This is a genomic window from Arthrobacter sp. 754, assembly GCF_040548695.1.
GTDB lineage: Bacteria > Actinomycetota > Actinomycetes > Actinomycetales > Micrococcaceae > Arthrobacter.
In genome coordinates this window covers 1-44235 of sequence record NZ_JBEPSC010000011.1, presented here as the reverse complement: position 1 = coordinate 44235, position 44235 = coordinate 1, and the positions used below count along the sequence as shown (strand labels likewise).

The following is a 44235-nucleotide window of genomic DNA, read 5'->3' as shown; positions in this document are numbered from 1 at the left end:
CAAAAGACGTCGTAGACAAGACAGGGCCAGGGCAGGCCGGAGCCCTGCGACGGACAGCACTGGACCCAACAGCCGGCCGCGCCAGCGGACGCCCGTTCTGATCCTGGGCCTAGCCCCCGGGTTGTGCCCATTGTGGACAGGTGGAGCCCTCCGCACAGCTCATAGCTGTCCCCATTGGCGTACAACCCGTCCCGCCGGAGGCCAGTCCGGAAGCTGAATGGTTCTTTTGTCGCCCCGCACCAGTAGACTTGAAATTAATCGAACATATATTCGAATAAAAGGTGTGTTGTGGGCGTTGTTGTGGGTCCCCGCGTGATAGACGCGGGCGCATCGTTGTTGTCGGTGCTGATTTCGCCGGTCGCTGTTGCGGCCGGATATCCCTCGCCCGCGCAGGACTATTTTGATGGCCGGATCGACCTGAACGAGCACCTGATTAAGGACGTCACGAGCACCTATGTTGTGCGGGTCTCCGGGGAGTCAATGGCCGGCGCGGGGATCAGCGACGGTGATGAACTGATCGTCAACCGGGCCCTGGAACCGGTGGACGGGTCCGTGGTCGTTGCGGTCCTGGACGGGGAGCTGACCGTCAAACGGCTGCGGATCACGAGTACCGGGGTCGTCCTGCAGGCGGAGAACCCTGCGTACCCGGATATCCGGGTGCCGTCCTTGTCCGACCTGGTGGTGTGGGGCGTCGTCACCCGATGCCTTCACCACGTCTAGGGCCGGTCATGGCTAAGCCAGCGGTGATGCGGCATCTGCCGCAGATCGCTCATGTGGATGTGAACTGTTTCTATGCCTCGGCAGAGCGGGCGTTCGACCCGTCCCTGGAGGGCCGGCCCGTCATCGTGCTGTCCAACAACGACGGTTGCGCCGTCACCCGGTCCCCCGAGGCCAAGGCCCTCGGCATTGCCATGGGTGAGCCGTGGTTCAAGCTCGCCCCGCGGGCCAAACAATGGGGACTCGTGGCCCTCTCGAGTAACTACGAGCTCTACGGTGACATCAGCGCCCGGGTGATGGAGCTGCTGGGCAGGTACTCCGCCTGGCTGGAGGTCTACAGCATCGACGAGGCCTTCCTCGGCGTCAAAGGCACCCCGGACGAGCTCCTGGCCCTGGGCCGGGACATGAAAGCCGCCGTGAGGCGCAACGTCGGCGTCCCGGTCTGCGTGGGCATCGCACCCACCAAGACCCTGGCGAAGCTGGCCAACAAGTGGGCCAAGAACAACCCCGCCTTCGAGGGGGTCTGCCACTGGGACTCCGTGCCCGCCGCCGACCGGGAAAATCTGATGAGGCGGCTGTCCGTCATTGAGATCTGGGGTGTCGCCACCCGGCTGACCAAACGCCTCAACGCCTTAGGTATTCACTCCATCCTTGACCTGTCCCGGGCCGATCCGGTCATGATCCGGGACCGCTTCTCCGTGGTCATGATGCGCACCGTCCTGGAGCTGCAGGGAACCCCCTGCATCCCGATGGAGGAAGAACGGATCGGCCGGGACCAGCTGATCTTCTCCTGCTCCTTCGCCACCCCGATCACCACCGCGTCCGGGATCCGGCAGGTCATGAGCGTCTACGGCCAGCAGGCCTCGGCCCGGCTGGCCAAACACGGACTCCAGGCCAAGGTCCTCACCGCCTTCGCCGGCACCTCCCACTTCAACCCGAAAGATACTTCCTACCCCTCGGTGTGCGTGCCCCTGCCGATGCCCACCGCGGACCCGGTGATCCTAACCAAGGCCGCCCACGCCCTTCTCCCCCGCATCTGCGAGGGCATCCGGTACGCCCGGGCCGGGATCATGGTCACCGACCTGCGGCCCACCGGCAACCAGGCACCCCTGGCCCTGTTCGAAAACCCGCACGAGGAACGCCACGTCGGAACGCTCCTGGAAGACATCACCCGCCGGTACGGCCGCGGCTCCATCGGCCTGGGCCACGGCGGCATCCGCGGCGGCCCGGACTGGACGATGAAACGGGACATGCTCTCCCCCCGCTACACCACCCACTGGAACGAACTCCCCCTCGTCAAAGCCGCCTAACCCACCCGCATGACCGCACCACGAAAGAACACAAACTCCATGAGCACCATCACCGAAGCCCCTGCCCTGACCCACGATCTTCAGGTCCGGACCGACGCGGCAGGCAAACCCCTCGCCATCCGCCACGGCGGACAGATCTGGCTGGTCGATCCCGACACCGACTCCCAGCACTGGTTCGGGAGAGACGCGTGGTGGAACACCCGGCGCACCGCGGCTGTCGGCAGCGGGGACCTGGTGAGCATCGAATACTGGCAAGTTCAGGTCCGGCTCGGGTCCGACTCGGCCCTGCGGACCTTCACGCTGCGCCGGAACCCGCTCTCGGCTCAGTGGTTGCTGGAAAGCATCAGCGACTAGGCCCCGGTGATCCCTCAAGCGATCAGCGATCAGACCTGGGCCGGGATCCGGACCGAGTTCACGCTGCCTGCCCTCGCGCAGGTCCACCGCCGGCTCTCCGAACTGATGGAGGACCCGGAACCGGTCATGCAGCAGCTCGTGCGTGTCTTCATTGACGACGGGACTTACTGCCCGGGTTTCCAGTTCCTGCCCGGCGGGCAGCTCCAGCCGACTGTCACCGCGCTCTTCCGTCGGGCCATGGAGCTGGACATCCCACACAACTACTTCACCGTCTGGATGGTCACCCCGTCCCGGGCCCTGGCCGGGACCCGGCCCGTCGATCACCTGAAGAAGGACCCCGCTCCCCTGCTCAGGGCGCTGGAAACCTACCGCTGGCGCTGAAGCCGGCCCTTGACGGAACCGGCGGGGTGCGTAGCGTTGGCCCATGGGACTCATCTACGACAACCCGGACCTCGCAGCCGTGACACTGACCCGGCTTGCCGCGGAAGAATCCGAAGGCCCCGGCGCCCTGGAAGGGCGCATGCGGAACTACCTGGACGGCCTCGGACAGCGCAACGGCACCGCGTACCTCGAACTTCTGGCCATCACCCTCGCCCGGGTCCATTTCAAGTCCCTGGACGACCTGGCACGGGCCACCGGGGCAGATGCAGTAGGCCTGCTCGACGTCGCCGAAGTCGAGGCGCTGGAGGGCTTCTAGAGGCGCCGGACATAAGCTGTTCAGGTGGAGATTACCGGCACGATCCAGGCCCCCGACGGCAGCTACGAGCGCGTCAGCGTCCAAGGGGAAAGCTATGAGGATGCCCGCGAAGCCCTCAACGGAAAAATCCCGAATGAACATAAGCTTCTCGTGATCCGTGCGGAGCGCTGATCTGGCTGAACGAGGTAAGGAAGTCTTATCAGCTCAGTCTTCAAGCCCTTGGATTAGCCTCCGAGCGAGTTCAGTCGGCGTGCCAAGGCAGTGACATTGATGCGGCATCCGTTGAGGCCCACTTCGGTCTCCACGCCGTGTACGACCTCCACGAGGCCTATTTCGGTCCACGCAGGATCAAAGGAGTGGCCGAGAAGGACAAGGTTCTTAGCGCGACAGGCGGCGCTGCCGTGGGTGCCCTAGCGCTTGCTCGTGGAGAACGAACGCATCAGTTGGTCACGTTCGCAAGGACAGGCGGATTCGGGGACCTGCCGTATGGCATGGGCCCGTACGGTCCTGGCTGGATCTGGAAGGCACACTCCTGGGACGCCAAGAAGCTGCAGCAACGATCGGACTGGTACAAGTCCCGAGTTAGTATGCGCTATCTCTGGGTCCCTCTTGATGAAGCCTGGCTGTGGTTTAGTGAGCACGCTGACGACGAAGCAGACCGAGCAATACTCTTTCAGTCGTTAAACCTAGAAGAGCCTGCTGTCTGGCCCTCCTAGGCTCCCCAAGGCCAATTGACGGCATTACTGTCAAAGACAGTAATGCTGTCAAAGCTGAATTTTCCGCCCGGGTGCAAGGTTCTGCGCCCCGCCCTCAAACTGGCTGCCTTCGTTGTAGAGGCGTTCTCGTCGTTCCACTTCCATGAGGACTGCACGGGAAATGAAGTCCGACCAGCTCCGGTCCATCTCCTTGCCGCTCGTTCCGGTGTAGGCGGCTTTTGCGCGTCTTAGGTCATCAGCGGCCATGTAGAAAGTGATCTGTTTCGGGGCAGTGTCCGGCAGCGGGCTGGGACGCGACGTCGGAGGGGCCGCAGGTGTGTCGCTGCCGGTGGTCGCTGAGTCCCTGTTTGCTTTCATCAGGTTCTGCACGGCGAGGTTGTCTGCATTCCGACGTGGCGGCAGGCCGATGGGTTTGCGGTTGCTTTCAGTCATGATGCGTTCCTTTCCTCGGCTGCTTCCAGGCGGGCAACGAGTTCATTGGTGATCTGGTACAGGTCTTCAGCGACGTTGGCGGCCGACCGAGGCTGACTCTGGCCGGCTTCGGCTGTACCCTTCAGCACCTCGTACCATTTGGGGGCAGCCTTGACTTGCTCTTCGAGCTCATGGACCAGCACTCCCCTATCGCGGGCTGCCTGGGCCGGAGCTTCCGCGTGCCGCACCATTCCGTTGAATAGCACAGCATCCGTACCAAAGGTTTCTGCTATGGCGTCCCGCGTTGTCCGGTGAACGTTGGTGGCGGTCGAAGATGTGGCAGTGATGATGACGCCGAGCAGGTCCAGGTTCGGGTTGACGTCAATGACCGTATCCAGACGTTTGGCTACGCCGATGAGTCCTTCGCGGCCAGCTTTGTCCGTCTTGGTCGGTACCACTACGTACGAGGCCGCACCAAGGGCTGCAACCTGCAGGGGTTCATTCCCGGGCGGGCAGTCGATGAAGATGATGTCGTATTCGGCCGCGATCGGTGCAAGCGAACGGGCAAGGGCCAGCTTTGCCTTGCTGCCATCTTTACTGCTTTGCGCGATAAGGCCGGCAGCGGCCTGGTCAAGCTCCGCTCCCCCGGGAACGACGTCCAGGTTAGGACGGATGTCTTTGAGTGGCGCCAGCCGCGTCCCGAACATCAGGCTTTGAGCAAGGGCGCTGCCGTCGTCGTCCAGGGTGCCGTGTCTGTAACCAAGATCTAAGCCCAGGTTTCCCTGCGGGTCCATATCTACGAGCAGGACTTTCCACCCGGACACTGCGAGCAGAGCACCCACATTGGCCGTCAGGGTCGTCTTGAGTACTCCGCCCTTGCCGTTGACGAAACCGCAGATACGGTCCATGCCTGTCCGGTCGAACGCTGTTGTTGCTGTCATGTTTCCCACCTTAGTGCAAATACTGTCAATACTGTCAATACTGTCTTTGAAGTCTTTACAGTCAAAGACTTTTTTGCAGTCAATACTGTCTTTGACGGTATTGACGTCTTTACTTGCAATGCTGGTATTGCAGTCAATGAAGGCTTTACTGTCATTCGTCGCCAAGTCAGGCAGCTCGCCACAGCGTCCCGATCAAGTCCACTTCGGTTTCCGAGGGCGGGATCCAGTAGAGATCAGAGTCAGGTTCGTCCACTTCGTGTTCCGCCAATTCGGGCGCGAGGTTCCTGTCCAGCCATGCGTGCCAGGCTGCGCGTTGCTTTCGGTGGGCACTGATCTGCTCTGCGGCGTCGTCAAGCGCACCGAGCCGCCGGGCCAGGGCTGTCAGGCTCGTCCCGGCTGTGATGCTCCAGTGCGCGTGCCGGCGTCCGATCATGTTGTAGCTACTCATGGCGGCCAAGGCCGTTTCGACGGCTGTGCGGCTGAGTCCTGTGGACCGGACGATTGCTGCTGTTGTGGGGGAGAGGCGTCCGCGTTCGATGGATTCGTAGACGAGGGCAGCGACGTCGCCCAGGGCACGGAATACGGGGCGGATGCCATGAATCTTTCCGCTGCGCCAGGACAGTTCCCGGGCAAGTTGTTCAAAGTGCTGGGGGAGTTGGATCACGTATGTGTCGGCGTTGCGGCCGCGGGCATCGGCAATTTTGGTCAGGATGCCGTCTGAAGCTTGTTCAAGCATCGGAAGCAGTCTGGAGATGGTGCCGTGGTGCTTGCCCAGTGCAGTGGCGAAGGTACGGCAGCCTACGTCCAGCACGTCGGTTTCCATGGTTCGCATGTAGCCGAGTACTGCGCGCAGCAGCAGGCGCAGGCTGAGGCCTTCGCGTCCGCGTTCTTTGAATCTGTGGTCCAGCACTGCGTACAGGACATTTTCAAGATCGTTTACGAGCTGGTGTGCAGCAGCTTTGCTGGTGGTTCTACTGGCCCCCCCTGTGGGTATTGGTTGGCTTGTGTCGTTAATACGGGCATTCCTTTTGCCCGTTGCCGGGGTTCCCGTTTTCTGGATCCAGCGGCAGGCCTCGGCCCACTCTTTATCGAGGAGGCGTTCCTGCCGGCGGGCGTCGGTGTAGAGGGCTGCGAGGCCGGGGAGCTGGCCGCCTAGCTCGAGGCGGACCTGGTCCAGGGTCCAGCCACAGGATGCGAAGTGGTTCAGCACTGCCATGCGGGCCTCCGACGGGCTGGCGTACCGGGCGGTGTCGTACAGGCCGGTACGGGCCGTCAGGCGCAGGGGGGACTGGCTTCCGCCAAACGGGACCGGACCAAAACCAGTCGTCGTCGGGGCTGCCAGCTTGGCGGCGCGGGCCTTTAGCTCGCGTGCACGTTTGAGCTCCGGTGCCAGATGGCGTCGGAGGGCCGCGACAGCGTGGACAGGGTTGCGGCGTCGCAGCACGTCGTATGCCTCGCTGAGGGGCGTGACGAGTGTCTGGTGGCCGCCGCGTTTGTGGGCGCTTCCCGGGACCCGAATACAGCCGTCAGTGACGTTCTGGTGCGGGCTGGGGTCAAGGCTGGCTGCTATCCGTGCAAGGGCTTCGACCAGCTCACGCGCCGCTGGTGCTTCCATGCGCTCAGCCAGGGGAATGTAGAGATGGCGTCCGCCACTGGGGGAGTAGTCCGCGATGTAGCGGATACCGCAGCCTTCCAAGATGCTCCCGAGGTGTCGGGCATCGTCGTCGACGACGCCCTGAAGCGCTTTGGAAGTGTCCAGGTCAAGGCAGAGAGTCGCAACGGAGCCATCTGCTCCGTGAATGGGAACGGCCGCCGGCTGTTTCGGCAGGGAAGCGGTGATCCGGGGAGGGTTTAGCGGCCGCGGATACTGGAATCGCCCGCCGATCCATCGTCCCGGTCGGTAAGTCGGTGCTCCAGCGATTAAGGGAGCGAGAGCCCATGCCATAGCGGGCGTGACTTGACGCGCGGATTGCAGCGCGTCAGTTATTGACGGCAGGGTCGCGACAGGTACCATAGACAACAGCTAGTCCTTTCGGGGTATAGCAAATGGAGCGCCCCTCGCGGGGAACTTGTTAAGTTCAGATCGTTGTCCGCCAAGATTCGGATCTGAACGTCATACTTTTTGAAGGCCCGCCTAGTGCGGGCCTTCAGTCTTTAACTGGCCTTAGCGATAGGCAGGGACTCCTGGCCTTCTAGGGCATCAAGGTCGATGGTGCTTAGGTGCTCGTGCAACAGCCGCGCGAGCAGCTCGGAGCGGCTCTCAGAGGTTATTTCGACAACCCTGGTGAGCTTTATGGCATCCGCGCGCGGAATCTTGGATGTGACGGTCAGACGATCGCCCTTATGCATCTGTGCCATGGATCCTCCTAAGTTTTGTGTACCGAGCACCAGCCAATATCAATCAGATTGCCTTAAGTGGGATATTGGCGTCGTGTCGCGACAATATCCGCGGAACCCGTCATGGGACGCCGTGGCCGCCATCGACCGGGTGGGCAATCAAAAAAGTCATGACTCAAATATGTCACAACCTCGCAAAATTTTAGATATGGGGCGTTTGTCGGCGCGGTTCAGCGCTTCCAGGCCCGTCGAACGATGGCTTCGACGTCAGCAGCATCGGCATATGCGCGGCCGCTGGCGTTCCGTGCGCCACGGAACAGGTTTCTGGTTGCCAGGAGTGAGCGGAAGTACTGTCCGCGGCGGTCGATTCGTCGGGCCTGGACGCCGAGGAACCTTGCGGCTTCCCGTCGGTTCATCCCGGCGCCGATGCAGATTTTCACTGCTTCGAAGATGACCCGGTACGCGGCTTCGTTTTCATTGTTGACCTCGGCGAGGATGCGTTTGACGGCCTGTTGGGCATCTTGCGGCGTGGGGTTCATGAGGCAGCCTTTCTAGTCGATGGAGAGGGCTGAGCCGAGCTCAGTCTGTGCAGCGCGGTTTTTCCGGGCGTAGGCGAAGAGTGCCAGGCCGATCACTACGAAGGCCGTGGAGACATAGGAAACGATCATGAAGAGGTAGGTGGCGTCGCCGGTCGCGCTCAGCTCGACCGGATAGGTGAAGGCGCGTACCAGTGACAGCGCAAAGCCGGCAGCGATCAGTCCGGACGCGATCCGGCCGATTCTCAGTGGATTCTTACGGGAGTCCTTGAAGGCGGGCTTGATGAGGGGGAAGACGATGTAGGCGACGTAGGCCAGCACGAGCCATGTATTCAGGCGCACGCTCGGCTGAGCAGCGTAGTCCAGCAGCTGCGGTGACGGGTTTGGGGCTTTGGTCGCCAGGAGGGTGCCCAGCAGGCCGGTGGCGACGATACCGAGCATGGCCGCTCCCGGCGCCCCGACAGTCCACCGGCGGGCAAACGGTGAGGCGTAGGCAGTGCTGAGGTGCCCGCCCAGGAACGCGACGGCGACGAGGGCGAAGTATTTGGAGATCAGGTCGGTGCCGTTGGTGAGCGGCACAAGTGCTTCCACGCCCATGTAGACCGGGGGCAGGAGCAGGAGATAGGCGAGAGTCAGGAAGATGCCCGACAGGGCGATGCTGCTGGCTTTCCCCTGCAGTGCGTGCTGGTGTCCCAGCACGGGAGTGTTGATGCGTTTGAAGGTCAGGCTGCCCAGAAGAATAAGCATCAAACTTACCGGGACGACGGTGAGCGGGTTCATCCCAGGAGTTCCGTCATTTTCTCCGCGTATTCGCGGGCTTCCTTCCGCTGCTTCACCCGCCGCTGCAGTAGATGAATCCGGGCAGAAATGGCCTCGACCAAAACATCGTCGGAAACTTCCAGCAGCTCATCCTCGCGAGCCCTGATCTGCCAGCCGCCTTCGGCCGGCGTGATCAATTCCGTCACCACAAGTCCGGTGGCGAACGAGCCTCCACCTGCTCGTGAGGCTGCAATCGCCAAAGACGGGTTCAGCTTGTTTTCGGTGAGTTGGGTGGCGATGTAGGTAAGCGCCATGCCTGTTTCCTGGGACATTTGCTGGCGAATGTCCCCCGGGTCGATGGAGTCGATCCAAGTCCGGACTGAGCCGTCATGCGGGAAGGGGATGAGGTCGATTCCCTTGCGGAGCTCGCGGGGATAGTGCTTCTTAGACGTGCGGAACTGTAGCTCGGCCATGAGGTCGGCGTGATGGACCTGGCTCAAGATCTCGGCGGAGGACGGTTCTATGGGCCGGGTCTTGATGACCTGGTACGGACTGAAGACGCTGAGCGCGTCGATGACGTTTATTCCGGTGGCCCTGGCGATGGCAATCACGGTGGACTCTGCAACGTTTCCGCGCCTGAGCTGGTTGTTTAGAGTGCCCCGATTTATACCGGTCAACGCACTCAGCGCAGTCGGGGAGGGGCTGAGGGATCGCCCTTCCAACCACTCCCGAAATTCGGCGGCTGAGACAGGCACGGACACTCCTTAGACAAAGGGCATGAGACAAGCGCGGGTGATCAATACCTGTTAGGATTGAACCAATAATTAAACAAACTCAGATAATTCAAACCTTGTATTAATCCATCGTAGCTTCTGGGATCGAGTTTAGCCGGGGCCCGCCTACGATCCATGACCGCAAGGCAGTACCAGCACACAAGCGCAGGGGGAAGCGTGAAGCCGTCCAAGATGCTCAGCACCGGAGCCGCCGTAGCGGTACCCGTGGTGCTGACCGGTCTGGTCTTCTCCATGCTGCTGTTGCTGGCCCCCGCCAAACCGGCGGCGGCTGACTGCGGACCGGCCGTTTCCGTCGTCATCGACGGCAGCACCAAAGTTGACGGCTATACCCAGGAACAGCTCAAGAATGCCGCAGCGATCATGGGCGCCGGAAAGGCGCAGGACTTGTCTGTCAACGGGCAGGTCATCAGCGTGATGGTGGCTCTGGGGGAGTCGGGGTTGCGGGTCCTGGATAGCGGCGACGGCGCCGGCCCGGACTCCCGCGGGTTGTTTCAGCAGCGCGACAACGGCGCGTGGGGTTCCTACGCAGACCGCATGAACCCCACCACGAGCGCAACGAACTTCATCAAAGCCCTGAAAAGCGTGACCGGCTGGGAGCTGCTGGAACCGACCATTGCCGGCAACAGGGTCCAGCGCAACGCCGATCCCTACCACTACCAGAAGTACTTGCCGGAGGCCGTCAAACTCGTCCAGGCGCTCTCTAACTCGAAGTTCTCCCTGCGGGGCAGCGACTGCGCTGTCCCCGGACAGTCCGGCGCGGGGGATGACTACCCGTGGAAGAACTCCCCGACCTGGCTACAGGCCGGCGCAAACGCGGCCAGCACCTCGCCGCTGGGCATGTACTACCGCGAGTGCGTGGACTTCGCCCTCTGGCGGGTCAACCAGCAGATGGGTTCGACGAAAGCTCCTTTCAAGTTCCTCAACGGCTCCTTCCGCCCCGACGGACAGGGGCTCGGCTCGGCCCTGACCTGGAAGGCCGGCTGGGACGCCAAGGGCTGGGACTCCGGCAGCACACCCCGGGTCGGCGCCGTTGTCTGGTACGCCCCCGGCGCCGGGGGAGCGGACCCGAACTTCGGCCACGTCGCGGTGGTCAAAGAAGTCAAGGACAACGGAACCTACGTCGAAGAGGGCTACAACGGCAACCCGGCCCCGGCGGACCACAGCTACTACACCCGGACAGTGACCAACACTGTCCCTTCAGCTTTCCTGTACCTGCCCACCCCAGAGGAGAAAAAGTGAAAAAGCCCCTGACACTGCTCGCCGTGGCGCTGCTCTGCGCGTCCTGCGCACCGGCAGGCAACACCACGACAGCGCCGTCGTCATCAGCGGCCGCCAGCCCCACCTCATCCGCGCCGGTCTCCCTGAGCGCCAACAGCGGACCCCAGGCACCGGGCGGCACTATCCCCGCCACCATCGGCATTACCTGGGATCAGGCCAGCAAGGACGAGGCCGTGGACGTCGCAGAGAACGCCATGACGGACTTCGCCCGCCCAGCCATGGAGGAAAAGCAGTGGGCCAATGACCTCGCCCGGTGGCTGACTCCGCAGGCGACCGCTGACTACTCGGCAGTGGACCCGGCCAACATCCCGGCCAGCCGCGTCACCGGTGCCGCCACCCTCGCCGTCGATGAGGCCAACGGATTCGGCGTCATGGCAGCGGTCCCCACCAACGCCGGGACGTACACGGTGCAGCTGCTCCGCATCGGCAAGGACGCCCCGTGGAAGGTCAACCGACTCACCCCGCCCTCGTCCTAAACGCCGCACCCCTCCACCTCACACACGTAAAGGAAGAAGCTCATGGGTAGTACACCAACCGAAGTCATGGCCTTTCCCAACATCCGGGCCATCGTCCGCGACAACGGAACCGCCGAGGTCATCGTCGCGGGCAACTCGCGCATCGTTCCTGCCGGAGACTCAGTGCAGGAACTGCGCAACAACGCCCTGGCCCTCATCGTCGGCGAAGCGCAGACCCTCCAGCGCCCCGTCCGGGTCCGCATCGAGGACCCCGAAGGCCACGGCGAACTCATCGTGCACCCGGACAACAAGATCGAATCCGTCTCCTACGAGCCGACTCCGGCCCGCCGCCGGGCAGAAGCCCCCGAAACCACACCCACGACCGCAGCGCCGGCCGTCATTGATACCGTCCCCGCACCCGCACCGGAGCCCGCGGCCGCTCCTGCAGAGTCGGCGCCAGCTCCTGCCCCTGCAGCGCCAGCGGACGCCCAGCCGTGGCCGACCGCCCCCGCGACGGCCACCCCGGAACTGCAGAGAGTTGCCGTTGTTGAGGAAGCCGCGCCGACGCGACGCAGCCTGAAGGAAACTTCATTCCTGGTCAGCGCCCCGGTGCTGGAACCTGCCACCCAGGGCTGGCGCGGAACACTCTCGCGTCTGGGACTGCGGATGGACCCCTCCGAGGAAGAACTCACCGAAAGGGAAGATATCCGCACGGTCAGCCAGCACTGGCCCGGCCCCCGGACCATTGCCGTGGTGAACCGCAAGGGCGGGGCGAACAAGACTCCCACCGTGGTGATGCTCTCGGCCATCCTCGCCCGCTACAGCGGCGCCGCCACGGTCGCATGGGACAACAACGAATCCCAAGGCACCCTCGGGTGGCGGACCGAAAAAGGCTCCCACGACCGCAGCGTCCTGGACCTGATCGACGCCTCCACCGAACTGCTCTCCCCGTCCACGAACGCCGCCGAAATCGCCAAGTTCGTCCACCACCAGACCGCCGACAAGTTCGATGTCCTGCGCTCGGATGAAAACGAAGAAGGCGACCACGAAGTCACCGCCGAGGAAGTCGACATCGCCCATCAGGTCCTCACCCGCTACTACCGGCTCGTGGTCATGGACTCCGGCAACACCGCCCGCGCCGCGAACTGGCGCCGGATGATCGACCACACCAACCAGCTCGTCGTCCCCGTCACCGCCATCGAGGACCGCGCCGAAGCCGCCCGACTGACGCTGCAGACCCTGGAATCCCGCGGCGGCCACGACGCGGAACTGGCCCGCAACGCCGTCGTCATCGTCTCCGAGTCCACCGACGCCAAGCGCAGCATGAGCGGCGAGGCCCTGAAACGGGCCAAGGACGAGGCCCAGCGCATCGCTGACGGCTTCGCACCCTTCGTCCGTGCGGTCGTCCGGATTCCTTACGACCCTGCCCTGGTCAACGGACCCATCCGCTACGAAGCCCTTCAACCCGCCACCCAGCGGGCATGGCTCGCGGCCGCAGCCGCCGTCGCCGCCGGCTTCTAAACCACCCACCAACGGACTTCGAGAGGAGGACCCATGCAACAGTCCCTGAACCCCTGGATCACCCGCCCGGCCACCGCCGACGGCGCGGAAACCGCAACTCCGGAGGCGCACGTGCCGCCGGCGGCGGTGATCAGTGAACCGCTCAGGGGAATGGTCGAACCCGACGCCGCAGACCGTCTGGGCCGCCGCACCGTCTCCGGCTCTGCAGCGCTGTGGGTCACCGGCGCCCACGGGGGATCCGGTGAAAGCCGCACCGCTGACCTGATCGGAGGGGCACGGGGCACCGATCACTGCTGGCCGGTCCTCCAGGACGGCAGTAGGCCCCGGGTGCTGCTGGTCTGCCGTGCAGACATGCGGGGCCTGACAGCGGCCCGGAGCGCCCTGACCCAGTGGGCATCAGGCGCGGCACCCGCGGTTGATCTGCTCGGCCTAGCCGTCCTGGCGGACGCACCGGGGAAAACGCCCAAACCCTTGCGGGACTTCGCCGCCATCGTCTGCGGGGGAGCCCCCCGGTCCTGGACCCTGCCCTGGGTCGAAGCCTGGCGACACGGGGAATCCACGTCCCCACCGCCCCGCGAGTACCAACGCTTCATCACCGATTTAGCCGCCCTCTCTACCGACACACCCAGCACCACCAACTGAAAGGTCTCACCATGAACTCCTTCTCCGCATTTGCAGCAAGCGTCATTCCGAACCCGACGCCCACCGTTCCGGAACAGGCCAAAGGCCTGCTGACTGTCCTGAACTGGGCCTCCGGTATCGGCCTGGTCCTCGGCGTCCTGGGCGTCATCATCGTCGGCATCGGCATGGTCATCCAGCTCCGCCGCGGCGAAGGCGGCGAGTCCATCGGCAAACTCGGCTGGGTCCTGGCCGGCTGCATCATCATCACCGGCGCCTCCGGCATCGTCCGCGCCTTCGTCTAAACCCGCAACTACCGGAGAGGTTCATCATGAGCGAATCCACCCACAGCAGCACCGAACGCAGCCCGTTCACCAAGCCCGGATTCATCATCTCGGCCGCCCTGGTCGTCGCACTAATCGCCGCCCTCGTCGTGATTTTCTTCCTCCCCAAGGCAGACAGCACCGCCCAGCCCGCCCCGGCCTCATCAGCGGCCGGTGCCTCCTCGGCGCCATCAAAGTCAGCCGACGCGGCGGGAAAGAGTGTCTGCGGACTGCCCTCAAGCACGGAGACGGCTCTGGGCGCAGCACCGAAGTCTAAGTGGGAACTCGTCGGCAAAATGGCAGCCCCCACTGACCCCAAGACCTTCGGACCGGGCGTGACGGATGGAGATGGGTTCCGCTCGTGCTTCGCAAATTCCCCCACAGGCGCGCTCTACGCGGCCGCCAACATGATCGCCCTTGGCTCGTCCGGGACGCAGGATGAGCTCAAGCTCTCTGAGAAACTTCTGGTGCCCGGCCCCGGACGCGACGCGGCTATTACGAAGGCCAAGACGCGGACATCGACTGCGCGAAGCGGTGAGACCGCTCAGGTCAGCGGCTTCCTGGTCAAGTCCTACAGCCCGGCTGAGGCAGATGTTGATCTGGCTATCAAGCTCCCGAATGGGGCGCTGGCGCATTCAGTCCTTTCGCTTCGCTGGGTAGCCGGTGACTGGAAGGTCAAAGCCTCCGATGACGGCCAGATCTTCAGTGGTGTCGCCCAGCTCAGTGATCTGAGCGGCTTCATCCTCTGGTCGGGTGTCTGACATGGCTGAATGCAGCTTGGGGGACCTGACGTGCGTGGCGGGCAACATCGCCTCGGGGGCAGTCAACGACGCCATAACGAACCTGGCGAAGTCGATCATGGAGGGCATGAGCCAGATGGTGACGACGCTCTCCACTTTCTGGGTGTCCATGCCCACGGCCAACCTCGCATCCCAGGACGGGCTCACCGCCAGTCCTGTGGTCGGGTTCGTCAATTCGGAACTGGGCTACTGGACACTGGCTTTGGCAGTTCTGTCGGTCATCCTTGGGGGCACCCGGATGATCTGGGAGCAGCGTGGGGCGCCGTTGAAGGACCTGCTCCGGTCCCTGCTGACCCTCACGCTGGTGTCCGGCCTCGGACTGGCGGTGATCTCCATTCTGGTGATCGCTGCCGATGCTTTCTCGGCCTCGATTATTGACCGGGCAACCGACGGCAAGGGCTTCGCCCACGCGATGGCCATCCTGGTGATGACGAACCAGACCGGCGTAGGGGTCTTCATTCTGATCATCCTGGGCCTGGTGGGTTTGATTGCCTCGCTGGTGCAGATCGTCCTCATGATCGTCCGCGGCGGAATGCTCGTGATCCTGGCCGGCATCCTTCCGACCACGGCTGCGTTCACCAACACCGAGATGGGACGCCAGTGGTTCCAGAAAGCTATCGGCTGGACCATCGCTTTCATTCTCTACAAGCCCGCCGCGGCCATCGTCTACGCCGTGGCCTTCAAGCTCATGGGATCCTCGGGCGGCAACGTCCTGCTGGGATCCATTACCGGTTTCGCCCTCATGATTGTCGCGTTGCTGGCCCTGCCGGCGTTGATGCGCTTCGTCACCCCGATGGTCGGAGCTGTCGCTTCCGGTTCCGGTGGGGGAGCAGGAGCGGCGGTGGGGGCCATGGCCACCGGTGCTGTGTCGATGGGCCGCTCGGGCAGTGGACGCGGCAACGCATCGCCCACACCGGCCAGCCAGCCAAGCCAGAGCGCCAGCGCACAGGGCAGCAAGGGCGCCGGCGGCAGTAACGGCGGCAACGGCAAACCCACCCCCGGCTCAACTGGCCCCGGAGGGGCGCCCGGCAAGGGCACCACCGGAAGCGCCGCTACCGCCGGGGCAGGCACCTCCGGCTCAGTCGCAGGAGCCGGCGCAGGTTCCGCCGGTGCAGGCGCCGCGTCGGGAGCGGCGAAAGCCGCCGGCCCGGCCGGTATCGCCGTCGCCGCAGGAGCACAAGCAGCGTCAAAGGCCTCTCAGGCCGCACAACAAACCGCGCAGGATTCAACCGGGGAGGGCCCCAGTGGCAGCAATTAATACCGAGTACAAGGAACCGTCCTACGGCAACTGGCGCGTTCCACGCTCCGCAGGGCTGGGAAGCCTGGGCGCGATCGGCACCGGCATTGTCATGACCGGTCTGTTGGCCGGCATCATCACCTTCGCCATCTGGGGCCTGCTGCCGGGCCTGAGCGTCCTTGCCGTCGCCGGACTGCTCGTGCTGCTTCTGACCGTCAAAGACAAGCACGGTCAGTCCATCGTGGACCGGTTCGCTACGCGGACGAACTTCCGGCTCGCCCGTTCCGGCGGGACCAACCTCTATCGTTCCGGCCCGCTCGGGGTCACCGAGTGGGGCATGTTCCAGCTTCCGGGCCTGGCCGCGAAGTCCCGGTTGTACGAGTTCAACGACTCCTACAACCGCCCGTTCGCCATGCTTCACGTCCCCACCACGAACCACTTCACCGTGGTCTTCTCCACCGAACCTGACGGTGCTTCCCTGGTGGATCCGGAACAGGTTGACGCGTGGGTCGCGAACTGGGGCGGCTGGATCGCCGGACTCGGGGATGAAGCCGGGTTGGAGGCCGCGGCCGTGACCGTGGAAACCGCCCCGGACTCCGGCTACCGGCTGCGCAACGAAGTTGAAATGAACATCCACGCCGACGCCCCGGCTGCCGCGAAGGCAATCCTCCGCGAGGTTGTCCGCACGTACCCGGAAGGCTCGGCCACCGTCCGGGCCTGGGTGTCCCTGACGTTCACCGCAGCACTGCGCTCCGGATCCCGGAAGCGCGAACCCGAAGACGTCGCCCGGGACCTGGCATCCCGTATCCCGGGACTTGGTGCCCGACTGCAGGCCACCGGCGCCGGCATCGCCCGACCGATGTCCGCGCAGGAACTCTGCGAGGTCGTCCGGATCGCCTACGACCCGCCCGCGGCATTGATCATTGATGAGGCCCACGCCGCCGGATCCCCGGTCGCCCTCACCTGGGGCGAAGTCGGACCCTCTGCGACGCAGGCGAGCTGGGATGACTACCGGCACGACGGCGCGTTCTCTGCCTCCTGGACCATGACCGGCGCCCCGCGCGGGTCGGTAAATTCCTCGGTTCTCTCCCGTCTGCTGGCCCCGCACGGGGACATCGACCGCAAGCGCGTTTCCCTGCTCTACCGGCCGATGGATTCGGCCCGGGCCGCCGCCGTAGTCGAGCGGGACCAGAACAACGCGAACGTCCGCATCACCTCCGGAGGGCGCCCCTCCGCCCGTGCGCTGGTCGACGCCCGCTCCGCTGCACAAACCGCCCAGGAAGAAGCACAAGGTGCCGGGCTGGTGAACTTCGGCATGGTCGTCACTGCCACCGTCACGGACCCGGCCCGGCTCCCCGATGCGGTCGCCGCCGTGGAACAGACCTCCGGCACCGCCCGGGTGCTGCTGCGCCGTGCCTACGGTTCCCAGGACACCGCGTTTGCCGCGTCCCTGCCGCTCGGACTGGTTCTGCCCAAGCACATCCTGCTGCCCACCGAAATCAGAGAGGCCCTGTAATGCAGAAGCTCTTTCGACGGAAGAAGAAGAATCCGCTCCTTGACGGTGCGGAATCCGAAGCCCGCGACGGCCGCGCGTCCACGGCTCGTCCGGCCCGGGTGCGTGTCCCCGGCTCCCGTGGCTGGGGCGGACGCGGGGGAGGGGCTGCGGCCCTGGTCCCGGCGGTACGTGAATACCGTGGCACGACAGTGCAGGTCTGCGGGCTGTGGCCGTTTTCCTCAGGTACGTCCTCGCCCATGGTCGGCGTCCCGCTGGGCCGGCACGAGGAAACCCAGGCCACGGTCTGCTGTGATCCGATCAGCTGGTTCCAGCGCGCCCACCTGATTTCCAACCCCTCCGCGTTCATCCTCGGCAAGCCGGGTCTGGGCAAATCCACGCTCGTGCGCCGCATGATGCTGGGCCTGTCCGGCCAGGGTGTCCACCCGCTGGTGCTCGGGGACTTGAAGGGCGAACACGTGGACGCCATTAGGGCCATCGGCGGGCAGGTCATCGAACTCGGCCGCGGACGGGGCTACCTGAACATCCTCGATCCGGGACAGGCCATTGAGGTCGCCCAGCTCCTCGAGGAGCGCGGACACCACGAAGCGGCCGTCCGGGTCAGGGCCGATGCCCACGGCCGGCGCCTGAACATGGTCGTTTCCCTCATCACGATCAGCCGGAACAACCCGCCCACGGATCAGGAACAGACCATTTTGGACCGCGCCCTGCGCGTCCTCGATGACTCCTTCGACGGCGTTCCGGTCCTGAAAGACCTGCTCGACGTCATCATCGCCGCCCCGGACGAGCTGCGCCAGGTCGCGCTGGATCGCGGGGACATGACGGTCTATCTGCAGGAAACCCGTGCACTGGAAGCGACCCTGCTCGGCCTGACCGGCGGCGGCAAACTCGGGGAAATCTTCTCCCGACACACCACGAACCCGATGCGGCGTGACCGGGCCGTGGTCTTCGATGTCTCCAGCATTGACGAGACCGAAACAGACCTGCAGGCCGCAGTGCTGCTGGCGTGCTGGTCCTACGGCTTCGGCACCGTCAACGTCGCCAACGCCCTCGCCGACGCGGGGCTGGAACCGCGGCGGAACTACTTCGTCGTCCTGGACGAGCTCTGGCGGGCACTGCGCGCAGGCAAGGGCATGGTGGACCGGGTGGATGCCCTGACCCGCCTCAACCGCTCAGTCGGCGTCGGGCAGGTCATGATTTCCCACACCATGTCCGACCTTCTGGCGCTCCCGGCAGAAGAGGACCGGATGAAGGCCCGCGGCTTCGTTGAACGCTCCGGCATGGTCATCTGCGGCGGGCTTCCCGCCTCCGAAATGCCGCTGCTGACCGCAGCGATCCCGCTCTCGCGGCAGGAACAGCAAAAGCTCATCTCCTGGCAGGACCCGCCCGCATGGGACTCCCGCGGTGGCGACGTCGAACCCCCCGGACGCGGGAAATTCCTGATCAAGGTCGGCGGCCGCCCCGGCATCCCCGTCCAGATCGGCCTGACCTCCATCGAGGCCTCCCTGAACGACACCAACAAGCGCTGGCACGCTCCGGCAGAATCCCTGCTGGAAGCCACCGCCCCGGTCCAGGAAGAGGGTGCAGCATGAGTGCTCCGAACCGGAATGGCACAGGGCTCGGCGACGGGCTGGGGATCTGGCTGGCCATCGGCGCAGCTGTCGTCATTGGGGGCGGCAGCTGGGTCTCGGCACATCTCGGATCCTGGATGGCCGGCCTTGCCTCGCCCCCGGCCCACCCGATTGATCTGGTGGCCGGCCTGGCCAAGGGCCGGGTGCCCTGGCCGGTTCAGTCCACCATCGTCGCCTGCGTGCTCCTCGGAATATTGATTGCCCTGACAGTGACAGTGCTGGTGGTCCGCTCCCGAACAGCGCACAAGCGCACCCGGGTGGATAAGGCCGCCGTCCACATGGGCCGCGGGAAAGACCTCGATCACCTCGGCACCAAGGGGGCCTCGGCCACCGCTGTGCGTCTCGGCGTGGAGAACTCCACGGGGGTGCGGCTTGGCCGCAGCGTCGCCGGGAAGCGCCCGTTGTGGGCCTCCTGGGAGGACATGCTGATCCTCATCGCCGGTCCCCGCACCATGAAGACCACCTCCTACGCCGTCCCGGCAATTCTGGATGCACCCGGCGCCGTGATCGCCACCTCGAACAAGCGTGACATCGTGGATGTAACCCGCCCGATCCGGGCTGAGGCCGGCGCCGTGTGGGTCTTCGATCCGCAGTCCGTCGCCGAAGAGGAACCCACCTGGTGGTGGAACCCGCTCTCCTACGTGAAGAACGAAGCGACGGCCGGGAACCTGGCACAGCACTTCGCCAACGGCTCCCGGGAACCTGGAACCAAACCGGACGCCTACTTCGACCCGGCCGGGCAGAACCTGCTCAAAGCCTTCCTGCTCGCCGCCTCCCTCGACTCCGCCCCGGTCACACAGGTCTACACCTGGTTGACCCGCCCGCACGACGAGGCCCCCGCAGAACTGCTGCGGGCCGCCGGCTATGACCTGCTCTCGGACATGGTGATGGGCCACATCCGCGAACCGGAAAAGCAGCGGGCCGGTGTCTATGGCACCGCCCGGCAAATGGTTTCCTGCCTGACCGACCGCGAGGTCAGCCAATGGGTCACGCCCCTGCGCGACACGACAGTGGACACCGACCCGCGGCCGCAGTTCGTCCCCGAAGACTTCGTGCGCGGCAAAGGCACGCTCTACAGCCTCTCCCGCGAAGGCGTCGGCACAGCCGGCCCCCTCGTCACCGCCCTGACCGTCGCCGTCGTGGAAGCGGCCGAAAAGTACGCCACCTCCCAGCCCGGCGGCCGGCTCGCCACCCCGCTGCTGGGGATCCTGGATGAGGCTGCGAACGTCTGCCGCTGGAAGGCCCTGCCGGACCAGTACAGCCACTACGGCTCCCGCGGGATCATCCTCATGACCATCCTGCAGTCCTGGTCCCAGGGCGTGGAAGTCTGGTCCCTGGAAGGCATGCGGAAACTCTGGTCCGCGTCGAACGTGAAAATCTACGGCGGCGGCGTCTCCGAAGTCGGCTACCTCGATGAACTCTCCCGCCTAATCGGCCAATACAGCTACATCAACGTCTCCCGCAGCCACAGCAAAACCGGGTCCTCCTCCTCCCGGCAGGAGAACAAAGACGAGATCCTGTCCGTGGCCGACCTGACGGCACTGCCCAGGTTCCGGGCCATCCTGCTCGCCTCCGGCGCCCCGGCAACCATGATCGAAACCATTCCGTGGATGAACGGCCCCCACGCCCAGAAGGTCAAGGACTCCCTCGCCGCTCCGAAGCAGCAGCCGCAACAACCGGTGACGGTTCCGGCGCACAACCCCTGGACCGACGGGGCCGGACAATGAGCGAAGACTTCGGAGAGGACACCTTTCCCGATGAAGAAACGCATCCGGCAGGGCCAGAACACTCCCATGGAGAGCCCGCCGCAGAGTTGGTCTATGACAGCGCCATTGAGTTCTTCGTCGAGCTGCTGGCGCCGTCCTACGTCCGGGACGTCAACGAAGGCGCAGAGCTGGCGTGGTGTCCGGAATGGTACAAACACCCCGAGGCCCTGATCCGTATGGAATCCCTGTGGCGGTCCTGGGAACACCTACGCCTGGAGCCGGCGCTGGGGATAAGCAGCTGGTGGCTCAACCACGCAGACCCCCATATGCGTGTACTCATGGACACCAAAGGACCCTTCAAGAAGTGCGCCCATGACAACCGCCATGTTGCCCCCAGCGCCGCCAAGGCGGCTCTGCCTCATGTTGTACCGGAGCCAGGAATCTTCGACTAATGCAGGCAGCGCCGTCGGTAGCTGAGGGAAACGGACCTGTACCGTTCGAACTGGCACCACAAACCGCAGGGGAACACATGGAGCCGGAAGGCGGTATTTCATGCAGGCACTCAAGGTTTCGCGAGTGGTTTGGGAACAAATCGGTCCTTATTACGTCTACGCCCTCATGCAAAAGACAGGACGCGATGAAGACGATTACCGCGTTTTCTACATCGGCAAGGGCACAGGTAACCGGGCCGAGCACCATGCAGCTGAATGGTTTAGGCACGAACAGTACCTCGAAGGGTTAAAGGGCGACGCCAGAGCCAAAGCCGAAAAACACCTGACTGCAAAGCTCCGTGAGGTGCACGAGGCCGGGGGAAATCCGCGTATTCGCATCCTGCAAAGCGGCATCAAGGACGAGGAGGAAGCCTACAAAGCAGAATCAACGGCGATGGAGGCTATTCGGCTCGCTGGGGCGGAGTTGGCCAACGTTGCCCCTCCGCATCACAAGGCCCAGCTTCTGGAAACAATTTCCGGGGCATTGGAGACAGTTTCATTGCGAGCAGACGATCGGCTGGTGTTGCTCAGCATCGGCAAGAAGTTCCCGGGACGGGAAATAAGCGTCGAGCAGGCGCTTTCCCTCCCCAGCCCGGAGGTTCGGGAAAAAACGATCGGAGACTGGACCATTCGGCAGGAGCTCATCGCCGAGTGGTCCCGGGAAGACTCACCATATCGACCTACCCACATCGTTGGGGTTTATGCCGACGTAATGTGCGTCGTTCTTCCAATCGACCACCGATTGATGCACGAGCTCGGCGAGCATGGGCGATTCCCCGTCCCCCACGAATTCGACACCGACGAGACCATCGAGAGGCTTCAGGGCCGCTGCTTGTTGGGTGCGAACGTCCTCTTCAAGAACTTCGCTGCCGGACCCTTTTACGCCGGATCTGATTACCCGGGCAAAAAGGTAACCACTAGGTGGGAGCAGTATCTACGCGAAATAGCGGGCTGAAGCTGTCTACGTAAGAAAGCGAAGTGGGGGACTTTCGTGGTCCCTGAACGCGGCATTTTCGACTGAATCAGCTTCGAAGGCCTTGTGGCTCCCCCCGGGCTTCGGGGGGAGCCACATGTTTAGCCGGGATCAGCCGATTGCAGGGAAGATGCTCAGGGTGATCGTTCCCCAGATCATGAGGGTGACGGAGGTCAACGTCAGGACTCGGAGCGGCATGGGCCAGTTGTGCGGCGAGCCGGATACCTGGATCCGAGGGCAGAGACGGTCAAACAGGACGAGTCCGGCGGCGATAGCGGCCAGGGCGAGCAGGGTCATGGTGAGACCTTTCGTTGTGAGTATTTCGTGATGAGTCGGTCCCGAGGGACGTACTCCCTCACTAGGTGTGCGGCGCAGATTCAAAACGTGCACCCCAGGTGAGCGGCGGCCCGGAGAGCCATCCACTCTCTCTGTGTGCGGCTGAACCTCAGAAAGCACAGACTTGGTAAACAAAAAGGAGGACCGCCGTTGGCGGTCCTCCTTTTTTGTAACATCCGGTCTCAGCGTTCGAGCCCTCCGCGTTCTAGGGTTCTACCCTTGGCGCCTTGCTTGGCCATCTTTGACGTCTTGGCCAACGAGGGTTTCTGCGCGACGGCGGCCGCGGGGTGGGTGCCCTGGTGCTTGTCTGCCAGGAGCCGGGAGTTCACGGCTTCGCGGTCCCCTTTACCTTCCAGGCTTTCGGCCAGCTGCTGGCGCCGTTCTGCGGTATCCCAAGCTGGCTCGCTTCTGTCTGCCCGGTCCTGTCGGTTGGCCCCGGCAACTGCTGCGCCGGCCACGACCTCATCGGTGCGCGCCGCCGCTCCTTTGGTCCGTTCATTTTCGGTCTCAAGGCGGGCTTGCTGTGCCCGGGCGAGGGCCTCGGATACGGAGGCCTCGTCCGCACCGGTGTTGTTCACATCGATGCCGTAACGGCTCTGGACCTGTTCGCCGATTTTCTCGGCCGTCTGCGCAGCTGCGGGGTCGTAGTCCTTCCAAGCCGTGGCCGTCTCGTGAACCCGTTCGATCATTTCGGGGGTGGCTTTGTCCCACCAGTCCTCGCGGGAGACCGGCGCCAGCTGGGCCCGGGCGGCAGCCCGCTGGGCGTCGAAGCGTTCCTGCAGCTCCCGGGCCCGTTGTTCCTCTGCTGCGGCGATGGTGCGCTGTTCCTGTTCGCGCATTCTGGCAAGCTGCTCGCCGATTCGGCTGGCAACCATCAGCCCGGTACGCATCGCCCCGTCCACTGCATCTTCCATTCCGTCTGCTTCGCTCATGCTCTTCCCCTATCGCTCGATGCCTGGATTGTTCTGCTGGTGGGTCTCTTCGGTCCGTGGCTGCGCTCCCTGCAGCTGCGCTGCGTCTGGTCGGGTCAGAACGGGAGGCAACGGTGAGCCGCCTCGTGAACGTTCGACCAGGAGCCTTGATTTAAGGGCTTCCTCGGACGCTTCCGGGTGCTGTTGGCGCAGCGTCTCCATCGACATCGGCTGTGCCTTGAGTGTCTGTGCGTTGGCGCTGGCTTCGACAACCTTGCTGGCCGCCCTGACGGCTGTGGAAAGTCCCCGGACCCGGCGCAGATCGTCCGTGGCCTTGTGCATGTCGTGGATCGCCCGGGCCGTCTGGGCGAGCTGCCGGAACATGAGGGCGTACGCGGCGCGGTCGCTCTTGGAGGTCGCGGCCAGAAGGATCATGGTTGCCCCGCGTGCGGACGGCAGGGACACGGCCGGGCGTCCCGGGTAACGGCGCAGCTGGGCGGACTTGGCGAGTTCTCGGGCGGCGTCTGCGAGCGGTCCCGGTGTCGGTTCGATCCGCTTGGACCATGCACCGAACGCCGCGGAAGTCTCGCGGGCTGCCTGCGCCCAGGCGGCGTGATCATCGTGCGGGGTGGTGGCCAGTTTCTCCCGGAGAGAACTGACGTCGTTGGCGTACTTGCTCCACAGCTCAGCAGATGGCTGCAGCGTCTCCCGGCCGGGGCTTACCGGCCTGCGGTTGCGCGCCGCAGCGTTCCATTCCGCGACAGCGGAAGTAGCTGACTCAGGGGTGCTTTCCCACTCTGCCCGCAGCTTGGGTAGGGCCAGGTCGCGGCCCAACGAATTGCCGCCGAACCACACGGCGCGTTCTCCCTTGCGGGGGCGTTCGGCCACGGAGTAGCCGGTCACGACGTCGGTACGGCCGGCCGCGTAGCGGGGGCGCACGAGCATGCCCTCCTGGCGTGCCCGGCGGACAAACTCAGCCTCATCTGTCGATGCTCCAGCGCAGACGCGCACCTTGCGGGCGAGGCTGTGGCGCTCGACTTCCGGCAGTCCCTGGCGGATGGCTTTGGACTGTTCGGCCGGGGTGAACCCGCGCTCGGCGCGAAGGGTCCCGACAGCGTTCAGTCCGTACTTCTTCTCCAGTGTCCTGGCAGCCTGCTGGGACTTGTACTTGCTCTTCCAGCCGTTCCATTTAGTACCGTCGTCCCGGACCATGCTGGCCACGATGTGGATGTGGTCGTTGCCGTTCTTGCTCAGTCCGTGACGGACCGCAACCCACCGGGCGGGGGCTTTTCCGCCGTCCTCGGTGAAGTCCATTTCCTTCATGAATTCGTTCGCGATGGCGCCCCATCGCTCGTCGCTGAGCTGGCCTTCTTCTGCGGCCAAACTCAGTGAGCAGTGGAAGACGTGTCCGCCTTCTACTTCCGTGTCGAAGAACTGCTTGGCCCGGTCGAGTGCGTTGGCAATATCCAGGGCAGCATCGCGGTTCAGCTCGTTGTCGTCGTGCCAGGCCATGAGCGCCGAATCGCCCGCAACGAGGTGCGGTTCTTCGTGTTCGTTTGCCCGCCCCGGGCCCGCGAGGTAGATCATCAGACCCGCCATGCGGTCGCCCTGGGTGATGTTCGGAATCACGGTGAAACTACCGCCCGGCCATGTCGGCGAGCTGACGGTCAATCCGGATAATGACATCCCGTGCGTGGGCGATGGACGCAGCAGCTTCTGCCGGCACTTCCCCCGTCGCGTTCGCGTGGCGCGCGATCTGGTTGATGTTGTTCGCCACGGTCCCGACAAGACGCTGCAACGTAGAGAGCTGCATGAACTGATCCCGCCGCTCCGACGGATTCTCTGTGCCCTCGCTGAGCGCCGCTTCGATCAAAAGCCGCGGGATCGTCACGCGATGCTTCTCCGCCAGGGCAAGGAGCTGGGCCTCCTCTTCCGGGCTGACCTTGACCTCGTGACGGTGCATACGGCCGCCGTCAACGTTCGCCCGCCGACGACGGGATTTCCAACCGGCGAAGCCACTGCCTTCAATCACTTGTCCCGCCCTTCGAATTTGCCAGCGCAGCGAACCCGGAATCCCGGGGACCACACTGACAAGTGTGCCGCATCCGAGACGACAATTCGAGGATCGAGCCAACTTAGCCGTGCTAAGTTACCAGCTTGCTCCGCTCTTTCGGCTTCCGCCCGTCGGTTTCCCGTAGGCGGGCGGAAGTGTAAATCAGCCGTCACCGGCATGCAGGGGCGCTACCCGGCATCGTCGTACCGGCGGGCTAGGCTGGTCACATGGCAACCATCGACATTGAACAGACCCGCAACCAGGCCAAAGCACTCTTAGACTCACGCATCGATTCCGTGACCGAACTGGTCAAGACCCGCCAGCGGATCACCGACCTGCGGGAACAGCTCGCCGAGGCAGAACGTGAAGACAAGCGCGCCTACGTGCGCGCCACCAAGGACGGATGGAGCCCGGAGGAGCTGAAGAAGCTGGGCCTCGAATCCGGCGCTGCAGGGCGGCGCCGTAAGTCCGCGAATCGCGCCACAAGCGACAGCGCCGCAGCCACTACAGACGACGAAAGTCACGGCGCCCAGTAGCGTTGCCCCTCGCCCGCATGGGCACGGCAAAAGCCCAATCGCTCCGCTGCTTTTCCCGCACACATGTGTACGACGGGACCCGGCTGACCGGCTGCACACAACCGCCAGGTAGCCTTCGGACTCGTCACTCACCACCGTGTCCGGCGATCATGCACAGCCTGGACATTGCCCGGTCGCCATCGGCCACGTTTCCCATGGACCAAGACACGCCGCTCCCGCCGTCGGAGGACGCTGTGGCTGACTCTTTTCAGCCATAGACCACAAGCGGCTCCGGTGGGCAGCTACGACGAAGGCCGGCACCTATTCGAGGTGTCGGCCTTCGTCGTATTCGTGTTCTCTTTAGTCCTCCGTGGTGACGTCATCATCCTTGATCTGACCGGCCGCGATGCGCTCTGCGGTCTTCGCGAACGCAGCTTCGACGTAGGCCGATAGGTCGCTTTCCCGGACCCGCCACACACCCCGTCCACCGAACTGCCCGGCGGGAAGCTCGCCGCTGCGAACGAGCGAATAGACCAGTGCGCTTTTGACGTTCAGAATCTCCTGAACCTGTTCCAGAGTCAGCATCCTGGGGAACACTGGCCCCGCCGCCGGCGCGGGTACCTCGGTCAAGTCTTCTGTCCGTTTCGGCATTCTCAATCCACCTCGTTCCGGTGTTGCAGCTCGTCCCTGGTGCGCTGTCCGCGGCGGAGGGATCCGGCCGGCGCCGGCTCCCATTTTCTGCCGTGGTTGTGTTTGCGTTCCAGGCGTTTCACTTCGCGCATCGTTGCACGAACGATGAAGTCCGACACGCTCGCATCACCCTCCAACGGCCCGGCGGCCAGGAACGCTGCCCGGACCCGGCCGGCCTCGTCCTCCGTGAAGTAGGGAGTGAACGCGGCGATCTTTTTAGACGGCACGAAGGCTCCGTGGCCACGGGTGGAGGCTGTCGAGGTATCCGGGGCGAAGCGTCATGCTTCCGTCGTCGTTCGTGCTGATATCGGAGTGCTGGTGACTGCCGCCGGCGTGGGCAATGGCGGCGAGCACCAGATCAAGGTTTTGCCGATCCAAGCCAGGAACGACTTCGCTCAGGACGACAGGAACGTCCTCCGCCAGGGACGCCGCGAGCAGCAGGAACCGCCGTTCGCCGCCGGAGTAGGGTCCGTTGTTGGCGTGCTCTCCGAGGGCTTCGAAATCAATCCAGGCGTTCTCGATGTATCCCTCGGTGGATGTGCCGCTGGCATGGACCCAGGGGTTGCCGACCGCTGCGTAGCGGCCGCCGAAGGCGCGCAGCAGCAGCTCAGTTCCGGCCTCGGAAGTGTAGGAGCCTTTTGCCCAGCTGCGGAGATCATCTTCATGCGTCATAGCGGTTTCCTTGGTGTCTCGTAGGGCGCGGTGCATCGATTCCTGGAGTCAGCGTAGCCGCTGGCTCTGACTGTGGTCAGTACGCCGGTTCGGGGTCCTGGGGGCGGATGCTGATGCGCCCGGCGGGGTTGGCATCCATGCCAAACCACAGGTCGTCGTTGGTGTACCCGCGGGCGCTGAGGCTGAAGTGATCAACGGGGTGGATTTCCTCACTGCGGCGTTCTTCTTCCGCTGCATCTGCGGCTGCGCGGGATGAGCCGTGCACGGCCGCTGCCGCGTATCGCAGGGACGGCCCAATCTCTTCGACTTCGAGTTCGAGCACAGTGCGCTTCTCCCCCGTCCTTGTCTCGTAGATGCGGGACTTCAATTCACCCGTTGCAATCACACGCATGCCCTTGGTCAGAGACTCTGCGGCGTTCTCGGCCGCTCCCCGCCAGATATGCGCAGGCAGAAACTGAGTCTCCCCGTCCACCCACTCGTTGTGCTCGTTATCGAACGCCCTGGGCGTGGATGCGATGGTGAAGTTCGCGACGGCCGTGCCGGCTGTGGTGAACCGCAGCTCGGGGTCGGCAGTAAGGTTGCCGGCCACTGTGATGCTGGTATCGCCTGCCATTGATTACTCTCCCCCTACCATTCCCCAGGCTTCGCGGACGGCGGATTCGATGGCGATGATTTGCTCGATTCCGCCCGGGTTCAGACCGGACCAGTGGTTCTCGGTGCCGTCCTTGTCGTACACGACTACGGGGACCTGGGAGTAGCCGAGCTCTTCGGTGATGTACTCGAAAGCTGCCGGGCTGCTGGTGACGTCGACCTCGTGGAAGTCGATGCCGGCCTCGGCGAATTTCTGCTTGGTCTTAGCGCAGCCAAAGCATCCGGCGGGCTTGGTGTAGATGGTGAGAGTCATTTTCAGTCCTCGGTTTCGTATCACGTTAGTTAGGTTCGACTGCTTAGTTGCTACTCTCATTTTACCAATCATTCAACTGAATGAATAGGCGTTTTTCCGCTATTTCTGGGGGTTTCTTCGGGCAACTTTGTTGAGTATATCGGGAGTCTCGTCCGTCAGCAGACGGTGCTACCTGTCACTTTCAGAAGCTAACTGCACAAAATGTCCAAAGTCGTCTGCACAGCCACTACATGCCCGGAAGGGATCCCCAAACGACACGATTCGCTGCGTGAATAGATCAGGCCCTACGCTCTACCCATGAGCGACGTAACGGTGGTTATCCGACCTGCTGGTGCGCGGACCGAGATTCAAAATCTGCCGTACGAGGGCAAGGGCGCTGGCTACACGATCCTGGGTGACATGTTCAACGCATCACGCAGGGGCCAGGTGGAGTACAACCGTGGAGTCTGGTCCGTATCGCGACCTCACACGAACGCGGTCATTCTAGGGCTGGCTGAGCGCTACGGGCGGGTCAAGGTCATCCAGCACGGCGGCGTCGACAAGTGCGTCCAGCAGTGCTGGGACCGCGGCAATCCCGAGAATGCATGGCTATGTGAATGCGCTTGCGCAGGCAGGAATCACGGATCCGGCGTGCCATACGCGCACACGGTGGGCGGCAACGGACCGGGTGGAGCGCTCTCGGTACAAGCCAGTGAACCTCGTGAGTTTTACGTGCCCTAATGGGCTCCGTCCAGATACGCCTGCCCTCTTGAGGTGGGTCGCGTTGCTGCCCTTCTGATGTGAGGTGGGGCCGTAGCGAAGCCCCACCTCTCGCTATCTCTCGAAGCTGCTGTCGCGTGAGTGTTCGTGGGCGGGGCCGCTGGGTCCTTGCGGCGTCGGGTGTGTCTGAGTCGGGTGGGTGTTCCTGGGGGCTACCGGGAAGCTTGCGGCTTGCAGTCTGCGCAGTCGCGCAACGGCCGGGTCCACGTCCGCCTCGGGTGTCGAAGCCGCGGTTTCCGGTGCTGGCTTGGGCGGCTCGATGGATGCCTTTAGTTTTTCGTCCAGTTCCGTGCACTTCGCACGTGCGGTGGCGAGTTTGTCCTCGTACTTGAAAGGTTTTCCGGCCTGGCTCTCGACGTCGGAAAGCACCGCCTGTTTTTCCGTGATGGTTTGGCGCAGCTGGGCCTCGTAGTCAGGAAGGCCTGCCACTTTGTTCTCCAGCCGGGTGATGATGCCGGCGCTTCCTTCCAGCAGCTCCAGTCGGGTAAAGACGAGCGGTGGTGCGGGCACGTCTTTGATGGTGATGGCGAGGTCCTGGTAGGAGCCGAGTCGGGAGTCGTCGGCCGCGTTGCGGACCTGCAGCTCGTGGCCGCCGAGGGTAGCCATCATGCCGTGGTCCTGTTTTTGGCGGTAGTAGTTTCCGTATTCCGGTGTGTGGGTACGGACCCATTCAGAGATGGCCGCGACGGCTTCCGGGCGTTTGGTGTAGCTCTTGCCGTCGATGGTGGCGCTGAAGGCCTCCCCTGCGGTCGGTGTGATGCGCGGGAGTGCCGCCTGCAATGCGGGCAGCTTGCTTTCGGCTTTGGTGATGCTGGTTTCGGCCGCGGCTCTGGTCCAGGAGAGGGTGCTCTGTCCTTTCTCGTGGGCGCGTTTGAGTCGTTCGAGTTTGGTCCGGGCGGCGTCGGCCTCGATCTTGTCCATCACCAGTGGGTTGCCGCTGGTAGCTGCTTTGATCTGTGCGGCGTTGAGGGCAAGGTCTCCAACGTCCTCGATCTCGCGGATGTCGAGGCGTCCGCGGAGAACCTGCTGGATCATGGTGGCCTTGCGCTGGATCCCGTCCCAGGCGGCACTGTCGTAGCTGCCGACGGTGGCGTACTGGAAGTTGTGGACCTCCGCGTTGGCGTTGCCTTGGCGGATGATGCGTCCGTCGCGCTGGGTGAGGTCAGCCGGCCGCCAGGGGCACGTGACATGGTGGATCGCTTTGGCGCGGAGCTGGACGTTGGTGCCGGTTCCCATCATGGCGGTGGAGCCGATCAGCACGGCTACTTCCCCGGTGCGGCATTGGGCGAATAGCTGGGCTTTCTGCTCGGGCTTGGGTGAGTCCTGGATGAACCGGATCTGCTCCGCCTGGATGCCGCCGGCGACGAGCTGGTCCTTGATCTGCTGGTAGGCCGTCCAGACCGGCTTGCCGTCGGGTCCGGTGTTCTTCGAAGGCGTGCTTAGGTCACAGAAGATGATCTGCAGGGCGCCCTTGTTGGCCGACAGGGTGCCGGATTCGAAGCTGGTTTCGTACTCGTTCTCCCGGTTCTCTTCCCAGACTTTCAGGGTCTTGGCGACAACCTGGTCCAGTTTGGTCGCGGATTCGGGTTCGATGCCGACCATGCGCAGGTCCAGCGCGGCTTTGCGTCCGTCGTTGTAGACACTGAGGGCGTTGTCCGCGCCCTTCTCAGCCCAGCCGGAGAGGGAGTCCAGCCGGTCCGCGAGGCCCTTCATGTATTCGGCCAGTTCGGGCGGCTGCGGGATCAGTACCAGTTCCGGCTGCCGTTCCCCGTCGCCAGGCCGGCGGGCGAGGTCCGGGGTTTTCAGATTCAGGTCTTCGGAGAGCTTCACGTCCGCGAAGACGTGGAAGGACCGCAGCATCTCTGGGACGTTCTTGAACTTCGCGAAGCGCGGCTTGTTCTTCAGCCGGCCTCCGGCGTCCATCTCGATGGCGGTGACGGTTTCCCCGAACGTCGCCCCCCAAACGTCGAAGTTTTCCACGCCTGCAGCCTGCAGCAGGTCCGGGCGCAGGTAGCGCTGCATGACGTGGGCTTCGGTGATGGAGTTGGCAATCGGTGTGCCGGTGGCCATCGTGACGACGCGTTCCCCGTGGGTGCTGCGCAGGTATTCGAGCTTCAGGTGCATGTCGGTGGCCCGGATGGACCCGGCAATTTCTGCGCCCTTGATATTGGTGACCGTGCGGAGGTTCTTGTAGTCGTGCGCTTCGTCCACGAACAGGTAGTCCACCCCGGTGTCCTCGAATGTCAGTCCAAGGTCCGGTGCGGTGTCCATGAGCTTCTTCATGCGCTCTTCTTCGGCCTGGAGCTTGGTTTCAAGCTTCTTCACCGTGGTCCGGTCTTCGCCTTCGGCCTGGGCGTTGACGATGGTCTGCCGGACGTCGGCGATGATCGACTCCTGGTAGGCCTCAATGGTTTCGGCTTTCACGCCGATGCTCTTGAAGGCTTGCTGGGTCATGATGATGCCGTCCCAGTCGTTCGCCGCGGCGCGGGCGACGAACTGCCGACGCGCGGTCAGGTCTCCGCTGTTGGTCTTGATGTCATCACTGCCGGCCGAGAGCAGGCGGGCCCGCGGGTACAGTTCCAGCCACTCACGGGTGAACTGCTCCAGCATGTGGTTGGGGACAACAACCATGGGCTTGGAGGCCATGCCTAGGCGTTTGAGTTCCATTGCGCCCATCACCATTTCGGCGGTCTTGCCGGCCCCGACTTCGTGGAAGAGCCCCACGGCCGGTTCGGAGATGATGCGTGCCACGGCAGTGCGCTGGTGGGGGTGCGGGGTGAAGGTCTTGGCCAGCCCCGGAAGGGTCAGGCGGCCGCCTTCTTTGGTGTAGTCGCGCAGGGCCAGGGAGTTGAAGCGGCGGTTATATTCGTCAATGAGCCGGCTGGCGCGTTCGGGGTCTTCCCAAACCCACTCGGCGAAGCGTTCCTGCAGGGCCTCGGCCTTTTCCTGGGCCGCTTCGGTTTCTTCGAGGTTGGCGACGGGTTTGCCATCCTCGTTCTTGTCCTCGACCTGGATGCTCTTTTGTTCCAGGATGCTTTGCAGCAGATCCGGGGCGGGCCGGCGGCTCGTCCCCCACTCGTTCGTGGAACGGACCGTTCCCCGGTTGGCTTTGACGCGCCAGATGCCGCTGCCGACGCTGGTCACGCTGGCGTTGGGATCGGCCAGGATGTCCTGGACGAAGCGTTGGTGTTCCTCGGGGGAGATCCAGACCGCGCCGATTCGCGCCTCGACGTCTTCCATGCCGACCCGCGGCGGCTGGACTTCCTCCAGGGCGGTTACGTTCACGCTCAGGCGTTCGTCCTCGGCCGCCGCAGCGCGGGCGGCGTCGAGCTTGGTCCGGACGTTCCCGGACAGGTATTCCGGTGCTGTGACGAGTTTGCCGGTTTCCGGGTCATCGAACACGAGTGTGCCCAGCTGATCGCGGGCTTCCTCTTCCGTGACGCCCAGCAGGTCCGCGATCTGTTCCAGCTCGGGGGCGCCGTAGGTGTCCAGGGCGATGGCGAGGGCTTCGTCAACGGTGTCCGCGCCCATGAGCGGTTTGCGGGCCACCACCTGCCGATGCTGAAGCAGAGCCGCAGGGGTCGCGGTCTGCGTCTCCTCGTTGAACCTCTCCAGGGCCGGTGGCAGAGTGCCGAAAGGGTCCGTCTGGCGCAGGATCCGCACGGCGGGTGCTGCACGGCGAGTGATGATGTTCTCGCCCGTTTCTTTATCCGTGCGGACAGATTCCGTGAAGCGGTTCAGCGGCCCGTATTTAGCGGCATATGCCGTGTACTGGTCAGCCAGGGCGGTTCGTTGAGCCGACATCGCCGGGGTGTCTTCGCTATCGGAAGCTTCCATCTCCAACAGGGCGCGCGCTCCGTCGCGCATTCCCAACAGGTCGCTTAGCTCCGCTGCGTGTGCTTTGGGTACGGGGAACGGGACCTGTTCCCCTGCACGGGCCACGGTGAAGGTTCCGTCTTGTTGGGCGGTGATGGTGCCGTCCCATTGCTGCCCGGTGGCCGGCAGCAGCGCGGCCGGGGTTTTCCCCGGGGCCGGCTCGGCAGGGGCGTGGTTCAGGCCGCGGTCCAGTGCTTCCTGCACCACGGCGTCGAGCCGCTGGGCGAGTAGCTGCGGGACGTCGGCGAGGTCGTCGGCTTTGACGCTGACGGTTTCCTCGCCGTACATGCCGTTCCCGACGGTGATCTGCCCGAGGACGTTTTGCGGGTTCAGGTCAAAGTAGTTGTTGATCTTCACGTTGCGGCCGTCGATGATGACTGGCCCGACAGTTTCCCAGTCCGTGTTGGCAGGCTCGCGGCCCGGCTCGCGCTTGCGCAGCAGCAGCAGGTCGGTGAGTGCTTCAGTGCCCGCTGCGCGGCGGTGGGCGCCGGTGGGCAGGCGCACGGCGCCCACCAGATCCGCCATGGCGCTCATTTCCCGCCTCGAGGTGGGGTTTGTTGCGTCCATGGTGAAGCTGGAGGTCAGCACGGCGACGTATCCGCCGGGTTTCACCGCGGCCAGGCTCTTGAGGATGAAGTGGTTGTGCATGGAGTGCCGGGAGTCGGCGTTGTGGGTCTTGTCGTAAAGCGTGTTCTTGCTGAACGGGACGTTGCCGACGGCGAGGTCAAAGGAATTGGTCTTGATCGGGGTGTCCGCGAAGGACTCGCTGCGGATCGTCGCGTCGGGGTACAGGCCACGGGAAATTGAGGCTGTCAGGGGATCAAGCTCTACGCCGGTCATCCGGGCGCCTTCCGGGGCGAACCCAATGAACGTTCCCGCGCCGGATCCGGGTTCCAACACCTCTCCCCCGGTGAAGCCGAGCCGGTCAACGGCGGACCAGATTTCCTTTACCAGGGCAGCGTCGGTGTAATACGCGTTCGTCGTGGTCCGCGACGCGGCGGCATACTCGCGCTCGCTCAGGACTTCCTGCAGCTGGGCGCGCTCGGCCGCCCATTCGGCCTTGTCGAACAGCTGAGGCACCGCTCCCCAGCTGGACCACCGCGCCAGGGAACGCTGTTCTGCCTCGGTGGCCGGGCGCTGCTGGTCCGCCAGCTCCCGGACGATGCGGATTGCTTCAACGTTTGCTGCGAAGCGGGCTTTCTGTCCCGAGGGTGCAAGGTCAGTCTGGGATGCTGGGCGGAACCGTCCGGCCGCCGCAACCGCTGCCGGCTCCGGCTGAGGTTCGGCCTCTAGTTCTCCTCGTCCTCCTGGGCCCCGTAGGTCGGCTCCATCTCCTCCGGCTCCGCGGGAAGGCTGGCGTAGATCATCTCCTGGTACACCATCTCGCGTGCCCGGAGCTTGGCCATGTTCGCCAGCCCGATGTACTCCAGCGGCGGTTCCGCTCCCCTGGTTGGTGTCAGCTGTTCGCTGAGGTCCCAGATCGCCTGCTGGATCTCCTCCCCCAAAGTCGAAAAGTGTGTCTCGGGGTCCGCTATCTGCGCGAAGCTCTCCGGGTCGTGCTTCTTCATGGTTTCCATGGCGTGTCTGCCGTGCTCGTTCATTGACTACCTCTTCCGGTTCGGCCCACAAGGACTCCAGACTCATCTGGCCCTCAATGTGGTTCTTAGATTTCCTCGGTGCCATGTGCGCCGTCCCCCTCCGTTTGCCTCCACGCTAGCGAAGGCATCGGAGGATTAACAGCCGCACCTACTCTTGGGGTACCTGCAGGCTCTTCCGCTGCCGTGCGAGCTCACGCACCACGGTGGCTTCACTGACCTCGATGGTCTTGGCGATGGCGCTGATCGTCCGCTTCTCACCACGCATCCGGTGCGCGGTGGCTGCCTTGTCCGGCGTCATTTTGGTCGGCCGGCCGCCGACGCGGCCGCGGGCTTTCGCCGCTGCAAGGCCGGCCATGGTCCGTTCCCGCAGCCGGTTCCGCTCGTACTCGGCGATGGCGGAGAAGAAGTGGAACATCAGCACGCCCTGGGACGTAGTGGTGTCCAGCCAGGTCTCCGTCAGTGACCGGAGGCCAATGTGCCGGTCGGCCAGTGTCTTCACGATGCCGGCCAGGTCAGCCGTGTTTCTGCCGAGCCTGGATAAGTCGTTGACCACCAAGATGTTCCCCGGCTGGAGGTGGTCCAGGCAGTCCTGCCACTGCGGCCGTTCCGCCGTCGCACCGGACGCGAAATCTGTCCAGATCCGGAAGCACCCGGCCGCGTTCAACGCGTCCAGCTGCAAGTCCACCGACTGCTCAGTAGTGCTCACTCGGGCGTAACCCATCAACGTAGCCAAGGCACTCCCCTTCCGTCATTCAAAAACCGTCATCCACGGAGTTTTGACCAACAGCCGTCCCGTAGATTTCGTAGTCGAGTTCTGACACAGCCTAACACTGGCAAAACCGATTTTTGGGAGGGGTCCCGGACTTCCATGTCGACACAGGCATAAAGGGTCGTTTTTGACCGTTGCTCCCGGGGTGTCGAGCTCATGCACTAAGGCATGGGCCGCGCTGGCACGATTTCTATCAAAAGCGGCAACGGATTTGCACAACCTGTTGCGCCACGATATTCTCAAACCAACATGACCGGTTCCGCCTACTTCGGTAGGTCCAGGGCCGGTCTTCACTTTTGTCGGGGGGCCAATTGTCTACAGCTGTGAAAGAGTTTAGGACCTACGAGGAACAGGTTGATTTACTCCTTTCCCGCGGTCTGGTCATCGAAGACCAAGACACCGCGATCGCGCAGCTGCAGGATGTCAACTACTACCGCCTCAGCGGCTACTGGTACCCCTTCCGTAAACTGGCAACGAATGGCTCACGGGAAGACGACTTCTTCCCAGGGACACGGCTCGCCGATGTCCTGAGCCTGTATAACTTTGACGCCAGGCTCAGAACGGCAACCTTCGATGCCCTCGCGCCAGTCGAGTTGAGCATTCGGGCGCGACTCGGACACGAGTTGGGGGAGCTCGATGAATGCGCTCACCTGAATCCGACGGTCCTGAGCGTCCGAGCAAGCACCGAGGACTACGGACGCTGGTATAAGAAGTACACCCAAGGACTCGAGCACTCCCACGAAGACTTCGTGTCCCATCACCAGGACAACTACAACGGACGATTGCCGGTGTGGGCGGCAGTAGAAATCCTGGACCTGGGCTCTCTCAGATACCTCTTCGGATTCGCACCCCGGCCAGTACAGGACAAGGTAGCGGATCACTTTGGTCTTCGAGCTCCGCAGCTGGAGTCCTGGATGCGCGCCCTTGAAATAGTCCGCAACGCCTGCGCTCACCACGGTCGCCTATACAACCGCGTCTACACAAAAGCTCCAAAGCTCCCCACTGTGGGCAAATACCCTGCTCTCGACAAGGCCGGGCCGTTCATGACACGCACATTTGGTCAGCTGACCCTGATCCAGCACATGCGGGACGCCCAAGGAACCGGGATGTCACGGATGCTTTCCGCGGTCCTCGCCAGCTACCCGTCCGTGAAACTCGTGCCCAAATCCCACGTAGGCCTGCCATCTGACTGGGACGATTCGCCCCTTTGGGCAAGATGAGCCCGGTGTCCCTGGCCGATTAGCGCGCAGCACAGATTGGCGACGACCAGTCGGGAGCGGAAGTACGCACCTGAACGTGCGAAGGACGATCGGCCTTAGGGCGCAGGTGCGACACAAAGCGACCACAGAACACCGCCATGAAGCGATCAATTCCACAGCCATGAGCGCACCGATTTCGAGCAAAACAGGTCAAAACTCATCAACGTCAGGTTTTCGACCATGTGATATTCGATAAGGGTCGTATTTGAGACGGTGTATTTGGCCTGAACAGGTTGGTTGTCCTATTCCTCAGAGGTGGCGGTCCCAGCTTGGGCCAGAAGTCCCTCACGCTAGCTACGCCTTTGCGAAGCCCGGAGATTGCTGTCGGTGCTGCATGCAAGACTTGCTCTGATAACTCAACTACAGCGGGGGAACCATGAGGCTTGCATCTGTCCAGATCCAGCGATTCAAAAGCGTGGATGATTCAGGAAGCTTTGATATCCAACCTGACGTGACAGCCCTCGTGGGAAAAAACGAGTCCGGGAAGACGGCCGCTCTGCAGGCTCTCTATCGAGTTAACCCCGTCGAATCTGGCTATGCACGCACTTTTGATGCATTGCGGGATTATCCGCGCGGCGACTATAACGAAGACGAAGCGGACGGAGTCATCGCGGATTTGTCCCCCGTTTTCGCGACCTTCTCCCTGGATGACGCCGACAAGGAAGCCATCGCCGATCGGTTCGGACCAAAGACACTAAAGGGCGAATCCCTCATAGTTAGCCGCCGTTTCGATGACGACTCTGTTTACATGACCTTCGAGATCGACGAGTTGGCCATGGTCAGGCATTTGGTCTCGCTGGCGGGAATCGATGAAAAAAAGTATGCGGCCGGTACTTCGGTAGCCGCCATCCTGGCACGGCTCCAAGCAGAGTCTGAAGCGGCAGCAGTGATCGAGCTTGGTGAAAGACTTGCTGCCATGGACTGCCACCGGGAGGTCCATAATTTTCTTCTTCCCAGGATCCCCAAGTTTGTCTACTTTGATGAATGGGGCACCATCGGCGACGACATCCCAGTAAACCGGCTCCTCGAAGATGAAGCAGATCTGTCTCCTTCTGAACGCACGGCACTGTCCCTCCTGAGGGTAGCCAAGGCCGATGCAGGCCGTTTCACAGAGGAAAACTACACGATGCGCAAGGCCTCCATGGAGGGTGCCGCCAACAGCCTCACTCGCAAACTTTTTAAGTACTGGAGCCAAAACCGGGATCTCCGGATCACTCTCGACGTGGACATGCGCAAGGTCGAGGTAGAGCCGATACTGACCAACCAGGGGCGAGAGGTGGCCCAATATGACTTCGATCCGTACCTGAAGATAGGAGTCTTCAACAATCGCCACCAGGTCACCCTCGACATCGGCCAACGCTCCCGCGGATTTCTCTGGTTCTTCTCCTTCTTGGCCGCCTTCAGCGAATATGCGCGCGATAAGTCGCCGAAAATCATCCTGCTGGATGAACCGGGGCTAAGCCTTCACGCCACCGCTCAAGCCGATCTGCTGCGCTACATCGAGGATGAGCTGGCCCCGCACCATCAAGTCATCTACACCACTCATTCCCCATTCATGATCGACGCTGCTCACATTGAACGGTGCCGCACCGTCGAGGATAGGCGAGAAGAGGGAACCAAGATAACGGCCGACGTTCTGCGGGCCGGACAAGAAACGATGTTCCCTTTACTCGCAGCAATTGGCGTCGATCTGGCGCAGACACTTCTCATAGGTCCACACCAGCTGCTTGTGGAAGGCCCCAGTGATCTCCTGTATCTCGCAGTCATGTCCGAGGCTGTGCAGACCAGAACTGATGACCTCGAAGCCGGCCTCGATCCACGGTGGAGTGTCGTCCCGGCCGGTGGCATCGAAAAAATGCCAGCATTTATCAGCCTCTTCACCGGCAGCAATCTCAACATCGCCGCCATGATCGATGTCGCGGCAAAAGGTAATCAACGCATTGACGACATCATCAGCAAGGGACTCATAGAACACGCCGCCATCGTTCGACTTACGGAGTTCACAGGAACCCGAGAAGCTGACATCGAAGACCTCTTTGACCGGACTTGGTATTTGGCGCTTCTGGACGAATCTGGTGTTGGCTCGATATCACCCGACAGTCTCAACCAAGGCCGGATCATGGCCCAGGTTGAACGCTTATTGGGCCGGAAATTCGATCACTATCACCCTGCTAGTTTCCTCAGCCGCAATCCCACTTTGGTGGACAAACTGCCGGACGAAGACATCGCGCGCTTCGCGAATCTGTTCGCTCGGCTCAACAAGCTGCTCCCTACCGAGTAGGAGCGCCCCGCCAGCGCGGCGAAACAACTGCCGTCATCAACTTAACCCGCGGGGATCAGGCTAACGAACGTTAGGATGCTGACACGGCGACAGCAGCTGAAGCGCTGCGCGCCAACTCTTCCATTTGGAGACAGCCGTCATGACTTCACAGCCGTCCGACGCTCGTGACGAAATTGCGCACGCTCTGGGGGCGTGTAGTCCCCTGCCCCTAACGCGGGGCAAGCGACGGCTCATGCAGAGCGTGCTCGCGATCTTGGTCAGGAATGGTGACGCGGGTTTGTCCATGCGAGCAATCGCCAAAGAGGCGGACCTGCAGCCAGCGAGTATCTATTCGCACTTTCGAGGGGGCAAGGACGAGCTTGTTTCCGAGACGATCCTGTCGTCCTACATTGATTTCTTGGCCCTTGTCATTGCCAACACTGACGGCAAGGCTTCGGCCAGAGATCAGTTCGAGCACGTCGCTTCGGCTCACATTGATTTTCAGCTGTCCTACGGCCTGGCAAGCCTTTGGGAACTGACGCTGGATGCCGAACGGGCTATCAGCCACTTGACCGAAGAAGCTCGACTGGCCCTTGGCGAATTCCGGAGGCTCTACCGGAATTACGTTGTCGCTCTAATCGCTCAAATGGGCGGGGACGTCGATGCGGCGAGCAAGGGTGCTATCGTCATCAATCTTTTGGACCGTATAGTCCCCAGATCTCTGAATGAGTTTCCTGACCTGGGCACCATGAAAGACATGATTGTGGGAGCCTGCCTCGGTGTCATCCAAAGCAAACGCGTGCCGGCGCCCAAAATCACGCCACGGGACTCAGCGACGAAGGAATCACAGCTTCTCCCAAGGACATCATCCAAAGCCAAAGCTAAGCCATAGCCTCCATGATGAAGCGTGCCCGTAGTTGTTTCAAACGAAAACGCCAGAGCCCTGAAGCGGGGCCGCATGACTTCGGATGAGGATAGGCTCATGCGGGGCACGAGATCCGGCTCCGGTCCGTAGGGGGAACATCTTCATGTCCGAGTCCGCACGCTCACTTCAGTACCTCCGGCGGGAGGCCGGTGCTTTTGCCCACCGTTGGAAGGGCACCACGCAAGAGAACGCAAACACGCAACTTTTCTGGGCCGAGTTCTTCCAGATCTTTGGCGTCGATGCCAAGAGGGTTGTGTTGTTCGAGCGTCATGCCGAACGCCTCAGCACCGGTGGGTCCGGACGCATCGATGTGTTCTGGCCGGGCGAGTTCTTAGTCGAACAGAAATCTCTCGGTAAGGATTTGAACAAGGCAACCAGTCAGGCCTTCGATTATCTAGACGGCCTCCCCGATCGGGAACTGCCTCACACAGTCGTAGTTTCGGATTTCGAGAATTTCGAAGTACATGACCTCTCCTCGTCCCCCATTCGAGTCACCAAGTTCAAGCTAAACCAACTTCCACAACGCATCGCTCTGTTCACCTGGATGGCTGGATATACCCGCCGTCCGTCAGTTCTGACAGGTGAGCACGAAGCGAACCGCAAGGCCGTCAAGAAGATGGCCGATCTCTACGATGCCCTAGCCCAGGAGACCCTGAGCGACCATTTCACCTCCGTTTTTCTGACTCGAATTCTGTTTCTGCTCTTCGGTGAGGACACCGGCTTGATTGAGCGAGGTTTGTTCGCGCAGACCATCCGAGACAGATCCGCAGCGGATGGCTCCGACCTCGGGGGATTGCTCGCGGACCTCTTCCAGGTCCTAGATACTGATCCGAAGGAACGTAGCCCGCGAACAGACGAAATGCTGTTGCGGTTTCCGTACGTCAACGGCACTGTGTTCAGCGAGATCATCCCCCTCACACATTTCGATCGAACCATGCGCGATGCTCTCATTGCAGCAACAGACTTCGAATGGGGACAAATCTCCCCTGCCATCTTTGGCTCCATGTTCCAATCCGTTAAGACCAAGCAGGCACGACGGGAACTTGGCGAGCACTACACAACTGAACGCGACATCCTCAAGACCTTGGGCCCGTTGTTCCTGGATGAACTTCATACCGAGTTCAGTGCCGCACAATTCAGCGTGCAGAAGCTGAGACTGCTGTGGGAAAAATTGGGCCAACTGAAATTCCTGGACCCTGCCTGCGGCTGCGGCAACTTCCTCGTCGTCACGTACCGTGAGCTCCGTGAATTGGAGCTCCAGATCATGGAACGGCTCCAGGAACTCACCGGCGATGCTCAGACCGGCTTGGTCGATGAGGGTCTCGGCCTAAAGGTCTCCCTGAGCCAGTTTCACGGGATCGAGATCGAAGAATGGCCGGCGCGGATTGCTGAGGTGGCCCTGTTCATCACCGACCATCAGGCCAACCGGCGAATGATGGAAACCGTCGGCACCGCACCAGAGCGCCTGCCTCTGAAGACCTCGGCCAAGATTGTTAGAGACAATGCGCTGACCATCGACTGGAGTTGGGTGGTCGCCGCATCCGACGACTTGGTGATCGTGGGAAACCCGCCGTTTATTGGCATCAGTCTCCGCACGGAGCAACAAACCGCAGACCTGCAAGCGGTGTGGGGTGCGGGGTATCACGGCTCCTTGGACTTCGTGACCGGTTGGTACAAGAAGGCCACCGACTTCGTGGGCAAGCACGAGAGCAGAATTGCTTTTGTATCGACTTCCTCCGTTTGTCAGGGCGAGCAGGTAGCACCGTTGTGGGCTCCACTGCTCGACCATGGATTCACAATCGATTTTGCACACCGGACGTTCGCCTGGACCTCCGAGGCAACCGGCAGGGCGGCAGTTCACGTAGTGATTATCGGTTTTTCAAAGCGTGAAGGACGCGAGAAACAGCTATTCCACTACCCAGATATCAAGGGGGTCCCCGAGCTGACGCTGGTGAAGAATATTTCGCCTTATCTGGTTGAGGGGCCGTCTGTCGTGGTTCGGCCCCAAAGCAACCCTCTGAGCCCATCCATCACGGAGGTACGCTATGGAAACAAGCCGACCGACGGCGGATATCTCCTCATCGAACCAGCTGACTACGCCTCCATCATGGCGGATTCGGCCGCAGCCAAGTATGTGCGTCCCTTCGTGGGAGCCCGCGAACTACTCCACGACGAACCGCGGTGGTGCTTGTGGCTCGTTGATTTGGATCCGGCGGACTACAAAGCCAGCCCGCTGATTAGGGAACGCATCGAAGGCGTAAAGGCTTTTCGCCTCGCTAGCAAAGCGGCATCAACCCGGGAATCCGCCAAGACGGCTCGGCTGTTTCGCCAGATCGCACAGCCTGACACGGAGTACCTCGGAATCCCCCGCCATGTCTCCGAGAATCGCCTTTACTTCACAGCTAAACGATTCAAAGCCGAAGTCATAACGGGAGACGCAAATTTCCTTGCCGATGACCCAGACGGGCTGCTGTTCGCAGTCATTTCGTCAGCTGCGTTCATAACGTGGCAGCGAGCGGTGGGAGGCCGCTTGGAAAGCCGCTTGCGCTTCTCCAAACTAGGCGTGTGGAACACATTCCCGTTGCCGGCCCTCACCGAAAGCCGGCGGGAGGAGCTGATTGCAGCCGGGAAAGCCATCTTGGACGCCCGCGAGCTAACCCCGAACCGGTCTCTGGCCGCCATGTACGAACCGAATGCCATGGCGCTTCCCCTGCTCAAGGCACACGAGGCGTTGGACCGGATTATGGATGCGGCCCTGGCCGGCCGCCGCAAGCTGGTCACTGAGGAAGACCGCCTCGCCGCGCTATTCAAGTTGTACGTCGACATGGCCTGCTGACGCACGTACCAGATATTAAAGCGACAGGGCCGGCGCGTGCCGGCCCTGTCGGGGTTTCCCTCTGCAAAGGAAATATGTGGTTCAGCTTAGCTGAAGGGTTTGTGGTGCTGCCGCGGGCTGGTACCTCGTTGTTCCTGGTCCCGCGGGTGGTGCTGGCCGGTCGCGTGGTCGCGGTTAATGGCGGTCCGTCGCTGGTGAGTGGCTGCTGTGGTTCGCCCTGGGCGGCGGACCGCCCCACTTCTGGAAGGTTCCTGGCCCTTGCTGGGTGAGTGGGCCGGGCGGCTGCGTTGGGGGATCAGCCGCCCGGTCCACTTCTACGTTACTCGGTGTCGGTGGTGTGCTTGTCGATGATGATTTTCTCGACGGCGCAGGCGGTGTAACCCCATGCGGTGAGCTGGTTCAGGTAGTGGAAGTGCCGCTTCTCGGCGGACCGCCATGAGTCTTTCTGGATGGTCTTTTCATACCCGGCGCAGATCAGGGCGATGAGGGAGAACTCGGGCCGTGCGGTGGTCTTGGCGGTGTGGTCCCGCAACGGGTTCCAGCCCCACCGGTCGGTATCCTCCCCGGTCTTGGCCCCGATCATCTCGGTGGCGACCTTGCCGTCGTAGCCGCTGGCCGTTTCGGGGTCGTGGGTGATGGCGTGGACGGTGAAGTACTGCCAGCCCTTCGGCGCGGTCTTGCGCGAGAGCAGGGTCTTCACGAATTCGCGCCTGACCTTCGTGGCGCTTTCCATCTCGCGGTTATTGGCGATCAGGGTCTTCCGTTCGGCTTTCTGTTCCTCGGTCATCCGGCCTTTCTGGGCCTGCGTGCCGCCGTCGTAGCGTTCGTACTTCGGGGTGAAGCCCAGGTCCTTCCAGCCGGTGATGACCGGGTTGGCGTTGTGCTGGCCCCGGTAGTCGGTGCTGATCAGGTAGGCGTTGGCGTCCTCGTCGGTGGCCGGTTCCCCGTCGGCCCGCTTCGCGGCCGAGACGTACAGGTTCTCTTCGTCGGCGTAGTGCCCGGCATCCTCCACGATCCTCTTGCCCTGGGCCTCGAGCTCGGCGATGAGGGCGACGAGGGCGGCGGCGCGGTCGCGGCGGTCCCGGAGCATCTGCGCGACGTGCAGGAGCTGATCGGGTTCGTCCGCAATCACGGACTCCAGCTCCTCCGTGGCGTCCTCGTTCCCTTCAAATTCGGCCATGATGAGCGCTTCATCAATGGTGTATCCCTTGCCCAGGGCGGCGGATCCGGCGTTCGAGGACTTGGCCTTCAGCGCGCCCTCAACCGTGGTCTTGGTCCGCCCGGTCTTCTTCGCGATCGCGGCGACTGACACGCCGATCAGGGACAGCTGGTGGTAGGCGTCGGCTTCGTCCGCTTCGGTCAGTTCGGCGCGCTGGATGTTCTCCACGACCTGCGTCACGATGCGTTCGGCTTCCTCGGGGGACTCGATGATCATTACCGGGATGCGGGCACGTCCGGCTTCCACGGCGGCGCGGGTGCGGCGCTGTCCCATCAGGACGTGCACCACGCCGTCGTCCTTGCGGTGGGCGATGACGGGTTCCATCACGCCGTGCTCTTTGATGCTGGCGATGAAATCGGGTGTCAGGGCGGCGTCTTTGCGGACGTTGATGTCTACGGTCAGGGTGGCCGGGTCGAGCATTTCGAGGGTGGGTGTGGTGTTCATGGTGTTGCTCCTTGTGCAGAGGATTCCGGTGGGTGGGGCGGCTCAGGTGACCGGCCAGCTTCCCCTCTCCCCCCGTTGTTTTTTGGTTGCT

44 protein-coding genes are annotated in these 44235 nt (G+C 63.0%); 24 read left to right on the top strand and 20 right to left on the bottom strand.

The window, feature by feature from the left end; genetic code table 11:
• Positions 1–288: 288 nt before the first annotated feature.
• From ABIA70_RS21555 to ABIA70_RS21530, 6 genes are read left to right on the top strand one after another with little or no spacing between them, the layout of a single operon-like run.
• The gene (locus ABIA70_RS21555) at positions 289–720 is read left to right on the top strand and encodes a LexA family protein (RefSeq protein WP_354149633.1); all 432 of its coding nucleotides are present in this window, start codon (positions 289–291) and stop codon (positions 718–720) included.
• Between the two features lie 8 nt (positions 721–728).
• On the top strand, positions 729–2027 hold the full coding sequence (locus ABIA70_RS21550) for a Y-family DNA polymerase (protein WP_354149632.1): 1299 nt from the start codon (positions 729–731) through the stop codon (positions 2025–2027).
• Between the two features lie 39 nt (positions 2028–2066).
• Positions 2067–2381 (top strand): hypothetical protein, encoded by a 315-nt coding sequence (locus tag ABIA70_RS21545; RefSeq protein WP_354149631.1) that lies wholly within the window; start codon positions 2067–2069, stop codon positions 2379–2381.
• 6 nt (positions 2382–2387) lie between these two features.
• Complete coding sequence (locus ABIA70_RS21540; protein ID WP_354149630.1) at positions 2388–2762, top strand: hypothetical protein; 375 nt, start codon at positions 2388–2390, stop codon at positions 2760–2762.
• Positions 2763–2805: 43 nt separating this feature from the next.
• Complete coding sequence (locus tag ABIA70_RS21535) at positions 2806–3078, top strand: hypothetical protein (protein WP_354149629.1); 273 nt, start codon at positions 2806–2808, stop codon at positions 3076–3078.
• Between the two features lie 24 nt (positions 3079–3102).
• Positions 3103–3249, top strand: coding sequence for a hypothetical protein (locus ABIA70_RS21530; protein WP_354149628.1), 147 nt, complete (start codon positions 3103–3105; stop codon positions 3247–3249).
• Between the two features lie 593 nt (positions 3250–3842).
• Here the strand turns inward: ABIA70_RS21530 and ABIA70_RS21525 are convergent.
• The 7 genes from ABIA70_RS21525 to ABIA70_RS21495 form a co-directional block, all read right to left on the bottom strand.
• Complete coding sequence (locus ABIA70_RS21525; protein ID WP_354149627.1) at positions 3843–4226, bottom strand: ParB family protein; 384 nt, start codon at positions 4224–4226, stop codon at positions 3843–3845.
• A complete protein-coding gene (locus ABIA70_RS21520) occupies positions 4223–5311 on the bottom strand; it encodes a ParA family protein (protein ID WP_354149626.1) in 1089 nt (362 codons plus the stop codon). The genes ABIA70_RS21525 and ABIA70_RS21520 overlap by 4 nt, the downstream gene beginning before the upstream one ends.
• Before the next feature lies 1 nt (position 5312).
• Positions 5313–6842: a hypothetical protein gene (locus ABIA70_RS21515; RefSeq protein WP_354149625.1), complete on the bottom strand. Its 1530-nt coding sequence runs from the start codon at positions 6840–6842 to the stop codon at positions 5313–5315.
• A gap of 458 nt (positions 6843–7300) precedes the next feature.
• Complete coding sequence (locus ABIA70_RS21510) at positions 7301–7504, bottom strand: acyl-CoA thioesterase family protein (RefSeq protein WP_354149624.1); 204 nt, start codon at positions 7502–7504, stop codon at positions 7301–7303.
• Between the two features lie 209 nt (positions 7505–7713).
• Entirely contained in the window at positions 7714–8022 is a 309-nt protein-coding gene (locus ABIA70_RS21505; protein ID WP_354149623.1) for a hypothetical protein, read from the bottom strand.
• Between the two features lie 12 nt (positions 8023–8034).
• On the bottom strand, positions 8035–8799 hold the full coding sequence (locus tag ABIA70_RS21500; protein WP_354149622.1) for a hypothetical protein: 765 nt from the start codon (positions 8797–8799) through the stop codon (positions 8035–8037).
• Positions 8796–9389, bottom strand: a complete 594-nt coding sequence (locus ABIA70_RS21495; protein WP_354149621.1) for a hypothetical protein — start codon at positions 9387–9389, stop codon at positions 8796–8798. The genes ABIA70_RS21500 and ABIA70_RS21495 overlap by 4 nt, the downstream gene beginning before the upstream one ends.
• 354 nt (positions 9390–9743) lie before the next feature.
• On the opposite strand from ABIA70_RS21495, the gene ABIA70_RS21490 reads away from it, so the two are divergent.
• The 12 genes from ABIA70_RS21490 to ABIA70_RS21435 all read left to right on the top strand — a co-directional run bounded on the left by ABIA70_RS21490 (position 9744) and on the right by ABIA70_RS21435 (position 22100).
• Positions 9744–10811 carry a CHAP domain-containing protein gene (locus tag ABIA70_RS21490; protein WP_354149635.1) on the top strand — a complete coding sequence of 356 codons (1068 nt, stop codon included), beginning with the start codon at positions 9744–9746 and terminating at the stop codon, positions 10809–10811.
• On the top strand, positions 10808–11326 hold the full coding sequence (locus ABIA70_RS21485) for a hypothetical protein (RefSeq protein WP_354149620.1): 519 nt from the start codon (positions 10808–10810) through the stop codon (positions 11324–11326). The genes ABIA70_RS21490 and ABIA70_RS21485 overlap by 4 nt, the downstream gene beginning before the upstream one ends.
• A gap of 42 nt (positions 11327–11368) precedes the next feature.
• Positions 11369–12826, top strand: coding sequence for a chromosome partitioning protein ParA (locus tag ABIA70_RS21480; protein WP_354149619.1), 1458 nt, complete (start codon positions 11369–11371; stop codon positions 12824–12826).
• A gap of 33 nt (positions 12827–12859) precedes the next feature.
• The gene (locus ABIA70_RS21475) at positions 12860–13468 is read left to right on the top strand and encodes a DUF6668 family protein (RefSeq protein ID WP_354149618.1); all 609 of its coding nucleotides are present in this window, start codon (positions 12860–12862) and stop codon (positions 13466–13468) included.
• An 11-nt stretch (positions 13469–13479) separates the two neighbouring features.
• The gene (locus ABIA70_RS21470; RefSeq protein WP_066435403.1) at positions 13480–13749 is read left to right on the top strand and encodes a TrbC/VirB2 family protein; all 270 of its coding nucleotides are present in this window, start codon (positions 13480–13482) and stop codon (positions 13747–13749) included.
• Between the two features lie 26 nt (positions 13750–13775).
• Complete coding sequence (locus ABIA70_RS21465) at positions 13776–14528, top strand: DUF8175 domain-containg protein (protein WP_354149617.1); 753 nt, start codon at positions 13776–13778, stop codon at positions 14526–14528.
• Between the two features lies 1 nt (position 14529).
• Positions 14530–15825, top strand: coding sequence for a TrbL/VirB6 family protein (locus ABIA70_RS21460; protein ID WP_354149616.1), 1296 nt, complete (start codon positions 14530–14532; stop codon positions 15823–15825).
• The gene (locus ABIA70_RS21455) at positions 15812–17320 is read left to right on the top strand and encodes an SCO6880 family protein (protein WP_354149615.1); all 1509 of its coding nucleotides are present in this window, start codon (positions 15812–15814) and stop codon (positions 17318–17320) included. Before ABIA70_RS21460 ends, ABIA70_RS21455 begins: the two co-directional genes overlap by 14 nt.
• Positions 17320–18909 carry a helicase HerA domain-containing protein gene (locus tag ABIA70_RS21450; RefSeq protein WP_354149614.1) on the top strand — a complete coding sequence of 530 codons (1590 nt, stop codon included), beginning with the start codon at positions 17320–17322 and terminating at the stop codon, positions 18907–18909. Before ABIA70_RS21455 ends, ABIA70_RS21450 begins: the two co-directional genes overlap by 1 nt.
• Positions 18906–20675 (top strand): type IV secretory system conjugative DNA transfer family protein, encoded by a 1770-nt coding sequence (locus ABIA70_RS21445; protein ID WP_354149613.1) that lies wholly within the window; start codon positions 18906–18908, stop codon positions 20673–20675. The genes ABIA70_RS21450 and ABIA70_RS21445 overlap by 4 nt, the downstream gene beginning before the upstream one ends.
• Positions 20672–21106, top strand: coding sequence for a DUF4913 domain-containing protein (locus tag ABIA70_RS21440; RefSeq protein ID WP_354149612.1), 435 nt, complete (start codon positions 20672–20674; stop codon positions 21104–21106). The genes ABIA70_RS21445 and ABIA70_RS21440 overlap by 4 nt, the downstream gene beginning before the upstream one ends.
• A gap of 100 nt (positions 21107–21206) precedes the next feature.
• Entirely contained in the window at positions 21207–22100 is an 894-nt protein-coding gene (locus ABIA70_RS21435) for a GIY-YIG nuclease family protein (RefSeq protein ID WP_354149611.1), read from the top strand.
• A 129-nt stretch (positions 22101–22229) separates the two neighbouring features.
• On the opposite strand, the gene ABIA70_RS21430 is transcribed toward ABIA70_RS21435, so the two are convergent.
• The 4 genes from ABIA70_RS21430 to mobC form a co-directional block, all read right to left on the bottom strand.
• Entirely contained in the window at positions 22230–22415 is a 186-nt protein-coding gene (locus ABIA70_RS21430) for a hypothetical protein (protein WP_354149610.1), read from the bottom strand.
• A gap of 221 nt (positions 22416–22636) precedes the next feature.
• Positions 22637–23386, bottom strand: a complete 750-nt coding sequence (locus tag ABIA70_RS21425) for a hypothetical protein (RefSeq protein ID WP_354149609.1) — start codon at positions 23384–23386, stop codon at positions 22637–22639.
• A gap of 9 nt (positions 23387–23395) precedes the next feature.
• A complete protein-coding gene (locus ABIA70_RS21420; RefSeq protein WP_354149608.1) occupies positions 23396–24994 on the bottom strand; it encodes a relaxase/mobilization nuclease domain-containing protein in 1599 nt (532 codons plus the stop codon).
• 7 nt (positions 24995–25001) lie between these two features.
• Entirely contained in the window at positions 25002–25397 is a 396-nt protein-coding gene (mobC, locus tag ABIA70_RS21415; protein WP_354149607.1) for a plasmid mobilization relaxosome protein MobC, read from the bottom strand.
• Positions 25398–25645: 248 nt separating this feature from the next.
• Between mobC and ABIA70_RS21410 the strand changes: the two genes are divergently transcribed.
• Positions 25646–25954, top strand: coding sequence for a hypothetical protein (locus tag ABIA70_RS21410; RefSeq protein WP_354149606.1), 309 nt, complete (start codon positions 25646–25648; stop codon positions 25952–25954).
• Between the two features lie 339 nt (positions 25955–26293).
• On the opposite strand, the gene ABIA70_RS21405 is transcribed toward ABIA70_RS21410, so the two are convergent.
• From ABIA70_RS21405 to ABIA70_RS21385, 5 genes are all read right to left on the bottom strand, one after another.
• Entirely contained in the window at positions 26294–26563 is a 270-nt protein-coding gene (locus ABIA70_RS21405; RefSeq protein WP_502917246.1) for a helix-turn-helix domain-containing protein, read from the bottom strand.
• Positions 26564–26586: 23 nt separating this feature from the next.
• On the bottom strand, positions 26587–26850 hold the full coding sequence (locus tag ABIA70_RS21400) for a ParB family protein (protein WP_354149604.1): 264 nt from the start codon (positions 26848–26850) through the stop codon (positions 26587–26589).
• On the bottom strand, positions 26840–27295 hold the full coding sequence (locus ABIA70_RS21395) for a P-loop NTPase family protein (RefSeq protein WP_354149603.1): 456 nt from the start codon (positions 27293–27295) through the stop codon (positions 26840–26842). The genes ABIA70_RS21400 and ABIA70_RS21395 overlap by 11 nt, the downstream gene beginning before the upstream one ends.
• 76 nt (positions 27296–27371) lie before the next feature.
• Positions 27372–27908 carry a single-stranded DNA-binding protein gene (locus tag ABIA70_RS21390; protein WP_354149602.1) on the bottom strand — a complete coding sequence of 179 codons (537 nt, stop codon included), beginning with the start codon at positions 27906–27908 and terminating at the stop codon, positions 27372–27374.
• A gap of 3 nt (positions 27909–27911) precedes the next feature.
• Complete coding sequence (locus tag ABIA70_RS21385; RefSeq protein ID WP_354149601.1) at positions 27912–28199, bottom strand: glutaredoxin family protein; 288 nt, start codon at positions 28197–28199, stop codon at positions 27912–27914.
• Positions 28200–28496: 297 nt separating this feature from the next.
• Between ABIA70_RS21385 and ABIA70_RS21380 the strand changes: the two genes are divergently transcribed.
• Positions 28497–28919, top strand: coding sequence for a hypothetical protein (locus ABIA70_RS21380; protein WP_354149600.1), 423 nt, complete (start codon positions 28497–28499; stop codon positions 28917–28919).
• A gap of 93 nt (positions 28920–29012) precedes the next feature.
• Here ABIA70_RS21380 and ABIA70_RS21375 read toward each other — a convergent pair whose 3' ends face one another.
• The 3 genes from ABIA70_RS21375 to ABIA70_RS21365 form a co-directional block, all read right to left on the bottom strand.
• Positions 29013–33914, bottom strand: a complete 4902-nt coding sequence (locus tag ABIA70_RS21375) for a helicase-like domain-containing protein (protein WP_354149599.1) — start codon at positions 33912–33914, stop codon at positions 29013–29015.
• Between the two features lie 209 nt (positions 33915–34123).
• On the bottom strand, positions 34124–34402 hold the full coding sequence (locus tag ABIA70_RS21370; RefSeq protein WP_354149598.1) for a hypothetical protein: 279 nt from the start codon (positions 34400–34402) through the stop codon (positions 34124–34126).
• A 178-nt stretch (positions 34403–34580) separates the two neighbouring features.
• Positions 34581–35153: a recombinase family protein gene (locus tag ABIA70_RS21365; RefSeq protein WP_354149634.1), complete on the bottom strand. Its 573-nt coding sequence runs from the start codon at positions 35151–35153 to the stop codon at positions 34581–34583.
• 371 nt (positions 35154–35524) lie between these two features.
• On the opposite strand from ABIA70_RS21365, the gene ABIA70_RS21360 reads away from it, so the two are divergent.
• The 4 genes from ABIA70_RS21360 to ABIA70_RS21345 all read left to right on the top strand — a co-directional run bounded on the left by ABIA70_RS21360 (position 35525) and on the right by ABIA70_RS21345 (position 42481).
• Entirely contained in the window at positions 35525–36421 is an 897-nt protein-coding gene (locus ABIA70_RS21360) for an Abi family protein (RefSeq protein WP_354149597.1), read from the top strand.
• A 415-nt stretch (positions 36422–36836) separates the two neighbouring features.
• Positions 36837–38741: an ATP-dependent nuclease gene (locus ABIA70_RS21355; protein ID WP_354149596.1), complete on the top strand. Its 1905-nt coding sequence runs from the start codon at positions 36837–36839 to the stop codon at positions 38739–38741.
• Between the two features lie 232 nt (positions 38742–38973).
• Entirely contained in the window at positions 38974–39612 is a 639-nt protein-coding gene (locus ABIA70_RS21350) for a TetR/AcrR family transcriptional regulator (protein WP_354149595.1), read from the top strand.
• Between the two features lie 136 nt (positions 39613–39748).
• Positions 39749–42481, top strand: a complete 2733-nt coding sequence (locus ABIA70_RS21345) for a class I SAM-dependent DNA methyltransferase (RefSeq protein ID WP_354149594.1) — start codon at positions 39749–39751, stop codon at positions 42479–42481.
• Positions 42482–42800: 319 nt separating this feature from the next.
• Here ABIA70_RS21345 and ABIA70_RS21340 read toward each other — a convergent pair whose 3' ends face one another.
• A complete protein-coding gene (locus tag ABIA70_RS21340) occupies positions 42801–44144 on the bottom strand; it encodes a ParB/RepB/Spo0J family partition protein (RefSeq protein ID WP_354149593.1) in 1344 nt (447 codons plus the stop codon).
• Between the last annotated feature and the right edge of the window lie 91 nt (positions 44145–44235).

Coding starts and splice junctions, on each gene's coding strand:
- ABIA70_RS21550 (WP_354149632.1), top strand. CDS start 729: ATGGCTAAGCCAGCGGTGATGCGGCATCTGCCGCAGATCGCTCATGTG.
- ABIA70_RS21545 (WP_354149631.1), top strand. CDS start 2,067: ATGAGCACCATCACCGAAGCCCCTGCCCTGACCCACGATCTTCAGGTC.
- ABIA70_RS21535 (WP_354149629.1), top strand. CDS start 2,806: ATGGGACTCATCTACGACAACCCGGACCTCGCAGCCGTGACACTGACC.
- ABIA70_RS21525 (WP_354149627.1), bottom strand. CDS start 4,226: ATGACTGAAAGCAACCGCAAACCCATCGGCCTGCCGCCACGTCGGAAT.
- ABIA70_RS21510 (WP_354149624.1), bottom strand. CDS start 7,504: ATGGCACAGATGCATAAGGGCGATCGTCTGACCGTCACATCCAAGATT.
- ABIA70_RS21505 (WP_354149623.1), bottom strand. CDS start 8,022: ATGAACCCCACGCCGCAAGATGCCCAACAGGCCGTCAAACGCATCCTC.
- ABIA70_RS21500 (WP_354149622.1), bottom strand. CDS start 8,799: ATGAACCCGCTCACCGTCGTCCCGGTAAGTTTGATGCTTATTCTTCTG.
- ABIA70_RS21490 (WP_354149635.1), top strand. CDS start 9,744: ATGCTCAGCACCGGAGCCGCCGTAGCGGTACCCGTGGTGCTGACCGGT.
- ABIA70_RS21480 (WP_354149619.1), top strand. CDS start 11,369: ATGGGTAGTACACCAACCGAAGTCATGGCCTTTCCCAACATCCGGGCC.
- ABIA70_RS21475 (WP_354149618.1), top strand. CDS start 12,860: ATGCAACAGTCCCTGAACCCCTGGATCACCCGCCCGGCCACCGCCGAC.
- ABIA70_RS21470 (WP_066435403.1), top strand. CDS start 13,480: ATGAACTCCTTCTCCGCATTTGCAGCAAGCGTCATTCCGAACCCGACG.
- ABIA70_RS21465 (WP_354149617.1), top strand. CDS start 13,776: ATGAGCGAATCCACCCACAGCAGCACCGAACGCAGCCCGTTCACCAAG.
- ABIA70_RS21460 (WP_354149616.1), top strand. CDS start 14,530: ATGGCTGAATGCAGCTTGGGGGACCTGACGTGCGTGGCGGGCAACATC.
- ABIA70_RS21450 (WP_354149614.1), top strand. CDS start 17,320: ATGCAGAAGCTCTTTCGACGGAAGAAGAAGAATCCGCTCCTTGACGGT.
- ABIA70_RS21445 (WP_354149613.1), top strand. CDS start 18,906: ATGAGTGCTCCGAACCGGAATGGCACAGGGCTCGGCGACGGGCTGGGG.
- ABIA70_RS21440 (WP_354149612.1), top strand. CDS start 20,672: ATGAGCGAAGACTTCGGAGAGGACACCTTTCCCGATGAAGAAACGCAT.
- ABIA70_RS21435 (WP_354149611.1), top strand. CDS start 21,207: ATGCAGGCACTCAAGGTTTCGCGAGTGGTTTGGGAACAAATCGGTCCT.
- ABIA70_RS21430 (WP_354149610.1), bottom strand. CDS start 22,415: ATGACCCTGCTCGCCCTGGCCGCTATCGCCGCCGGACTCGTCCTGTTT.
- ABIA70_RS21425 (WP_354149609.1), bottom strand. CDS start 23,386: ATGAGCGAAGCAGACGGAATGGAAGATGCAGTGGACGGGGCGATGCGT.
- ABIA70_RS21410 (WP_354149606.1), top strand. CDS start 25,646: ATGGCAACCATCGACATTGAACAGACCCGCAACCAGGCCAAAGCACTC.
- ABIA70_RS21395 (WP_354149603.1), bottom strand. CDS start 27,295: ATGACGCATGAAGATGATCTCCGCAGCTGGGCAAAAGGCTCCTACACT.
- ABIA70_RS21390 (WP_354149602.1), bottom strand. CDS start 27,908: ATGGCAGGCGATACCAGCATCACAGTGGCCGGCAACCTTACTGCCGAC.
- ABIA70_RS21385 (WP_354149601.1), bottom strand. CDS start 28,199: ATGACTCTCACCATCTACACCAAGCCCGCCGGATGCTTTGGCTGCGCT.
- ABIA70_RS21380 (WP_354149600.1), top strand. CDS start 28,497: ATGAGCGACGTAACGGTGGTTATCCGACCTGCTGGTGCGCGGACCGAG.
- ABIA70_RS21370 (WP_354149598.1), bottom strand. CDS start 34,402: ATGAAGAAGCACGACCCGGAGAGCTTCGCGCAGATAGCGGACCCCGAG.
- ABIA70_RS21365 (WP_354149634.1), bottom strand. CDS start 35,153: ATGGGTTACGCCCGAGTGAGCACTACTGAGCAGTCGGTGGACTTGCAG.
- ABIA70_RS21355 (WP_354149596.1), top strand. CDS start 36,837: ATGAGGCTTGCATCTGTCCAGATCCAGCGATTCAAAAGCGTGGATGAT.
- ABIA70_RS21350 (WP_354149595.1), top strand. CDS start 38,974: ATGCAGAGCGTGCTCGCGATCTTGGTCAGGAATGGTGACGCGGGTTTG.
- ABIA70_RS21345 (WP_354149594.1), top strand. CDS start 39,749: ATGTCCGAGTCCGCACGCTCACTTCAGTACCTCCGGCGGGAGGCCGGT.
- ABIA70_RS21340 (WP_354149593.1), bottom strand. CDS start 44,144: ATGAACACCACACCCACCCTCGAAATGCTCGACCCGGCCACCCTGACC.